This is a genomic window from Pseudomonas sp. PA15(2017), from assembly GCF_001945395.1.
Classification (GTDB): domain Bacteria; phylum Pseudomonadota; class Gammaproteobacteria; order Pseudomonadales; family Pseudomonadaceae; genus Aquipseudomonas.
Window position 1 is genome coordinate 15147 of record NZ_MSXV01000047.1, and the last position, 41802, is coordinate 56948.

The following is a 41802-nucleotide window of genomic DNA, read 5'->3' on the forward strand; positions in this document are numbered from 1 at the left end:
ACTCGCCCCTGAACGACGAACCAACTCGATGGCTTCCCGCTTGAATTCAGGACTGTATTTCTTGCGCTTCATGAACACTCCTTCAGCTCGGTGTGAGCTTACTTGAAAGTGTCCGTGCTAACGGGGTAGAACCCCTGAGAGATCACACCTAGCTGGATAGCCACATGGCCGACGCCGCCGGCGCCACCGTGAATCAGGATGCGCTCGCCCACTCTGAGCGCTGCGCGTACCACCAAGGCTTCCCATGCAGTACCGCCAACCAGGGTCAGGCTGGCCGCCTCGAGATGGCTCAACGTGGACGGCTTTCTGCCGACGATGCGTTCGTCAGCCACGTGGTACTCGGCATAGCTGCCGGCGCCCTCGAAGATCTGTGGCGTGTACCAGACTTCGTCGCCTGGCACGAAGCCCGTCACGCCCGGCCCGACCGCTTCGACGACACCGGACACGTCATGCCCGGTAATCGCCGGTAGTGGCACCAGATCGGCGTAGTCGCCGCAGCGTACCTGGTAATCCAGCGGGTTGATGGAGGTGGCGTGCACCCGCACCAGCACCTGGCCCGCTTGTGGCACAGGCTTTGGTACATCGACCAACTGGAATGCTTGAGGGCTGCCAAAGGCGTTGAGTATCTGCGCTTTCATTGTTGATTCCTGGTTTCTATAAAAAGGAATATCGGGATTTTTCGATATATAAGGACAAAAAATTTACGACGCTTTCACTACACGCTCAGCCCATGGCAAGCCCTCGCTTCGATATACAGGAATATCGGGATTTTCCGATATAAAAGAACGAATAAAAACTACAGTTCTTTGCCTATCAGCTCCGCCAGCGCGCTGATGGCTTTCTCGTTGCGCTTGTAATAGGTCCACTGCCCGATGCGCCTGACTTCCACCAGGCCCGCTCGCTGCAGCGTCGCCAGGTAGTCGGACACCGTCGACTGCGACAGCCTTACTCCTTCCTGAATGCTGCTCACGCATACTCCCACCGTGTGAACGTCGCCTTCATCCTGCGGCGGGAAGTTCTTCGCGGGGTCCTTCAGGCCCTTGAGAATCTCAAGGCGCGTGCGGTTGGAGAGTGCTTTGAATACGTCGATCAGGTCCATGGCGCGATAATATCGAGATTTACCGATATATCAATTCAGGCGTTGTTCTGGCGACTACCGTCGGTCCGATGCGGTACACGCCTTGCCACAAACGCAAAGGGCCACGGTTCATCTAGAACCGTGGCCCTGCCCCATTTACCGCAGCGCCTAGGGCTGACCGGAACGCCGGCCGCTCGTAGCGCCAGCGAACAGTTCGCCTGCCAAGACAGAGGCGTACTGCTCGGCGAACGGAACGCCGCACAGTACGCCCTGGCATGTCCTCAAATCATGGGCATACCGCCGCAGCCACCGCCCTGGATCGCCAGGCAAACCCCAACACCATCAGCAGCCCGAGCGCCGCCATCGCCGCACCGGCCAGGGAGATTGCCGGGTAACCAAGGCCCGCGCTGATCACCGCGCCACCCAGGGCCGCACCGACGGCGTTGCCAAGGTTGAAGGCGCCGATGTTCACGGCCGAGGCCAGGTTGGGGGCGTCCTTGGCGGCTTCCATCACGCGCATCTGCAGCGGTGGCACGATGGCGAAACTGGCGATACCCCAGATGAGGATGGCCACGGCGGCCGGTAGCGGCCAGCGCATCAGCACCGTGAAGGCCAGCAGCACCAGGATCAGCGCGCCCAGCGAAGCGATCAGGGTGCGGTCGATGGAGCGGTCCGCCGCCTTGCCACCCCATATGTTGCCCAGGGTCAGGCCGACGCCGTAGAGCACCAGCATGGCGGTGATGAAGCCTGTAGAGGCATGGGTCTGGGTGCTGAGGATCGGCGCGATGTAAGTGAATACCGTGAACATTGCACTGGAGCCGACCACCGTCAGGGCCAGCGCGGCGAGTACCGGGCCACGGCCCAGCACACGGATCTCGGCGAGCACGCCATCGCTCTTCGGCAGCTCGACGTTGGGCAAGGCGAACCACAGCGCGAGCATGGTGATCACGCCCAGGCCGGCAATGCCCCAGAACGCCGTGCGCCAGCCGAGCAGCTCGCCGAACCAGGCAGCCAGCGGCACGCCGCCGATGGTGGCCAGGGTCAGGCCCATGAACATCGCGGCGACTGCGCCAGCCCGTTTATCCGGCGCGACCAGGCTGGCGGCGACGACGGAGCCGACGCCGAAGAAGGCGCCATGATTGAGCGAGGTGACCACCCGGGCGATCAGCAGGCTGGTGTAGTCGGTAGCCAGGGCGGACATCAGGTTGCCGAGGGTGAAGATGGCCATCAGCCCGATCAGCAGGTAGCGTCGGGGAATCTTGCCAGTGGTGAGGGTCATCAGGGGCGCGCCGATCAGTACGCCGATGGCATAGGCGCTGACCAGCAGGCCGGCGGCGGGAATCGACACGCCGAGATCGCTGGCGATGCCGGGCAACATGCCCATGGGGGCGAACTCGGTGACGCCGATGCCGAAAGCACCGATGGCGAGCGCGACGAGCGGTGGATTGATACGCATGAGAGGCTCCTTATCTATGCCGCAAATGCTACGATTCCGCTCTCACGGGCGGTAGACCGCTTTTCTGGCAAACACCTTTGCCGTGGAGGCACAAGTGGACCTAGGCGGCCGATCAGGCGAAATGGAGGTGCTGGTGCGTGTCGCGCAGGAAGGTAGCCTGTCGGCGGCAGCGCGCACGCTGGGCCTGACGCCCTCGGCGGTCAGCCGCATCATCGCCCGCACCGAACAACGCCTGGGCACCCGCTTGCTGCTGCGCACCACCCGGGCGATCACCTTCACGGCCGAGGGCGAGGCTTACCTACGTGGCGCCCGGCGCATCCTCGCCGATCTGACGGAGGTCGAGGACGCCATCGCCGACCAAAGCGTGCCCAAGGGGCGCATCCGCGTCAGCGCCGCGCTCGGCCATGGCCGGTTGGCCATCGTGCCGCTGGTGGCGGCGTTCAGTGCGCGCTACCCGAATATCGTCGTCGACCTGACCCTGGGTGACGAGGTGGTGGATATTCTCGGCGGCGTGGCCGATGTGGCGGTGCGCTTCGGCCCGCTGCCGGACAGCCCGCTGACCGCTCGCAAGATCGGCGACACCGGCCAGGTGGTGGTAGCCTCGCCCGATTACCTGACGCGCCATGGCACGCCCCAGGTGCCGGAAGATTTGCTGCAGCACAACTGTCTGCGCTTCAACTTCCGCCGCGCCGAGCCCAACTGGCCCTTCCTGCGTGACGGCGAGACATTTTCCCTGAAGGTGTGCGGCAACATCGAATGCAGCAGTGGCGAAGCCCTGGCGCAACTGGCCCGGGTCGGCGCCGGCATCGCCCGCATCGGCGCCTTCACGGTCAACGAGGACATCGGCCGCGGCGACCTGACACCGCTGCTCGAAACCTACAACCCAGGCGAACGGGAACCGATCCACGCCGTGTTCGTCGGCGGCCCGACCATGCCGGCGCGGGTGCGGCTGTTCGTGGATTTTCTGCTCGAGCATCACCGGCTGTAGGTGATTGGCGTAGGGCGAACAACACGTTTCTTGTTCACCGTTGCGGCTTCGAACAGCAGCTATGCCCAGCGCCCTATTAGCTCCGCTCAGCGCTCCATCAACATGCGCAGCATGCGCTCGGGATTGGCTAGAAAATCCTTGGTCACTTGGTAATGCTCGGTATCTTCGTAAGCCACCTTTGAAACACCGTTTTCGTTACACAGGTAGATGTCCGCCTCGGGGTAAGCCATCAGGATGGGCGAGTGGGTGGCGATGATGAATTGGGAGTCATCTAGAACCAGGTCGTGTATGCGAGCCAGGACGGCGAGTTGCCGCTGTGGCGATAGAGCCGCCTCCGGTTCGTCGAGGATGTAAACGCCCTGACCGCCAAAGCGTTCTGTCATCAGCGCCAGGAACGATTCACCATGTGACTGCTCGTGCAAGGATCTGCCGCCGTACGAATTGATCACGGGCGGCCCGCCGAAGGGTTCTGCATCGAGGTTTTCGATTTCCGTGGCGACGTTGAAGAAGCTTTCGGCGCGCAAGAAAAAACCGTCTCGCGGCCTGCGAAAACCCTTGGCGATACGCAGGAACTCATGAAGTTCGGAATGCGATCGCCGCGTACCAAAGCGAAAGTTCTTGGTGCCGCCCTCCGCATTGAACCCGAGCGAAACAGCGATTGCCTCGAGCAGTGTGGACTTGCCCGAACCGTTCTCACCCACGAAGTAAGTGACTTTCGGGTGCAGATCGATGCTCTCCAGCGCGTGCACCGCCGGAAGGCTGAAGGGATAGCGCTCGAACGACTCGACTTTATCGCGGCGCAAGGTGATTCGGCTGAGGTATTGAGACGAAATCATGGTGTTCAGTGCCTAGTTGAGAGGCGGGCTTGGTCTTGGGGTGGATCACGCTCTGCAATCTACATATGCATTCGTTAGTGGACGAATAAACGCCGCAAAGCCTAAACGCTGCGTATAGCACCAACCATCAACACGACGAGAAACAGCAGGCCGAGCAACGATACGAATCCAACAAAGCCAGGCAGGAAGTGCAGGTAGCTGTAGGTATCGCGGTACCGTCCGAATGCCATCATCTTCAACACCCAAAGCCCCACGCCCTTGAGAAAATACTCAATCAGGGCTTCTGATGATTTGAAAAATAGCTTCCATGATTTACTCAATCGTTTCCGTGTGAGCGTTTTGCTGCGTAATTCCGGGCTGACCCCATCAGCGATCCTCACCGGTGGACGGATCAAACCTCGCCCTCTCTACGCATTAGCTGGCTTTTGAAAGGGCGGTGGCGACCGGGCTTGCGACTTCGCGCGCATGGCGCGCTCCCACAAGACGGCGGTTCACCTGCAAGCCCCAGCTGGGCAGGTTCCCAGTGCCCTGCCCGCTCACCGATTCAAGCACAGCACGAACAGCAGATAAAAGCCGAAGCCTACGATAGGCAGCAGGTGCCAGAGATTGGAGAGCCAGGGCGCCGAGCTCAGGTAGCCGACCACCAGCAGGCCGGCGGTGGCCAGCGAGATGCCGGGGAGCAGCAGCATCAGGGTGGCCAGCAGGCGATCCTGGAAGGGTGTCAGTTCGCTGTTGTTGGCAAGGGCAGCGCCCGAGAAGACCACGATCAGGCCTTGCAGGCCGGCGAAGAACAGTTGGGCGAATACGCCGATGATCAATGTCGTGAGGGACATGGGTTCGATTCCTTTCATTCACCCGGTTGCAGGTTGGCCAGCAGCTTGCCGGTGAGCGCATGCAACTGCTGTTTTTCCTCGTCACTGAGGACTGCGAGTACGTGCTGCAGGTTAGCAACATGAGCGGTGAGCATGTTGTCGATCAGTTCAAAGCCAGCGGGCGTCAGCGCTACCAGTATGCCGCGGCGATCGGTCGGGTGCTTGCGCCGCTCGATCAGCCCGGCTTTCTCCAGGCGGTCGATGCGGCTGGTCATGCCGCCCGAGGAAATCATCGCACTTTCGTACAACGCGGTGGGCATCAGCGCATAGGGCTCACCGGAGCGGCGCAGGGTGGCCAGCACGTCGAACTCGCCGGCCTGCAGGCCGTGCTTGGCGAAGAACGGCGCCAGGTGGTCGCGGCTGAACACCTGGGCCAGCTCGCCCAACCTGCCCATCACCGCCATGGCGAAGCCGTCCAGATCCGGGCGTTGTTCTCGCCACTGCTCGGCGGCCAGTTGTGCTCGATCCTGCATATCGCCCTCAATTTATCTTGCTATCAAGATACTTTTCAAAAAGAATGTTTGCATCGTAGCTTATCCAGTTCAAGGAGGCACCTGCATGACAGGCACGCAGCATCGACCCGTCGTGGCTCTGGCCCTGCTGTTCACCGTTGGCGCGCTGATGGGGCTCACCAGCATTCTGGTCAAACTGGCCGGCAGCGCCGGCTGGCAGCCGATAGCCTATCTGCTGTGGGGCCTGCTGGGTGGTGGCCTGCTGCTGTTGCTGTTCGCCTGGTGGCGGGGCGAGCGACCTGGCATGAGCCTGTCGCAACAACGCTACTACCTGGCCTCGGGCCTGCTCAGCATCGCTGTACCGAATGGCCTGCTGTTCAGCTCCATCGGCCATGTAGGCGCGGGGTTCGCCTCGATGTGCCTGGCCTTCCCACCCCTGTTCACCTACCTGTTGGCCCTGGCGCTGCGCATGGAGGCGCTCAGCCGCGTCCGCTTGCTGGGCATCTGCATCGGTCTGTCCGGCAGCCTGCTGCTGGCACTGGGCAAACTGCACGGCGGCGACAGCCCGGCTCTATGGGTAATGGCTGCGCTGTGCGTGCCGATATTCCTGGCGCTGGGCAATATCTATCGCGCCCGATACTGGCCCAGCGGCGCCACGCCGCTGTCGCTGGCGCCCGGCATGCTGCTGGGCGGCGCGGTGCTGCTGGGATTTACGGCGCTGCTTGGCGTGGACTTCTCGCCCAACCTGAGCACTCCCCTGGCCGTCGGCCTGATGCTGGTGCAGATGCTCTTGTTCGCAACGGTCTATGCGCTGTTCTTCATCCTGCAGAAGCTGGCAGGCACGGTATTCCTCAGCCAGATCGGCTCGGTGGCGGCAATCACTGGCGCGGCCATGGCCATTGGTCTGCTCGGCGAACAGGGCAGCCTGAGCCTGGCGCTGGCGGCGCTGTGCATCGTCGTCGGCGTATTGCTGGTGGCCTGGCGTGGCGCCCAGGAGAAAGCGCGATGAAACGCCAGACCCTGTTGCTGCTGGCGATCATCCTGCTCGGCCTGAACCTGCGCCCGGTGCTGGCAGCAGTGGGGCCGCTGCTCGACCGCATTCAGCTGGACACGCACCTGGGGCATGTGGGCGCCAGCCTGCTGACCAGCCTGCCGATCGTGATCATGGGCCTCGGCGCCCTGGCTGCGACATTTCTGCGCGGACGGTTCGGCGAGCGACGCGGCATCCTGCTCGGCACCCTGCTGATCGCACTCGCCTGCCTGGCCCGCGGCCTGCTGCCGAGCGCCACGCCATTGCTGGTCAGTGCCTTGCTGGCCGGCGCCGGCATCGCCTTCGTACAGGCGTTGCTGCCAGGCTTGATCAAGGCGCGTTTCAGTCAGGACGCTGGCCGGCTGATCGGTTTCTACAGCTGCGCGATCATGGGCGGCGCGGCTTTTGGTGCCGCGCTGACGCCCTGGCTGGCGCAGTGGCTGGGCTGGGCCTGGGCACTGGCGGCCTGGGCAGTACCGGCCATCGTCGCCTGCCTGGTGTGGAAGCATGCGGCCCCGGCGGATGAGCCAACCGCGACCAGCTCGGCGGCATCGCTCAACCCCTGGCGCTCGCCACGTGCCTGGTTGCTGATGGCGTTCTTCGGGGTTGGTACCGCGGGTTATACGCTGGTGCTGGCGTGGCTGCCGCCCTACTACACATCGCTGGGCTGGAGCGCCGAGTCCAGTGGCCTGCTGCTGGCCGCCCTGACGCTCTGCGAAGTGGCAGCTGGCCTGCTGGCGTCGAGCCTGCTGGCGCGCTGCCCGGATCGCCGGGTGCTGCTGGGTTTCGTGCTGGTGTGCCTGCTGCTCGGGCTGATCGCCCTGGTGGTCGCACCCTTGGCGCTGGTGGTACCGATCTGCGTGCTGATCGGCATCGGAATCGGCGCGCTATTTCCGCTGTCGCTGGTGGTCGCCCAGGACCATCTCGACGACCCACGCCAGACCGGTGACCTGCTGGCCTTCGTACAGGGTGGCGGTTACCTGATCGCCGCCACCTCACCGCTGCTCGCCGGCCTGCTGCGCCAGTACACCCACGACCTGCGCCTGAGCTGGCTGATGATGGCCGCCGCCAGCCTGGGGCTGATGCTCATGGCCGCGCGCTTCAAACCGGGTAGCGGGCATTTTCGCACCCGCCTCAGCACGAACGGGGCATAGGGCGGACTCAGGAGCGCCAGCGAACAGTCCGCCGTTACGGCGCAAGGCGTATTGCTCCGCGAACGGAATGCCGCCCAGTGCGCCCTACGTGGCGGCGGGGTTAATGCGCTTCGCGCAGGTAGGCGACCACAGCAGCCTCGTCGCCGGCGAAGACGATGCGTTCGGCCTTGCTGTCGCGCTGGTAGGCGTACATGGGGTCGTAGTATTCGCGCAGCAGCCCAACGATCCAGTCGCGGTGGAAGTCCACGGCACCGCTACGCTGCTGGGCGCCGAGGGCATCGACCATGATCGCCCGCAGGCGCTGGTGGCGTTCGCCGCCCAGGCGCTTGTGGATGTTGTCCAGGCTCTGCAGCAGCCGTGCGGCGAACAGGTCGAAGCCGCGCGCCTCACCGTTTACGGTGATGAACTCGGCACAGAGGTCAATCACGTAGTCACGCAGGATGCGCTCCACCCGCCCGTCGAAGCTGTCTTCCAGCCACACCAGCGGGTAACCCTGCATGCCCAGGTGCAACGACAGCGGCACGTTGCAACTGCCGACGATGCGCCCTTCGTCTTCGATCACGAAGCGCTCGATACCCGCCGCCCGCTTGCGCAGGATGTCCACGGCCAGGGCGTTTTCGAAATCGATCTGTGCCGGCTGCCCGGTGGCGCGTTTGCCGAAGCTGGAACCACGGTGGTTGGCGTGGCCTTCCAGGTCCAGGCCATCGGGCAACTGTGCCAGCACGTCGGTCTTGCCGGTGCCGGTCATGCCACCGACTACCGCGAAGCGGCACTGCGCCACGGCTTCTTCGAGGGTGTCGAGCAGGAAGGTGCGCATCGCCTTGTAGCCGCCGGTGATACGCGGGTAGTCGATGCCCGCCTCGCGCAGCCACTGCTGAACGATCTGCGAGCGCAGGCCGCCGCGAAAGCAGTACAGGTAGCCATTCGGGTTGGCGCGGGCGAACGCCGCCCAGGCCGCGACGCGTTCGGCCTTGATGTCGCCGCCGACCAGTTGGTGGCCGAGTTTGATGGCAGCATCCTGGCCGTGCTGCTTATAGCAGGTGCCGACCTTCTGGCGCTCCAGGTCGGTCATCAGCGGCAAGTTGGCCACGCCAGGAAACGCGCCCTTGGCGAACTCCACCGGTGCGCGGGTATCCATCATCGGGACGCCATCGAGGAAAATCGTTCGAAAATCGCGGGCATCGTCGCGCATCAGAACACCTCGACGGCGTGACGCTGTCGCTCCACCAACACGCCAATCGGCGCCAGGTGCAGGCCCAGCTCGGCCGCCACGGCAAGGAATTCGGCCTCACCCGCTTCGCTGACGGCGATCAGCAAGCCGCCGCTGGTCTGTGGGTCGCAGAGCAGGTCACGCTGGCTGTCGCTCAGGGCGGCGATGCGCTCGCCGTAGCTGTCGAAGTTGCGCAGCGTGCCGCCGGGCACGCAGCCTTCGGCCAGGTAATGATCGACGCCTGGCAGGCGCGGCACCGCGGCGTAGTCCAGGCGTGCGGTGAGGCTGGCGCCGTCGGCCATTTCCACCAGGTGGCCGAGCAGGCCGAAACCGGTGACGTCGGTCATGGCGTTGACGCCGGCTAGCTTGCCGAAGCGGCTGCCGGGCTTGTTCAGGGTGCACATCCAGTCGCGGGCCAGGCCTACGTCCTCGGCGCGCAGCTTGGCCTTCTTCTCGGCCGTGGTGAGGATGCCGATGCCCAGGGGTTTGGTCAGGTACAGCGTGTCGCCGGCCTGGGCGGTGTCGTTGCGCTTCATGTGCTGCTTGCTCACCACGCCGGTCACCGCCAGACCAAAGATCGGCTCGGGGGCGTCGATGGAATGCCCGCCGGCCAGCGGAATGCCGGCGGCATCGCACACCGCGCGGCCGCCACGGATCACCTCGCGGGCGACCTCTGGCGGCAGCAGGTTGACCGGCCAGCCGAGAATGGCGATAGCCATCAGCGGGTCGCCACCCATGGCGTAGATGTCGCTGATCGCATTGGTGGCGGCGATGCGGCCGAAATCGAACGGGTCGTCGACGATGGGCATGAAGAAGTCGGTGGTCGACACCACGCCGCGTTCTTCATCGAGGGCGTAGACCGCGGCGTCGTCGCGCGAGGCATTGCCGACCCACAGCTTGGGGTCCAGATTCTGAGCACCACTGCCCGCGAGGATCACCTCCAGCACCTTGGGGGAAATCTTGCAGCCGCAGCCGGCTCCGTGGCTGTACTGGGTCAGGCGGATCGGCTCACTCATGGCAACGCTCTCGTCAACGGGGAAACAGGCGGCGGATTCTACCAGCCCCCGCGCGCCCTCGCAGAAGCGAGCAGCCCTGGCGCGCTCGCGCGCATGACCTGCAACACTTTTCCCTCCCCACTGCTGTGCAAAACGTTTCAGGGCCTATCTAAGCTCCATGCAAATGCCCTAGCGGCGCCCACAGGATGATGCCATGAACGACAATAACGAGACGCGCTCACCTTCGATGGAAGAACCCACCCAGTCCGCCCCACCGAGCAGCACGGCGGCGCGCTGGAAGCTCATCGGCCCGGGCATCGTGGTCGCGGTCACCGGGGTCGGCGCTGGCGATCTGGTGGCGACCCTGATCGCCGGCTCGCGCTTCGGTTATGCCCTGCTCTGGGCCGCGGTGGTGGGCTGCATCGTCAAGATCGCCCTGGCCGAGGGCTCGGCGCGCTATCACCTGGCGACCGGCTCGACGATTCTCGAAGGCTGGCGCTCGCTGGGCAAATGGACGTACTGGTATTTCGGTATCTACATCGTGGTCTGGGGCTTCGTTTATGGCGGCACGGCGATGAGCGCCACGGCATTGCCGCTGGCTGCGCTGTTCCCGGACGTGATGCCGTTCTGGATGTGGGGCGCCCTGTCGGGGATCGCCGGCGCGGTGTTCGTGCTGTTCAACCGCTACAGCGCCTTCGAGACGGTCATGAAGCTGTTCATCGGCATCATGTTCGTGGTGGTCGTCGGCCTCGCCATTCTGGTCATGCCCAACCTCGGCCAGGCAGTGACCGGCCTGGTACCGACTATTCCCGAAGGCTCGGCGATCTACACGCTGGGCCTTATCGGCGGCGTTGGCGGCACCATCACCATGGCCTCCTACGGCTACTGGGTGCAGGCCAAGGGTTGGCGCACCCCGGCTTGGATGGGCATGATGCGCCTGGACAACCGGGTGGCCTACATCGCCACCGGCATCTTCGTGATTTCGATGCTGATCGTCGGCGCCGAACTGCTCTATACAGCTCAAGTCACCCTGGCAGGTGGTGACCGCGGCCTGCTCGACCTCGATGAAATCCTGCGCGAGCGCTTCGGCAGCGTGGTGTCCACCCTGTTCCTGATCGGCTTCGCGGCGACCACTTTCTCGTCGATCCTCGGTGTCTGGCACGGCGTGTCGCTGTTGTTCGCCGACTTCGTGCGCCAGGTGCAGGGCGGCGAGCAGGCCAAGGGCGCGCGGCAGGACCTGGAAAAAACCCCGGCCTTCCGCTTCTACGTGCTCTGGCTGACCTTCCCGCCGATGTTGCTGCTCACCCTGGGTCGGCCCTTCGGCCTGGTGATCGCTTACGGCGCCTTCGGTGCGTTCTTCATGCCGTTCCTGGCGCTCACGCTGATCTGGCTGCTCAATTCGCAACGGGTGCCGGCAGAGTGGCGCTCGGGTTGGCTGTCCAACGGCCTGCTGGGAATTGCCGCGGCGCTTTTCGTGGTGCTCTGCCTGAACGAGTTGGCCCGCCTGATCGGCTAGGCCCACACCAACCCCCGCGGCGCTCGCCGCGGGCGGCGACTGCCCCTATACTTGCGCCGCCCGTGCCGCGCACCAGCCGCCCAGCCACGCCTGAGCAGCACTGCATCCGCCCGTACGCCGCACACATCCTCTCGTTTTTTCCGCTATTGAACCGGAGAACTCCATGCTCAAGCGCACCCTGTCGCTGGTCGCCGGCCTTGCCCTGTCCGCCGCTGCCCTCACCGCCCATGCCGCCGAAACCCTGCGCGTCTCGGCCATCCCGGATGAAGCGCCCACTGAGCTTCTGCGCAAGTTCAAGCCTCTGGGCGCCTACCTGGAGCAGCAACTGGGCATGAAGGTCGAGTTCGTACCGGTCGCCGACTACCCGGCAGTGGTCGAGGCGCTGGCCACCGATCGCCTGGACATGGCCTGGCTGGGTGGCTTCACCTTCGTGCAGGTAAACCTGAAGACCGGCAACGCGGTGCCCCTGGTACAGCGTGAGCAGGACGCGGCCTTCACCAGCACGTTCATCAGCGCCGACCCGCAGGTCAAATCGCTCAAGGACCTGAAAGGCAAGACCTTCGCCTTCGGCTCGATTTCCTCCACCTCCGGCAGCCTGATGCCGCGCTACTTCATGCTGCAGGACGGCATCAAGCCGGAAAGCTACTTCAGCCGCGTCGCCTACTCCGGCGCCCACGACGCCACCGCCGCCTGGGTGCAGGCCGGCAAGGTCGATGCCGGGGTACTGAACTCCAGCGTGTGGGACAAACTGGTCAAGAGCGGCAAGGTCGATACCGCCAAGGTCAAGGTCTTCGCCACCACGCCGACCTACTTCGATTACAACTGGACCGTGCGCGGCACCCTCGACCCGGCGCTGGCCGAGAAGATCAAGCAGGCCTTCCTGGCCCTCGACCCGGCCAACCCGGAGCACAAGGCGATTCTCGACCTGCAGGCGGCCAGCCGCTTCATCGAGACCAAGCCTGAGAACTACAAGGGCATCGAAGAGGCTGCCCGCGCTGCCGATCTGCTCAAATGAGCCTGCGCCTGACCGCCGTCGGGCTCAGGCACGGCAATGGCGTGCAGGCGCTGCAGGGCATCGACCTGCAGATCGAACAGGGTGAGCGGGTGGCGATCATCGGCCCGTCCGGGGCCGGCAAGTCCAGCCTGCTCAACCTGCTGGCCACCGCCCTGGCGCCCAGCGCGGGTGAGCTGCAGGTGTTGGGCGAACGCCCGTGGCAGCTTTCCAGCCGCCAGCGCCAACGCCTGCGCACGCACATCGGTCTGATCCATCAGGCGCCGCCTCTGCCCCTGCGCCAGCGGGTGGTCACCGCCGTGCTGGCCGGGCGCCTGGGCCAGTGGAGCCTGGCCAGGAGCCTGGTCAACCTGCTGTATCCGCTGGACATCCCCGGTGCGCGAGCGCAGTTGCACAAGCTCGACCTCGGCGACAAGCTGTTCGCCCGCTGCGGCCAGCTCTCCGGTGGCCAGCTGCAGCGTGTCGGCATCGCCCGGGCCCTGTATCAGGGCCCACGATTGCTGCTCGCCGATGAGCCGGTCTCGGCCATGGACCCGCGCCTGGCCGATCACACCCTGTCGCTGCTGGTCGGTCATGCCGAAGCCGGCGGCGTGACCCTGGTCGCCAGCCTGCACACCGTGGAGCTGGCCCTGGCGCATTTTCCACGCATCGTCGGCGTGCGTGACGGGCGCATCGCCTTCGACCTGCCGGCCAGCGAAGTCGACGCCGAGCGCCTGCAGGCGCTGTATGCCAACGAACAGCTGAGCCCCGCCTGCGTTGACGGGCCTGCGCCGGGGGCCTGGGCGGCGCGATGCTGAAACGCGATTACCGCGACCCAGCAGCCCTGCCGCGTCTGGTCCTCGCGCTGCTGGCCATCGCCCTGCTGTGGCCGGGCATGCGCCTGGCCGAGCTGGATCTGGGCGTGTTGCTGCACCCGGACAGCGCGCAATCCATGGGCAGTTTCCTCAAGGATTTCTGGCCACCGGCCCACAGCGGCGAATTCCTCGCCCTGCTTGTCGATGCCACCCTGCAGACCCTGGCCATCGCCACCGCTGGCATGGCCCTGGCGCTGCTGCTGGCGGTGCCGGCAAGCCTGCTGGCCAGCCGCGCGCTGTCGCTCTCGGCAGCCTCGCGTGGCGGCCAGCCGAGTGTGCTGGGCCGGTGGCTGCGCTGGCCGGTGCGCGGCGCGCTGATCGTGTTGCGCAGCGTGCCGGAAATCGTCTGGGCCCTGCTGTTCGTGCGCGCCGTGGGCCTGGGTCCGACCGCCGGGGTGCTGGCCATCGCCATCACGTACGCGGGCATGCTCGGCAAGGTCTACGCGGAAATCTTCGAGTCGGTGGACCAACGCCCGGTACACGCCCTGCTGCAGAGCGGCAGCGGTCGCCTGGCCGCCTTCGCCTACGGCGTGCTGCCGGCCGCCGCGGCGGAGCTGACTTCCTACACGGTGTACCGCTGGGAATGCGCGGTGCGCGCCTCGGTAGTGATGGGCTTCGTCGGCGCCGGCGGCCTGGGCCAGCAGATCGACCTGTCGATGCGCATGTTCGCTGGCGCCGAAGTGGCCAGCATGCTGCTGACCTTTCTGGTGCTGGTGCTGCTGGCCGATCAGTTGAGCCGGCTGCTGCGTGCGAGGTTCACATGAGGCGCATTGGCAATCTGCTACTGGTGCTGGGCATCGCCGCGGCGGTGATCGGCTCCTTCGCCTACCTGGGCCTGGATCTGGCCGGCCTGTTCGGCGCCGACAGCCTGGGGCAGATGGGCAGTTATGCCGCGCGCTTTCTCAACCCGGACTTCAGCGCCGGCCACCTGCAGGCCACCGCCCATGGCGCTCTGGAAACCCTGGCCATGTCGGCCGTGGGCACGCTGCTCGCTGCCCTGCTCGGCCTGCTGCTGGCGCTGCCTGCGGCCGGTCGCCCGGGTGCCCTCGCCCAGGCTGCCACGCCGCTGCTGCTCAATGCCCTGCGCGCCATTCCCGAACTGGTGTGGGCGGTGCTCATGGTGCTGGCTGCCGGGTTGGGACCCAATGCGGGCACCCTGGCGTTGGCACTGCACACCGCTGGGGTGCTGGGCCGGCTGTTCGCCGAGGCCCTGGAGAACACCCCGCCGCAGCCGGCAGACGCCATTCGTCTGCAAGGCGGCGGCGCCTGGGCCGCGTTCTGCTACGGCACCCTGCCGGCGCTGTGGCCGCAGTTACTGGCCTACAGCCTGTACCGCTGGGAGAACAACATCCGCATGGCGGCGATCATGGGCTTCGTCGGCGCCGGCGGCCTGGGGCAGATGCTTTACGTGAGCCTGAGCCTGTTCCAGGAAGCCCAGGCCGCCACGGTGATCCTCGCCATGTTGCTGCTGGTGTTGGCAGTGGATGCCCTCAGCGGCTGGGCACGCCAACGCTGGGTGCGTAATTAATCCGGGAGCGCCGGGGCACTGACCACGGTCTGAAATTCCCTGCACCATTGATTCCGAGACTTGCCCATGTCCACACCCCGCATTGGCTTCGCCTGCCAGTACCGCCACCCCGACCGCAACCTTTCGGCCGGCGAGCTGAAAACCATCGAGGCGGCCTTCAACCCGCGCACCACTACCCTGCGCTGGATGGACAGCGTTGCGCCGGGCGTGGCCCATGAGAGGCTCACGGAGATCGTCGAGCACAACCTGCTGGCCCAGTTACGGTTGCTCGCCTATGTGGTCACCCTGCCCGAGCCGCTGCAAATGCTGCGCCTGAGCAGCGATTTGCTGCCGTTCTACAGCCACCCGAAAGTCGCCGCGTTCTACCAGCGCCCCGAGATGCAGCAGCGTCTGCTCGAGGGCTTCGCGGCGATTGGCGAAATGGCCCGCGCGGCCGACATTCGCCTGTCCATGCACCCGGGCCAGTACTGCGTGCTGGGCTCGGACCGCCCCGACGTGGTGGAGAACAGCCTCGCCGAGTTCGAATACCACGCCGACATGATCCGTATGATGGGCTACGGCCGCACCTTCCAGGACTTCAAGTGCAACCTGCATATCGCCGGCAAGCTGGGCGGTGATGGCGTCCGCGCGGTGTGGCCGCGGCTATCCCATGAAGCACGGCAGTGCATTACCTTCGAAAACGACGAGAAGACCTACGGCGTCGATGCCTGCCTGGCACTGGCCGACCTCGCTCCCGTGGTGCTCGACGTGCACCACTGCTGGATCCACGAGGACGACTACATCGACCCGCACAGCGAACGCGTGACGCGGATCATCGACAGTTGGCGCGGCGTACGCCCGACCATGCACCTCTCGCAACCCCAGGAGCGTTTGCAGGAGCTGGGGCTGAGTGCCGAGCAGAAGCTGGAAATGCCCGAGGTGCTGAAGGTCGTACCCAAACGTGAGCTGTATGGCCACAGCGCACGCATGTGGAACGAGTGGACGAACCGCTACGTGCTGCAGTTCCAGGACCGCTTCGACATCATGTTCGAGTCCAAGGACAAGAACGTGGCGACCGTGGAGTTCTACGAGCGTTATCTGAAAAATGCCTGAGGCGTCGATCGGCGTCGCATTGCTTACGACCCATGGGAGCAGCAACGCATGGCCGGGCAACCTCGACAGCGAGGTGCGCCGGCCATTCGCCCCGGGTCGGGGCTCCCACTGGTAGGCAGCGGCTTATCCGGTGCGGTCGGATCGATTCAGTTGCCAAGACGATCGCCCTGAGTATCGCCTCGCTCGAGCCGGCCTACGGCCGCTCATGCACCGTTGCCTTGTTGTTCCCAGCCGCCGCCCAGCGCACGGTACAGGCCGACCAGCGCCAGCGCGGTCGCCTGGCGGCTATCCAGTAACGCTTCCTCGTTGCTCAGCAGAGCCTGCTGCACGCTCAGCACGTTGAGGTAATCCACCGTGCCTTGCTGGTATTGCAGCTCGGCGTTGTCGAGCGCCACGCGGCTCTGCTCGACCGCCTCGCCCAGGCGATCATGACGGCGCTGCTGGGCTTGATAGGCGGCCATGGCGTCGTCCACTTCGTGCCAGGCGCCGAGCACGGTGCGTTGGTAGGCGATGGCCGCCTCCTGCTGCTGCGCCTCACGCAATTGCAGGGTGCCGCGCCGGCGCCCGCCATCGAACAGCGGCACGCTGATCGCCGGGCCGATGGCGAAGCGGTGGGCGGACCAGCCGTCCAGCTCGCTGAGCTGCAACGCTTGCAAACCGAGATCGCCGGACAGGGTGATGCGCGGGTAGAAGTCCGCCTGGGCCACGCCGATGCTGGCGGTGGCCGCGTGCAGCTGGGCTTCGGCCTGGCGGATGTCCGGGCGGCGACTGGCCAGTTCGCTGGGCAGGCCGACCGGCACACGAGGCGGCCCCTGGGGGATGTCGGCCGGCTCGCGCAGTTCCGCCTGCAGGCTGCCGGGCGCCTGGCCGAGCAGCAGTGCCAGGGCGTTGCCCAGCCGCCGTTCGCGCAGGCGCAGCGGCTCCAGACGGGCTTCCAGTGACGCCACGCGGGAGGCTGCCTCGGCGACCTCCAGGTGGGTGACCACGCCATCGTCCAGGCGGGTCTGGTTGAGGGCCAGGCTGCGCTGGGCGATCTGCAGGTTCTGCTCGGTGATCAGCCGCAGCTGCTGGGCGCCGCGCAGCTGGATGTAGTCGCTGGCGGTTTCTGCCAGCACCGACAACGCCACACCATCGCGCAGGGCCTGGCTGCCGCCCAGCTGCGCATCGGCAGCCTCCACTTCCCGGCGCACGCGGCCCCACAGGTCCAACTCCCAACTGGCGCCCAGGCCGGCCTGCCAGAGGTCGTAATCGTCCTTGCCGGCGTTGCCGGACGGGTCGTTGAGACCTACCTCGCTGTTACGCGCACGGCTGTAACCGGCCCCGCCATTCAGGCTCGGCACCTGGGCGGCGCCGCTGCTCAGGCGCACGGCGCGGCTTTGCTGCACGCGGCTGGCGGCCAGTTGCAGGTCGAAGTTGCCGGCCACGGCGCGCTGCAGCAAAGCCGAGAGTTGCCCATCGGCGAAGCTTTCCCACCAGCGCGCCGGCACGCTGGCCGCCTCGGGCTGGCTGCGTACCGGGCCTTGCTGCAGGGCCCAGGTATCGGGCAGGTGGGCATCGGGGCTGCGAAAATCCGGGCCCAGGGTGCAGGCGCTCAGGGCCACGCTCAGGCCGAGCAGCGTCAGTCGATGAAATCGCTTCATGTCAGTGCGCCTGCGCCAGCTGCCGATCGTCGAGTTGGTGGGTGTCGATGCTCGCCTCCACCGACATGCCGACGCGCAGATAACCCACCACCGGCTGGTCGGCATCGAGCACGATCTTCACCGGGATGCGCTGTACCACCTTGGTGAAGTTGCCGGTGGCGTTGTCTGGTGCCACGGCGGCGAAGGTAACCCCAGTGGCCGGCGCCAGGCTCTCGACGTGGCCACGCAGTTGCAGGTCAGGGTAGCTGTCGACGCTGATGCTTACCGGCTGGCCCGGGCGCACGCGGTTGAGCTGGGTTTCCTGGAAGTTGGCGACCACGAAGGCCTGCTCCAGCGGCACCACCGCCAGTAGCTCGTTGCCGGGGCTGACGTAGGCACCGACGCGCAGGGCGCGGCGACCGACCATGCCGTCCATGGGCGCACGCAGTTCGGTGTACGACAGATCCAGCTCGGCGCGCTGCAACTCGGCGGCGGCCCGCTCGACCGTCGCGGCGGCCGCATCGCGCTGGGCGATGAGGATCGCCGTCTGCTGCCGAGTAGCGGCCAGTGCTGCCTGGTTCTGCTGCTGGCGCGCCAGGGCGGTAGCGAAACGGCTCTGCGCCTGCTGGGCATTCTGCAGGGTACCGGCGCCCTGCCCGGCCAGGTGTTTGTAGCGCTGCAGTTCGTGCTCGGCGAAACGCACTTCGGCCTGATCGGCCTTGACCGTGGCGGCTGCCTGGTCGATCACCGACTGCTGGCGCTGCACGCTGGCCTCGGCATTCACGCGCTGCGCCTCGGCGCTGGCCACGCCGGCCTTGGCCACATCCAGCGCGGCACGGTAATCGCGGTCGTCGATGCGCGCCAGCAGTTGCCCGGTCTTGACGCGCTGGTTGTCCTCGACCAGCACCTCGCTGACGAAGCCGGCGATCTTCGGCGCCACCAGAGTGAAATCAGCACTGATGAAGGCGTCGTTGGTGCTTTGCTGGTAGTGCTCGGCGAACAGCAGTTGCCAGGCGCCCCAGGCCAGCAGGCCGGCGACGGCCAGGCCGATCAGCAGAGCGGGTTTGCGCAGGGTATTCATGGTGGTGTCCATCGGTTCAGTGGGCGGCACGCGGCGGATAGATGCGCGTGGGCACGAAAGGAATGATCAGGATCAGCGCGAAGGCGACCAGCGCCACGCACAGGTAGAGGTCGGCGTAGGTCAGCACCAGGGCCTGCTGATGCAGGCGGCTGGCCAGGTGACTCGCGGCGCCGTCAGGCAACAGCGGCTGGTTGCCGAGGCGGTCGACCAGGTTGTTGGAGTGCAGGTGCAGCCGCGCGGTGGTCAGCAGATCCAGAACCGCGGTTGCCACCACGGCGGCCAGACCCTTGACGGTATTGAACCAGGCCGAGGCGAACGGCCCCTGGATCGGTTGGATACTGCCGGTGGAGAGCATCAGCAACGGCAGCACCGACATCGGTTGGCCAAAGATCTGCAGCAGCTGGATCAACAGGAAGTCGTCACGAATCCACGCCGAGGTCAGCTGCGAGCCGAGCACGCAGGCCAGCCCCATCATTGCCAGCCCGGCGGCCAGCACGTAGCGGCAATCGACCTGGCGCAGGTTGCACAGCGCCGCCACCCAGGGCAGTGCGAGCAGTTGCGGCACGGCCACCCAAAGCAGCATCGGTGCGCTTTGCAGTGGTCGATAGCCCTGCACCTGGGCCAGGTAGGACGATGGAATCAGGCCCGCAGCCAACAGCACCAGCAACACCCCGGCCAGGGTGAACAGGGCGAAGGCGAGGTTGCGCGACTTGAGCAGTTGCAGCTTGAAGAACGGCAGCGGGTGGCGCCATTCGTTGAGCAGAAACAGCACCAGCAACAGGCAGCCGCCGCCGAGCAGGCTGACGATCAATGGTGAGTGCAGCCAGTTCAGGCGCTCGCCCTGCAGCAGGCCGATGACCAGCAGGTTGATCGCCGGCAGGCCAAGCAGCAGACCGCGCCAGTCGAACTGGGCGAAGCGCTCCAGGCGCAGCGGGTCCTGTGGCAGGCCCCAGGCCACAGCGGCCATGGCCAGCAGGCTGCCGGGGATGATCTGCCAGAACGCCCACTGCCAGCCAGCGTATTCCACCCAGAAAGCAGCCAGCGGGGTGCCCATGCTGGGACCGAAGGTCGCCGTCAGCGCATAGGCCGCAAGGCCATAGAGCTTGATGTTGGCCGGCAGAAAACGCAGCGCCACGCTCATCAGCATCGGCGGCAGCGCCCCGCCGGCCAGCCCCTGCAGCGCGCGCAACAGCATCAGCACACGCTCATTGGGCGCCAGCGGCGACAGCAGGCCGAGCACCATGAAGGCGCCGATCGCGCACAGGGTGAAACGGCGGATCGACAGGGTTACCGCGAACCACGGTGCGAACGCCATGGCGCTGACCGAGGCAGCCATGTACAGCGCCAGCAGCCAGCTGCCCTCGTCATGGCCAATGCCCATGGCGCCGCGGATATCGACCAGAGCGATCTTGGTGACGTTCTCGTTGAAGCCCGAAACCAGCACGGCCAGCAGCACACCGAGCAGGCCGACGACGATGCGCAACCCGAGCGGCGCAACCTGCATTGGCGCGGCTTGAGGGCTGGGAGGCACGGCAAGGGGCGCGGAAGCGAGCGCAGGTGCGTTCATGACGATGCGCACCCGCCCGCATGGAGAGAGCCAGGCATGCAGAAATATCCAGTAACGTGTTTGGCCCAGCAGTCTAGGCAAAACGACCATTACCTAAAATTGCAATGTTTCTAATCAATGATTGCGTGTAACGCAGCTATCAAACGCCCAGCGCATTCTCCTCGCAGCAGCGCTTGATCAACCCCCTCAGCCAGCGATGGGCCGAGTCGTTGTCGAAACGTGGGTGCCAGGACTGATGGACGCGCACCGGCGACAGCGGCAAGGGGATCTCGAAGCTGCGCAAGGCCAGGCCAAGCTGGTTGCACACGGCGACCACCGGATTGGGCATCGGCAGGATCAGGTCCGAATCGCGCAGCGCCAGCACGGCGGAGAAGAAGCTTGGCGACACGGTAACCACGCGGCGCGCCAGGCCCTGCTGCTCGAGCACCTTGTCGATAGGCCCGCGAGCCAGACCACGGCGCGACACGCTGATCTGGTCGAAGGCGGCGAAGCGCTCGGCGTTGATCATCTCGTCGAAGATCGGATGATCGGCCCGCGCCAGGCCCACGAAGCGGCTCATGAACAGGCCCTGATGCTTGATTTCCGGCGGCAGTTGCAGCGACGCGCCGATGGCCAGGTCGATGCGCCCGGCGCGCATGGCGTCGTCGTCGCCGTCGATTTCCGGCACGAAGCGCAGCATCACGTTGGGCGCCTGCTCGCGGACCAGTTCGACCAGCCGGCCGCCATAACAGACCATGAAGATATCGTTGGTGCGGATATTGAACGCCCGATCGAGGCTGGTCAGCTCCACGTCCTGAGAACGGAACACACCGCTGGCCTGCTCGACCAGGTCGCGCACCTGCTCACGTAGCTCCAGGGCCCGTGGCGTCGGCACCAGGCCACGGCCGGCACGCACCAGAATCGGATCGCCCACCGCTTCGCGGATGCGCGTCAGGGTGCGGCTCATGGCTGGCGGGCTAAGGTGCATGCGCCGCGCGGCGCCGACCACACTGCCCTCCTCCAGCAACACATCGAGGGCGACCAGCAGATTGAGATCGGGTAATTGCATTGCAGGCACGCCTTCGGAGCTGATCAGTGCAGGACGTGCAATTCTAGGCATATCGCTCGGGAGTAAAAAGCCCTGGGTATCGCTGCGCTCGCCGCTTGGCTTGGAAGGTGCACAATGCAAAAGGCCCTGCAATGCAGGGCCTTCTTATGCAACGTGACGGCGATTACTTCTTGCCGAGCTTCTTGAGCTCTTCGTCGCGCAGCTCGCGGCGCAGGATCTTGCCAACGTTGGTGGTCGGCAGGCTCTCGCGGAACTCGACCTGCTTGGGTCGTTTATAGCCGGTGAGGTTGTCGTGCATGTGCTGCATGACCTGTTCCTTGGTCAGGGTCATGCCTGGCTTGACCACCACGAACACCTTGATCGACTCGCCCGAGCGCTCGTCCGGCACGCCGATGGCCGCGCACTGCAGCACGCCCGGCAGGGTCACCAGCACTTCTTCCAGCTCGTTCGGGTAGACGTTGAAGCCGGACACCAGAATCATGTCCTTCTTGCGGTCGACGATGCGGATGTAGCCGTCGGGCTGGATGATGCCGATATCGCCGGTCTTGAACCAGCCGCTGGCATCGATCACTTCGTCGGTGGCCTCCTGGCGCTGCCAGTAACCCTTCATCACTTGCGGGCCCTTGATACACAGCTCGCCGGTTTCGCCCATGGCCAGGTCGTTGCCCTGATCGTCGATGACCTTGAACTGGGTCGACGGTGCGGGAATGCCGATGGTGCCCATCTGGTTGCAGGTGACCGGGTTGACCGACGCTACCGGGCTGGTTTCGGTCAAGCCGTAACCTTCGCAGATAGCGCAGCCGGTGACCTGCTTCCAGCGCTCGGCGGCCGCCTGCTGCAGCGCCATGCCGCCGGACAGGGTGACCTTGAGCTTGGAGAAGTCGAGCTTCTGGAACCCTTCGTTGTTGCTCAGCGCCACGAACAGCGTGTTGAGACCAACGAAACCGCTGAACTGGAATTTGGCCAGGTCCTTGACCATGGTCGGCAGGTCGCGCGGGTTGGTGATCAGGATGTTGTGGTTGCCGCAGTGCATCATCGCCATGCAGTGAAAGGTGAAAGCGTAGATGTGGTACAGCGGCAGCGGCGCGACGATGATCTCGCAGCCCTCACCCAGGTTCGAGCCCATCAGCTCGCGGCACTGCAGCATGTTGGCGATCAGGTTGCGGTGCGTGAGCATGGCGCCCTTGGCCACGCCCGTGGTGCCACCGGTGTATTGCAGCACAGCCACGTCCTGGGATGTGGGGCTGGCCTCGCTGACCGCCTTGCCACGGCCCTGGCTCAGGGCATCGGTGAACTTGACGGAGCCCGGCAGGTTGTAGGCCGGCACCATCTTCTTCACGTACTTGACCACGGCGTTGACCAGCAGGCGCTTGAGCGGCGGCAGCATGTCGCCGACTTTGGTGACGATCACCGTTTTCACGCCGGTCTTGGGCACCACCTGCTCGGCCAGGTGCGCCATGTTGGCCAGGCACACCAGCGCCTTGGCGCCGGAGTCGTTGAACTGGTGTTCCATTTCCCGTGCGGTGTACAGCGGGTTGGTGTTGACAACCACCAGGCCGGCGCGCATGGCGCCGAACACTGCCACCGGGTATTGCAGAACGTTGGGCAGTTGCACGGCGATGCGGTCGCCGGGCTTGAGATCGGTGTGCTGCTGCAGGTAAGCAGCGAAGTGACCGGACAGCTCGTACAGCTGGCCGTAGGTAATCGTCTTGCCCAGATTGGTGAAAGCGGGCTTGTCGGCATAACGCTGGCAGGACTGCTTCAGCACCGCCTGAACGTTGGGGTACTGGTCGGGATCGATCTCGGCCGCGACCCCCTCGGGATATTTGTCCGTCCAGAAGTTTTCGGTCATGGACACCCACTCCTAAGCAACAGCTTGTCGTCACCGCCGAGGCGGTTGTTTGTTGTATGTATGCCTGGCTGTTCGCCCCTGTGGAGCGCAAAGCGGGCCGAGATTAGCAGAGTTGCCGGATACCGACCAGAGCCATAAAAGGCCCGCCGGTATTGAAAGTGACCATATTTACACAATTAGTCACAAGACAGTTTGCGTGTTAAACCGGCTGACATCGATTTGCCAATCGGCAGGCAATGCCCATGATAGACGCCTGCGGTCTTTTTTGCCGGGCCGGATTGGCAATTGGAGAAGGTGATAGGGGCCGGCGCCTGGCGACGCCGATAAGCGATCGAGCGAAGCGACACGGGAACTGCGCTCGGCAAGAGCATGCTGCCATACCCGTCATGACGTACTGCATGAGAGCAGTACGTCAGACGGTAATTGCAAATACCCGCACGTCCAAAGGCGTGATGCAGCGCCCTTGTCGCCGATTCACGTCACGGGCTGGGTCTCAGTCGCCTTCAACGCTTCGTCGCGCAGCTCGCGGCGCAGGATCTTGCCGACGTTGGTCATGGGCAGCGACGCCCTGAACACGATCTGCCGGGGCACCTTGTAGGCGGTGAAGTTTTCCTTGCAGTAGGCCTTGAGCTCCTCGGCGGTGAGGCTGTCGTCGCGCTTGACCACGAACAGCTTGACCGCCTCCCCGGATTTCTCGTCCGGCACGCCAATGGCGGCGCAACTGGCCACCTTGCTGTGGGCCATCACCACGTCCTCGATCTCGTTGGGGTACACGTTGAAGCCGGAGACGATGATCATGTCCTTCTTGCGGTCGACGATGCGCACGAAGCCCTCCTCATCGATCACCGCGATATCGCCGGATTTGAACCAGCCCTCGGCATCCAACACCTCGGCGGTGGCTTCCGGGCGATTCCAGTAGCCCTTCATCACCTGCGGGCCCTTGATGCACAGCTCGCCCCGCTCACCCAGCGGCAGTTCATTGCCGTCATCATCGATGACCTTGAATGCCGTGCTCGGCACCGGAATGCCGACGGTGCCCAGGCGCGCCAGGTCGCCACTGGGGTTGGCACTGGCGATCGGCGAGGTTTCGGTCAGGCCGTAGCCCTCCACCACGGTACAGCCGGTCAGTTGCTTCCAGCGCTCGGCGGTGGCCTTGACCAGCGCCGTGCCACCCGAGTTGGTGACCTTGAGGTGGCTGAAGTCGAGCTTGGCGAAATCCGAGTGATCCATCAGCGCCACGAACAGCGTGTTGAGGCCCAGCAGTGCGGAAAACTCCCACTTGCCCAGCTCCTTGACGAAACCGGGAATGTCCCGCGGGTTGGTGATCAGCACGTTATGGTTGCCGTAGACCATCATGCACATGCAATTCATGGTGAAGGCGTAGATGTGGTACAGCGGCAGCGGCGCGATCATCACCTCGTGGCCGCGCTTCATCAGCGGCGTGCCATCGGGGCCGTGCTGCAGCATGCAGGCATTGGCCTGCAACATGTTGGCGATCAGATTGGCGTGGGTGAGCATGGTGCCCTTGGCCACGCCGGTAGTGCCGCCGGTGTACTGCAGCACGGCGATGTCGCCTTGCGATGCGTTGACCGGCCGCACGTCGAGCCGCGCACCGTCGGCCAGTACCTGCTTGAACGACAGCGCCTGGGGCAGATGGTAGGTGGGCACCATCTTCTTGACCTTGTCGACCACGGTGTTGACCAGCCAGCCCTTGAAGGTGGGCAGCAGGTCACCCATACGCGCCTCGATCAGGTACTCGATCTCGCTGTCGGGCAGCACCTCCTGCACCAGCTTGCCGAACATGTTCAGGTACACCAGGGCACGCACGCCGGCATCCTTGAACTGATGGCGCATCTCGCGGGCGGTGTACAGCGGGTTGGTGTTGACCACGATCAGCCCGGCGCGCAGTGCGCCGAACACGGCGACCGGATACTGCAGCACGTTGGGCATCTGCACGGCGATGCGGTCGCCGGGCTTGAGGTCGGTACGCTGCTGCAGGTAGGCGGCGAAGGCCGCGGACAAGCTGTCCAGCTCGCCATAGGTGAGCGTCTTGCCCAGATTGCTGAACGCGGGGCGGTCGGCGAAGGTCTTGCAGGAGTGTTCGAACACCTCGACCACCGACTGATAGGCGTCCATGTCGATGTCGTTGACCACGCCGGGGGCGCGTTTATCGTTCCAGAAATCGGGCTGCATTGTTGTAATCCCTTGTTTTCCGAAGATGCGTGATACCACCAGACGAACTTAACAGCCGGCCACGGCCTGGCAAAGCCACAATCAATACCGTGAATTTCAGCACGTGCGTATGACGTGGCAACGCCCATGACAGACCGGATAGCTGAGGCTCGACGCCGGGCGCACGGGAACCGACTGGCCAATGCACGCCACTCAACCCGCTTGCAGGCGTCCGACTCTTTGAACGCCTGCCGTCAGCAGAGCGCGCCGCCCCTGCGTCTCATCGCTCCAGTCGCCAGCCGCCCCGGCCACCCCGCGAGGACAGCCCCATGCAACCTGTTGCGCCGACCTCAAGACCCGCACAGTTTTCACAGCTTCAAGCCGACTCCAATACCGCATCCGCCGCCCCGAGTAGTGCCGTTCAAGGCAGGGCCGCCTCGCTGCCGGAACTCATCCGTATCGGTGACATGATCGTCGGCCTTGGCCAACTCAATACCAGTCTGTCCGGCGCACAAAAGGAGCTGCTTGATGCGGTACTACGAGCCAGCCCCGAGACCTTTCGTCGAGAGACTCAAGGCGACTCGCCTCCAGGCTCACACGCTCGCACCGTAGCGATGAAGGATCTGTTTCCCACTGACGCTCCGGCCCGGGATCTACCGCCGAAACTTCGCGTGTCCTGTGAGCTATATACCTCCCAAGGCACGTCATCCCCCTCGCTGGCACGGCTGCAGATCACCGACCTGGAAAGTAAGAACCTTTATTGCAATGCGGGCTTCGAGCCGGTGGCGGCAGCCAGGCAAAGGGCATCTTCCCCATTGGCGAATGCCCTACCGGCGACGACCTCGGCACGGCAGAACAGCGATGATACGAGCAAGCGCACGCACCTGATCAGTTCACTTCTATGCTGCTTCGCGGGCAAGGTCGAACTATCGAACGATCAGCCAATGCGCTCCATGCCGACCTCGACCAATTCGCCCACGGCCACCAGCCGCCCGCCTGCAAGCGTTGCTCAAGCGACGCGGCACGTCACAACACCCAGCCCTGGCATGAACTTCTTCACCAACCGTGTCGGGGAACAGTATTTCGCTCAATCACAGCCCAGGGTGGCTGTGGATTTGGGGGCGGGCGGCGGCCGCGACACCCGTTATCTTGCCGGGAAAAACTGTCGCGTAGACGCGGTCGATCCCGATCCCGTGATGAAAGGCGCGCTAGCTGCCGAGGCAGGGCCTCGGTTACGAACCATCACCGACACGCTGCGAGGAGCGGCCTTCGAGAACGACTCGATTGATCTGATCAATGCGCAACGCGTGCTGCCTTTCATTCACGGGGAGGACCTGAAGGCCGACCTGCGCGAAAGCTTCCGGATTCTCAAACCGGGCGGCCATTTGAGCGCCTCGTTTTTCGAGACCGGCCACTCCTGGAACAAGCAGAACAAGCCCAAGCTCCACTTCGACTCGGAGGCCACCGTTCGCTCGCTTTTGCACGATGCAGGCTTCGAGATGGGGCCTGATGATTGCCATGTCGACAATGACAGAAACCACAAGGCTGCCAACGGGGAGATCGTGGAGAACTGGAAGGAAATCTGGATCGTCGCGACCAAACCGCAAGCGTCGTCCTGATGCGCCTCATCGACTCGGAACCTAGGCGGCGGACCTTGATTCCGGCCTCAGGTCTTCATGCGCCAGCCGGGCCTGGGCTGACTGGCGAGCAGAAAGCACCGCCGGACGATCAATGTGACCAGGCGAGAACGAACAGAGAGTTACGCCCATCAGGGCCGACCCTGCGCGGCGGCACTGATGGCAGGCTGCAAAAGCCCTGGACCTGCTTCTACAATGGTGCATTGGCTCAGCCCAAGGATCTCGCCATGCAGCACGACAGTCTGTGGCTCAATGGCAATGACGCCTCACCGTTTTTCGTCAATTGCTGGTCACCCGACAAGGAACCCAAAGCGGTCGTCATGCTCGCCCACGGCATGGCCGAACACAGCGGCCGCTATGCACGTTTTGGCAAGGCGCTGGCTGCCGCCGGCTTCGAACTCTACGCCCTTGACCTGCGCGGTCACGGGCAGACCACTCAGCACGGCCAGCTTGGCCACTTCGCCGACGAGAACGGCTGGAACCATGTGGTCGGCGACCTCTCCACGCTCAACCATCACATCCGCCACCAGCGGCCGCAGACGCCAATCGTCCTGCTCGGCCACAGCATGGGCAGCTTCATCGCTACCGCCTACCTGATGCACCACAGCAGCAGCGTGCAAGGTGCCATTCTCAGTGGTTCCAATTACGGCACGTTGGGCACCTACCGCGCCGCCGCGCTGGTCGCCCGCTTCGAGCGTTGGCGCCAGGGCGCGAGCGGGCGCAGCGCGCTGATCGACTGGCTGTCGTTCGGTGCGTTCAACAAGACCTTCGCGCCGGCGCGCACACCGTTCGACTGGCTCAGCCGTGACAAGGCGGAGGTCGACCGCTACATTGCCGACCCTCTGTGCGGTTTTCGCTGCACCAACGGGCTATGGCTCGACCTGCTGGAAGGCTTGCAGCACACCACGCCGCTCGCTTCGTTGAAACAGATCGCCCCGCAGTTGCCGATCCTGATCGTCGGTGGCGACCAGGATCCGGTCAGCCGAGGCGGCGGTCTGCAACGCCTGGCCGATGCCTTGAAGCAGGCAGGACACAGCCGCACCCTATTGAAACGCTATTCACAGGCCCGCCACGAACTGCTCAACGAAACCAACCGTGACGAGGTCACCCGCGACCTGATCGACTGGCTGGAACAGACGCTCGCAGAGCCCCGGCAGCGACCATCAAACCCTCAGGAACCTGACCTATGACGCAAAGCAGCAACACGCCTTACGAAGCCCTCGAAGTCGGCCAGACAGCCAACTACAGCAAAACCGTGGAAGAACGCGACATCCTGTTGTTCGCCGCGGTTTCCGGTGACCACAACCCGGTGCATCTGGATGCCGAATACGCCGCCGCCACCATGTTCAAGGAGCGCATCGCCCATGGCATGTTCAGCGGCGCGCTGATCAGTGCGGCCGTGGCCTGCACCCTGCCCGGCCCCGGCACCATCTACGTGGGCCAGCAGATGAGCTTCCAGAAACCCGTGAAGCTGGGCGACACCCTGACCGTACGCCTGGAAATCCTCGAGAAACTGCCGAAATTTCGTGTGCGCATCGCCACTCGCGTGTTCAACCAGCACGACGAACTGGTGGTCGACGGCGAAGCTGAAATCATCGCGCCACGCAAAGCCGTTACCGTCGAGCTGGCAACCCTGCCGCCGATCAGCATCGGCTGACAGGCTGATGAAAAACTACCTGCGTTGCCATCACTGGGTTAAAAACAGGCTCAAAATGCTCATGTACTACTCGTACAGTCGATCGCGACCCCGGTCGCTTTCTCGCCTGTTTTTGCGGGGCCGCCATCGGTGTTGCGCTGGCGGCCTCGCCTACGTTTTTCAATCGCCTGTTCGTTTCATACCCTAAGGTTTACTGCTTTCTGGAGCCTCCATGCCTCTGTCCATGCATTCCATTTCCATCCCGGTGTTCACTCGCCAGCTGACCAACCTGTCGACCATCCTCGGCATCGCAGCCGCCAACGCCGAGGCCCGCAAGATCGAGCAGAGCGTGCTGCTCGCCTCGCGTCTGGCGCCGGATATGTTCCCGCTCAGCCGTCAGGTGCAGATCGCCTGTGACACCGTCAAGGCCGGTGCAGCCCTGCTGGCTGGGCTCGAGGCGCCGAGCCATGCCGATGACGAAACCAGCTTCGCCGAGCTGCAGGCACGTATCGCCAAGACCCTGGAATTCGTTCAGGGCATCAGTGCCAACCAGCTCGACGGCAGCGAAGACCGCACCGTGACGCTCAAGCGCCGTGACAAGGAAACCCACTTCCAGGGCCAGGCGTTCCTGCTCGATCACGTGCTGCCCAACCTGTACTTCCACATCACCACCACCTACGCCATCCTGCGCCACAACGGTGTAGAGCTGGGTAAGCGCGACTTTCTCGGCACCCGCTGAGAACGTTCGTGACCTCTTGGTGCGTGCCCGCCCGGCAGCGCACCAAGACAGGTCATCCATGGTGACAACTCACAAAAAATCGCATCTATTCGCTTAAAATCCGCGCCTGATTGTGCACTTCGCACAATCGACACTGTACGCGTCACCCAAACCATCGGTTGGCACGTCGCCTGCTATAGCCATGGCTTCCCCCACCCTGTGGAGCCAGGCCATGACCCATCCCACCAGTGACAGCGATTACCCTTTGAGCGAAGTGCCGGCCGGCGCCCGCAAGGGATTGTTCTCCACGTCGATCATGCTGTTCTCCTTCACCTTCTTCACCGCCACCATGTTCGCCGGCGGCAAGATCGGCATGGCCTTCGACTTCAGCACGCTGATCTGGGCCGCGGTGATCGGCAACCTGCTGCTCGGTGCCTATGCCGCGATCCTCGGCCTGATCGCCTGTCGCAGCGGCCTCAATTCGGTGTTGATGGGCCGCTTCTGCTTTGGCGAAGCCGGCAGCAAACTCTCCGACGTGCTGCTCGGTTTCACCCAGATCGGCTGGTACGCCTGGGGCACCGCCACAGTGGCCATCGTGCTGGTGAAGATCCTCGGCCTGCCGCAAGGCCTGACCACCCCCCTGATGGTGCTGTTCGGCTTCGCCTTCTGCATCACCGCGTTCATCGGCTACAAGGGCCTGGACATCCTGTCGCGAATTTCCGTGCCGGCCATGCTCGCCCTGCTGGTCTGCTCGCTGTGGATCGCCACCGACGACATCGGCGGCCTGAGCACGCTGATGGCCATCGAGCCGACCCAGAGCATGACCCTGAGCGTGGCCATCACCATGGTCTTCGGCACCTTCGTCAGCGGCGCCACCCAAGCCACCAACTGGACGCGCTTCGCCCGCACCGGGCGTATCGCGGTGATCGCCAGCATGGTCGGTTTCTTTCTCGGCAACGGCCTGATGATCGTCGCCGGGGCATACGGCGCCATCGTCTACCAGCAGCCGGACATCGTCGAAGTACTGGTGCTGCAGGGCCTGTCCATGGCCGCGGTGGTGATGCTGTTCCTCAACCTGTGGACGACCCAGGACAACACCATCTACAACTTCGCCGCCGCCGGCTGCAACCTGCTGCGCACCGGCCGGCGCAAGACGGTGACCGTGGTCGGCGCCGGCATCGGCACACTGCTGGCCATCGGCGGTATGTACGAGCTGCTGATTCCGTTCCTGATCCTGCTCGGCTCGGTCATTCCGCCGATTGGTGGGGTGATCATGGCCGACTATTTCTACGCTCATAAGAGCCGCTACCCGCTGCTCGCCGAGGCGCGCATCCCTGCCTTCAACTGGGTCGGCCTCGGCGCTTACGGCGTAGGCTCGCTGTGCGCCTACTTCTCGCCCTGGATCGCGCCGCTGGTAGGCATCGCCGTCGCCGCTGCCGCCTACATCGCCCTGTTTGAAATGAAGAAAGTCTTCGCCGCCCGTGGCCAGGTCGCCCGCGCATGAGCCTGAGCGTCGCCGATGTGCTGGCCCTGCCCGGCCTGCATGAGCTGCGCCTGCGCGCTGGCCAGGCAGCGCTGGGTAACCCGGTGCGCTGGCCCTACGTGGCCGAGAACGAGGACATCGCCGCCTGGGTGATGGGCGGCGAGCTGGTGTTCGTCACCGGCATCAACCACCCGCGCGACGAAGCCAACCTGCTGCTCCTGGTACGCCAGGCGGTCGAACGGGCCACCGCCGGGCTGGTGATTCTTACCGGCGCCGAATACATCCAGACGATTCCACCGACGGTGATCGCCGAGGCCGAGCGCCTGGGCCTGCCGCTGCTGGAGCAACCCTACGGGCTGAAGATGGTGGTCGTCACCCAGGCCATCGGCACCGCGCTGGTGCAGCAGCAGATGCTCGGCAGCTCGCGCCAGCACGTGTTGGAGCAACTGCTGGAAGGCGATTACCAGTCTCTCGACGTGCTGCTGCAACGTGCTGCCGGCCTCGACCTGCCGCTGAACGTGCCGCGCCAGGTCGCCCTGCTGCGCCTGCAGAACAGCGAGCAGCTGTTCGACGGCGAGGCAGCGGCCAGTGGCGAACGCCTGCTACGCGACAACCGCCAGTGCCTGCAGCAGCGCCTCGAACAAGCCCTGCAGCAGTTGGGCGCAGCGCTGCCTTTGATCAGCCAGGGCGAACACTGGATCGCCCTGCTGCCCTGCACCGGCAGCCAGGACGAGCAACGCAACCGCCGGGCATTGATGGACCTGCTCGGCGAGCTTGACGAGCGCCTGCAACCGCAGCGCCTGTTTCTCGGCCTGAGCAGCGGCAATCACCATCCCGAACAGTTCGCCCGGGCGCTCGGCCAGGCCCGCCAGGCGCTGGTCGCCGCCCAGGCCTTTCCAGAACGCCTGGGGCTGTGCAGCTTCAACGAGCTGGGGGTGATCGAACTGCTCGCCGCGATCCGCGACCGCAGCCTGCTCGAGCGCTTCGTCGAGCGCACCCTGGGCCCGCTGATCGGTGATGATTCACGTCACGAGCCGGTGCTGATGCCGACCCTCGAGGCCTGGTTCTTCGAGAACGCCAACCTGGCCCTGGCTGCGCAACGCCTGGGCGTACACCGCAATACCCTGAGCTACCGTGTACAACGTATCGAGGCGCTGACCGGCTGCTCGTTCGATGACCCTCACGACCGGCTGAACATCAGCATCGCCCTGCTGATCCGTCGCCTGTCGTCTCATAGCCTGCCAAGGAGTACCCCATGAACATCGTCAACGCCCGCCTGCGTGGCCGCGAAGGTCTTTTCCACATCGCATTGGACGGCTCGCAGATTGCCGCCATCAGCGAGCAGCCGGTGGTGGTCAGCGCCGCCGCGGGCGATCTCGACGCTGCCAGTAATCTGGTGGTCGCGCCTTTCATCGAGCCGCACATTCACCTCGACGCCACGCTGACTGCCGGCGAGCCGGCCTGGAACATGAGCGGCACGCTGTTCGAGGGCATCGAGCGCTGGGCCGAGCGCAAGGCGCTGGTCACCCATGAAGACACCAAGACCCGCGCCAAGAAGACCATCGACATGCTGGTCGACCATGGTATCCAGCACGTGCGCACCCACGTCGACGTCACCGACCCGACCCTGGCCGCCCTCAAGGCGATGATCGAGGTACGCGAGGAAACCCGCCACCTGATCGACCTGCAGATCGTCGCCTTCCCCCAGGAGGGTATCGAGTCCTACGCGGGGGGCCGCGCGCTGATGGAGCAGGCAGTGGCACTGGGCGCCGACGTGGTGGGCGGCATCCCGCATTTCGAGAACACCCGCGACCAGGGTGTCAGCTCGATCAAGTTTCTGATGGATCTGGCCGAGCGCACCGGCTGTTTGGTTGACGTGCACTGCGACGAGACCGACGACCCGCAGTCGCGCTTTCTCGAAGTGCTGGCCGAAGAAGCCCGGATACGCGGCATGGGCGCGCGGGTCACCGCCAGCCATACGGTGGCCATGGGCTCCTACGACAACGCCTACTGTTCGAAGCTGTTTCGCCTGCTGAAGATGTCAGGGATCAACTTCGTCTCGTGCCCGACGGAAAGCATCCACCTGCAGGGGCGCTTCGACAGCTACCCGAAACGTCGCGGCCTGACCCGCGTAGCCGAGATCGACCGCGCCGGCATGAACGTCTGCTTCGGCCAGGACTCCATCGTCGACCCCTGGTACCCGCTGGGCAATGGCAACATCCTGCGCATCCTCGAAGCCGGCCTGCATATCTGCCACATGCTCGGCTACGAAGACCTCAAGCGCAGCCTTGACCTGATCACCGACAACAGCGCCCGCACCCTGCACCTGGGTGAGCGCTATGGTCTGGAAGTCGGCCGCCCGGCCAACCTGCTGATTCTCTCGGCGCCCGACGATTACGAGATGATCCGCACCCAGGGCCATGCCCTGGTCTCGGTACGTCATGGGGAAATACTGATGCGCCGCACCCCGGCGAGCGTGCAGCGCGGTTGATCAACTACCGCCCGTACATGGCGTTGAGCGTAGCGATTCCCGGGAATGTCCCGGGGGTCGCTACGCTCGACCCGGGCTACGGAGCCGTGGGAGGGGCTTTAGCCCCGATACGTCATGAATGTGTCGGGGCCAAGGCCCCTCCCACAAACTAGCAAAGCGCCTTACTCCACCCGCACGCTGGCGGTCATGCCGGCGCTCAATTGCACGTTCTCCGGCATGCCATCGAGCTTGATGCGTACCGGGATACGCTGAGCCAGGCGCACCCAGTTGAAGGTCGGTTCGACGTTGGCCAGCAACTGGCCGTCCGGGCTGGCGTTGCGGTCGGTGATACCGCGGCTGATGCCTTCCACTTCGCCACGGATTTCCTGTTCGCCGCCCATCAACCAGATGTCCACCGGCGCACCGACCTGAATGCGTGGCAGTTTGGTTTCCTCGAAGTACGCCTGCACGTAGAACGAGCCGGTATCCACCAAAGCCATCACCGCCTGCCCGGCCGTCACGTAGTTGCCCTGAGCCAGCCTCAGGTTGGTGATCTGGCCGTCACGCGGCGCGCGCACTTCACTGCGCTCCAGATTGAGCTGGGCGATACGCAGATCGGCCTGGGCCTCACGGAACTCGCTGCGGGCCATCTCGGCGTTGATCTGTGCGTTCTCGCGCAGCTCGGCGCTGATCGCCTGGCTACCCAGGCGCGCACGGCGGGACGCCTCGTGCTCGCGCAGGCTGAGTTGCTGCTTGCGGATGTCGACCACGGCCTGGGCCTTTTCCACTGCGGCCTGGTAGCGGTCACGGTCGATGGTCATCAACAGGTCGCCAGCCTTGACCTGCTGATTGTCGCGCACCTTGAGGTCGAGCACCCAGCCGGACACGTCCGGTGCGATGGTCACCACGTCGGCGCGCACCCGGGCATCCCGTGTCCAGGGCGAATACATGTAGTACTGCCAGATCCACGAGCCGGCGAGAACCGCCACCGCCACCATGGCCAGGGTGATGCCGACACGAATGGTCGAACGCATGTCGCTCTCCTTAATAGCTCCGCAAAGCTTGTTCAACATCTCGCGAGCTAGAGCCATGCAAGGCGCTAGGTCAGCAACAGCCTCCGGCTGGTCAAAGCAGGCGAGAAAGCGGGTTTACGAGTTTGTAAATGAGCATTACTCGCTGCGCTCGCCCCTTCGGGGCCGCACTGAAGTGCGTTAGCCGCAAGCGACTTGCCGACCCTGTTTTTAACGCAGCAGGGCCGACGCGCAGCAGGTGCTGGCAAGCTTTCAAGTCGCCAGGACGGCAATCACCGCCGCCAGGACGCAAACGAACAGGGCACAGTCGAACAGCGCTTCATGCCAGATCCACTGTGCCAATCCAACGCGCTGCAGCCCCAGGCGCACTAGGCCAGTAAGCAGCAACGCCAATACCGCGTAGGCCGCCATGGGGCTCAGCAGCACGCCGCCCAACGACCACTCATGTAACCCCATTAGCCTCTCCTCTGAGCTGGCACCAATGGCGCCAGCCGTTCTGCAACTGCAACAGCGCCGCTTCGGCCAGGCGCTTGTCGATGCTCGGCGTACAGGCGCGTAGGGCTTGCTGCAACTCGGCCACCGGCGCGTTCAGGTCATCCTCGCGGCCCGGCGCCGGGCCGCGCTCCAGCGCCTCGTCGAGGCGCTCCAGAAAATGTCGCTGCGAACGCGCCAGGCCGGTGTCGGCCTTGGCCAGGCAGGCGCGCAGGTGCAGCAGCTCGTCACCCAGATCCAGCCCGGCGACACCTTCGTCCCAACGGCTGCGCGCCTGATCCGGGCGCGCCGGGTAGTGCCGCGCCAACTGCAGCAGGCGGTCGGCCATGCGTCCGCCGAACCAGTTTTCCGCACGGCCCAGGTCGCGGCGCGTCAGCCGGCCGAGGTCGACCAGCATGGCATGCACCAGGCGCCGGCCATGCCAAACCGGGTTGCGCAGCACGATCACGCGAAACGCCATGACTGCCACGGCCACGCCCATAAGCATGCCCGGCGCCTCGTTGAGGAAGAATTCGACGTTGTAGCCAACCCCCGGCGCGGGCAGGCAAAGCACGATGAAGTGCAGGCAGAAGGCCGTCGAGGTGGCGGCCACCGCCGGTTTGGCCATGCCCAGCACGCCAAAGAACAATGGCACGCCGAGCACCATGCAGAGCATCACGAAACCGTCGATCTGCGGCATCAGGATTTGCCCGACGAAGAACGCCACCGGCAGCGCGTAGAGAATGCCGCGTAAAAACATCATGCCGATCTGCGGCGCCGCCTCCAGTCGCGCGAACAGGCTGCACACCACGCAGGCCAGCAGCATGGCGCCGGTGGCGTGGGTCCAGCCGGTGGCCAGCCAGAAGCTCGCCAGGGTCAGGAACGCCAGGGCGCTGCGTGAACCGAACACCAGCGCGCTCTGCCAGTCATAGTGCCAGGACAACGCCCGTGGCGCATCGGCCGGCGCCCTGCCCTGTTCGACCGCCTGCAGTGCGCGGCTGGCGTCCTCGATACGCATCAGCAGCACGGCCATGCGCTCCAGGCATAGCTGCTGACCGGCATTGAGTTCATCGTCCGCGGCGGCCTGGCGCAGGCGCTCGATCAATTGGGGTCTGTCCTCGGCATCGTCCTGCAGGCGCTCGTCCACCTCCTGCAGCCAGGGCGCCACGGCCTCGGCCTCGAGGCTGCTCAATTGCCGCCACTGGCGGGCCACACCACGCGCCAGACGTAGCACACCCAGCAGGTCGCGGCTGAGCACGCGCAGTGCGATGGCCCGCTGGCGACCGCGCTCGCCCTCGAACCAGGCATGCTCGCGCTGGGCGTCCACGGCGACGATCCGCGACAGCGCCTCGAGCAGGCCCTTGCGCGCCTCCTCCTCGCCGGTCAACGCCTGGCGTGCGGCCTTGAGGCCGGTCTGCCAGGCATCGCGGGCCTGCTGCGCCAACTGGCGCTCGACCCGCTGCGGCCACAGCAGCGCGCTGCTCAAAGTGGCGCAGACGATTCCCAGGCAGATTTCCGTGGAACGGGCGATGGCTTCGTCGAAGATCACCTGAGGCTTGCCAATGGCCGGCAGGCCGATGATCGCCACCGTGTAGCCGGCCAGCACGAAGGCGTAGGACCAGGCGCTGCGCAACATGGTCGATGCAGCCGTGCACAGGCCCAGCCACAGGGCGAAGGCCAGGACGAACAGCAGCGGCATCTGCGCGAACAGCGCCATCATCACCACCGCCATGAAGGTGCCGACCAGGGTGCCCAGCGAGCGCGCCAGTCCCTTCTGCACCACCATGCCAGATAGCGGCTGGGCGACGATAAAGGCGGTCATCAGCGCCCACTGCGGCTGCTCCAGGCCCAGACGCAGGGCGAGCCACAGCGCCAGACCGCCGCCGAGCAGGGTCTTGATCGCAAACTGGAGGGCTTGGGTGCTTGGCGCGACGAACGCCAGCAGGGAATCACGCACGGTGGTTACCTAAAAGGGTCTCAGCTCTGAACATAGCCGTAGCCAAAGGGTTCCGCCTCCGTGCAGAAGTCAAATTATTAGCTAGCTAAGTATATGCTGTCCAGAGGGTCGCGGCCCTAGCGTATTTCCGTGGTTCGATTACGCGACGAAAAAAAGGGCGACCGAAGTCGCCCCAATGCCTTGCGTGCTCGTGAATCCGGATTTCAGTGCGGTCTTTTCTTGTTCGCATCCTTCCAGATGAAATAGGTGAACCCGGCGCCAAACAGAATCATCAGTCCAACGGTGCCGATACCGGCGAGAACCACCACATCTAAGAACATGCTGCCTCCTTGCACCTGCTGCTCGGGTATGGCGCTACGTTAACAGCCACACGCCGCCCGCCATTGACCCAGGTCAACGGCAAGGCACGGCGAAGGCAGCGACTGACCTGCATCGACCAGACAGGTCTGGGGCAGCGCAAACGGATACGCAGCGAAGCCGCGTTGGCGTCTGTTCGCGATCTTTCATGAGTGCGCAAACAGCAGAAATGGCAGGTGGGCAGAGCGCGTCATGGGTAGGAGAGGCTTTAGCCACGAGCATGAAGAGGCAACTACAAGGCAGAAGCGGCCGTTCGCCGATCCACTGTGGGAGCGCGCCATGCGCGCGAAAAATCGCGGGCATGGCCCGCTCCCACAGGTACTGCGCCGATGACCGCTACCGCCACTAAGCCGCCAAAATCGCCGAACCTGGGCTTAAAGATTATGAACAGGCTCTTAGCGTTTCTTCGGCTTGTTCTTGGACTTTTTCTTGCCCTTGGGCAGCGGCAGGGCCTGCTCGAAGGCGTTGCGCATCTCTTCGAGCTTCTTGTCGCGCAGGTCGTGAATGCGCTTGTCGCGCTCGGCGGCGAAGTCGATCAGTTTCACATCATTGCTCATAGCGGCGTCCGGATCAGACGAAACGTCAGGTTCAGTCGGGGGGCACAAGGCTTGCGCGTCTTGGCCACCTGATGCTGCCAATGATGCTGCGTCTGGCCGCTCATGACCAGTAGCGAGCCATGGGCCAGTTGCAGCGAATGCTCGATGCGCGTGCCACCCTTGCGGCGCAGGTCGAAGCGCCGCTCGCCGCCCAGGCTCAGTGACGCCACCAGCGGCTCGGCGCCCAGCTCGCGCTCGTCGTCGCTGTGCCAGCCCATGGAGTCCTGACCATCACGGTAGTAGTTGAGCAGCACACCATTGAGCGGCTGGCCAAGGCTGTCGACCAGGCGCTGGCGGATCTCGGTCAGCAGCGGCGTCCAGGGCAGCGGCTGGTGGGTCATGCCGGAATAGCGGTACCTGGCTTCGCGGTCGCCATACCAGGCCAGCAGACGCGGCACCGGATGATGACGGCCGAACAGCAGCACCTCAGGTTGCTGCCAGGGCGTCTCCTCGACCAGCCGCCGCAGCCAGTCATCGGCCGTCGCGGCGGCGAGCCAGTCGGGCTGATAGGTAAGCTCGGCATCGGCAAGTTGCAGCGCGCCACCGTCGAACAAGCCACCCTGAGCGCCGTCCATCAAACTTCCACGTCCACCCAGAGGCCCTGGCGCGGTAGCTGGTCGATGGCCGGTTCGTCCGCCTCGTCGACCTCCCCCTCGGCCAGCTCGGCCGCCGAGTAGCCACGTCGCTGCCGACGGCGCTGCTCTTCGCGCAAGCGCTCTTCCACTTCCTGGGGGTGACGCTTGTCGAGCCCGACCGCGTCCTCCTGAGCCGCCTCGGCGGTCGGCGTCACCGGCGCGATGTCCGGGCGCGGCTTGACCACGTCCTGCTGGGCGGTAACGGGAATCAGGCTGTGAGGAATCGGCGGCAGCATGGATGACCTCTCTTTGCAGCTTTATCGGCCATACGGAGGGCGACTTTATGGCTGCATTACTACACTGTCTGACCGGACGCGTGTCGGTAAGTGCCAAAACAGGCGTGATGCGCCTTTGGTCAAGCCTGGCACTGCGGTAACATAGCCGGCTTTTTCACAGGTGGAGACAGGCAGCATGGCGGAGTATCAACCGGGGCAACGCTGGATCAGCGACAGCGAAGCGGAACTGGGCTTGGGCACCATCCTGATGCAGGACGGCCGCATGCTCACCGTGCTCTACCCTGCCACCGGCGAAACCCGCCAATATGCGGCCCGCAATGCGCCGTTGACGCGCGTGCGCTTCTCGCCGGGCGACGAGATTACCCACTTCGAAGGCTGGAAGCTGACCGTGCGCGAAGTCGACGACGTCGATGGTCTGCTGGTCTATCACGGCCTCGACGGCAAGAACCAGGCCGTCACCCTGCCGGAAACCCAGCTGTCCAACTTCATCCAGTTCCGCCTCGCCAGCGACCGCCTGTTCGCCGGGCAGATCGACCCGCTGCCGTGGTTCTCGCTGCGCTACCGCACTCTGGAGTTCACCAGCAAGCAGGTGCAGTCCTCGCTGTGGGGCCTGGGCGGTGTACGCGCCCAACCCATCGCCCACCAGTTGCACATCGCCCGTGAAGTGGCCGACCGTATCGCCCCTCGGGTATTGCTGGCCGACGAAGTGGGCCTGGGCAAGACCATCGAAGCCGGCCTGGTGATCCACCGCCAGCTGCTTTCGGGGCGCGCCAATCGCGTGCTGATCCTAGTGCCGGAAAACCTGCAGCACCAGTGGCTGGTGGAAATGCGCCGGCGCTTCAACCTGGAAGTGGCGTTGTTCGACGCCGAGCGCTTCATCGAAAGCGACGCCAGCAACCCGTTCGAAGACGCGCAACTGGCGCTGGTCGCGCTGGAGTGGCTGTGCGAGGACGAAAAGGCTCAGGACGCACTGTTCGCCGCCGGCTGGGACCTGATGGTGGTCGACGAAGCCCACCACCTGGTCTGGCACCCGGAAAAGGCCAGCCGCGAGTACAGCCTGGTCGAGCAACTGGCCGAAGTGATTCCCGGCGTGCTGCTGCTTACCGCCACCCCCGAACAGCTCGGCCAGGACAGCCACTTCGCGCGCCTGCGCCTGCTCGATCCGAACCGCTTCCATGACCTGCAAGCCTTCCGCGCCGAAAGCGCCAGCTACAAACCGGTGGCCGAGGCGGTGCAGGAACTGCTCGACCAGGGCCAGCTCAGCGCCCAGGCTCGTGATGCCATCGGCAGCTTCCTCGGCGATGGCAGCCGCGCCTTGCTGGATGCCGCCGACGGTGGCGACACCGACGCCCGCGCCCGCCTGGTACGCGAACTGCTCGACCGCCACGGCACCGGTCGCCTGCTGTTCCGCAACACCCGCGCCGCCGTACAAGGCTTCCCGGAGCGCGAGCTGCACGCCTACCCGCTGCCGAGCCCGGACGAGTACATGGAGCTGCCGCTGGGCGAGCACGCCGAGCTGTACCCGGAGGTCAGCTATCAGGGCCAGGCCGACATCGAGGAAGACCAGCGCTGGTGGCGCTTCGACCCGCGTGTCGAGTGGCTGATCGACACCCTGAAGATGCTCAAGAAATTCAAGGTGCTGGTGATCTGCGCCCACGCCGAGACCGCCATGGACCTGGAAGACGCCCTGCGCGTGCGCTCCGGTATCCCGGCCACGGTGTTCCACGAGGGCATGAGCATCCTCGAGCGTGACCGCGCCGCTGCCTACTTTGCCGATGAAGAGTTCGGCGCCCAGGTGCTGATCTGTTCGGAAATCGGCTCCGAAGGCCGCAACTTCCAGTTCGCCCATCACCTGGTGCTGTTCGACCTGCCGGCCCACCCGGACCTGCTCGAGCAGCGCATCGGCCGTCTCGACCGCATCGGCCAGAAGCACAAGATCCAGCTGCACGTGCCGTACATGGAAAACAGCCCCCAGGAGCGTCTGTTCCAGTGGTACCACCAGGCGCTGAACGCCTTCCTGGCCACTTGCCCGACCGGCAATGCCCTGCAGCACCAGTTCGGCAGCCGCCTGCTGCCGATGCTGGAAAACGCCGACGACGGCCAGTGGCAGACGCTGATCGACGAAGCCAGCGCCGAGCGCAAGCGCCTGGAAGGCGATTTGCACGCCGGTCGCGACCGCCTGCTGGAACTCAACTCGGGCGGTGCCGGTGAAGGCGAGGCGCTGGTCGAGGCGATCCTCGAGCAAGACGACCAGTTCGCCCTGCCGATGTACATGGAGCAACTGTTCGACGCCTTCGGCATCGACAGTGAAGACCATTCCGACAATGCCCTGATCCTGCGCCCCAGCGAGAAGATGCTCGATGCCAGCTTCCCGCTCGGCAACGACGAAGGCGTGACCGTCACCTACGACCGCGACCTGGCCCTGTCCCGCGAAGACATGCAGTTCCTCACCTGGGAACACCCCATGGTGCAGGGCGGCATGGACCTGGTGCGCTCCGGCTCGATGGGCAACACCTCGGTGGCGCTGATCAAGAACAAGGCGCTCAAGCCCGGTACCGTGCTGCTGGAGCTGCTGTACGTCAGCGAAGTGGTGGCGCCACGCAAGTTGCAGCTAGGCCGCTACCTGCCGCCTGCCGCATTGCGCTGCTTGCTCGACGGCAATTGCAACGACCTGGCGTCGAAGGTCTCCTTCGATACCCTCAACGACCAGCTCGAAGCCGTGCCGCGCGCCAGCGCCAACAAGTTCGTGCAGGCCCAGCGTGATGCGCTGACACCGAAGATCGCCGCAGGCGAAGCCAAGATCTCGCCGCGCCATGTCGAGCGCGTCACCGAAGCCAAGCGCCGCCTGGCTGCCGAGCTGGACGAAGAATTGGCCCGCCTGACTGCCCTGCAAGCGGTCAACCCGAGCGTACGTGACAGCGAATTGGATGCCTTGCGCGAGCAGCGCGAACAGGGCCTGGCCATGCTCGACAAGGCCGCTCTGCGCCTGGAAGCCATTCGGGTACTGGTCGCGGGTTGAGACGAGTCGCGTGCTACTTGTGGGAGCGGGCGGGGACGCCTAGTTGTGTAAACCCAGTACGTTGTTCAGTGGCAATGGAGCCCGACTGATTGGTGGTTTGTAGTTGAGACTGCTGTGCGGCCTGTGCCAGTTGTAGTGGTGCAG

General features: G+C 64.8%; 38 protein-coding genes and 2 pseudogenes. 17 read left to right on the forward strand and 23 right to left on the reverse strand.

The annotated features are described in order from the left end of the window. Window positions 1-149: 149 nt before the first annotated feature. The 3 genes and pseudogenes from BVH03_RS15440 to BVH03_RS15450 form a co-directional block, all read right to left on the reverse strand. Window positions 150-638 (reverse strand): annotated as a pseudogene (locus BVH03_RS15440) (alcohol dehydrogenase catalytic domain-containing protein); the annotation flags it as partial. 158 nt (window positions 639-796) lie between these two features. Then, window positions 797-1099, reverse strand: a complete 303-nt coding sequence (locus BVH03_RS15445) for a helix-turn-helix transcriptional regulator (protein ID WP_075961996.1) — start codon at window positions 1097-1099, stop codon at window positions 797-799. Window positions 1100-1364: 265 nt separating this feature from the next. Next, window positions 1365-2534 (reverse strand): MFS transporter, encoded by a 1170-nt coding sequence (locus tag BVH03_RS15450; RefSeq protein ID WP_075961997.1) that lies wholly within the window; start codon window positions 2532-2534, stop codon window positions 1365-1367. Between the two features lie 94 nt (window positions 2535-2628). Between BVH03_RS15450 and BVH03_RS15455 the strand changes: the two genes are divergently transcribed. Further along, window positions 2629-3522, forward strand: coding sequence for a LysR family transcriptional regulator (locus tag BVH03_RS15455; protein ID WP_075961998.1), 894 nt, complete (start codon window positions 2629-2631; stop codon window positions 3520-3522). Window positions 3523-3608: 86 nt separating this feature from the next. Here the strand turns inward: BVH03_RS15455 and BVH03_RS15460 are convergent, their stop codons facing one another. The 4 genes from BVH03_RS15460 to BVH03_RS15475 all read right to left on the reverse strand — a co-directional run bounded on the left by BVH03_RS15460 (window position 3609) and on the right by BVH03_RS15475 (window position 5703). Next, entirely contained in the window at window positions 3609-4358 is a 750-nt protein-coding gene (locus BVH03_RS15460) for an AAA family ATPase (protein WP_075961999.1), read from the reverse strand. A gap of 101 nt (window positions 4359-4459) precedes the next feature. Next, window positions 4460-4753 (reverse strand): hypothetical protein, encoded by a 294-nt coding sequence (locus tag BVH03_RS15465; RefSeq protein ID WP_143485978.1) that lies wholly within the window; start codon window positions 4751-4753, stop codon window positions 4460-4462. A gap of 141 nt (window positions 4754-4894) precedes the next feature. Next, complete coding sequence (locus BVH03_RS15470) at window positions 4895-5191, reverse strand: hypothetical protein (RefSeq protein ID WP_075962001.1); 297 nt, start codon at window positions 5189-5191, stop codon at window positions 4895-4897. A gap of 14 nt (window positions 5192-5205) precedes the next feature. After that, window positions 5206-5703 carry a MarR family winged helix-turn-helix transcriptional regulator gene (locus BVH03_RS15475; RefSeq protein ID WP_075962002.1) on the reverse strand — a complete coding sequence of 166 codons (498 nt, stop codon included), beginning with the start codon at window positions 5701-5703 and terminating at the stop codon, window positions 5206-5208. 85 nt (window positions 5704-5788) lie between these two features. Between BVH03_RS15475 and BVH03_RS15480 the strand changes: the two genes are divergently transcribed. Both BVH03_RS15480 and BVH03_RS15485 read left to right on the forward strand, forming a co-directional pair. Beyond that, on the forward strand, window positions 5789-6691 hold the full coding sequence (locus BVH03_RS15480; RefSeq protein ID WP_075962003.1) for a DMT family transporter: 903 nt from the start codon (window positions 5789-5791) through the stop codon (window positions 6689-6691). Continuing rightward, window positions 6688-7866 carry a cyanate transporter gene (locus BVH03_RS15485; protein ID WP_075962004.1) on the forward strand — a complete coding sequence of 393 codons (1179 nt, stop codon included), beginning with the start codon at window positions 6688-6690 and terminating at the stop codon, window positions 7864-7866. The genes BVH03_RS15480 and BVH03_RS15485 overlap by 4 nt, the downstream gene beginning before the upstream one ends. A gap of 100 nt (window positions 7867-7966) precedes the next feature. On the opposite strand, the gene mnmH is transcribed toward BVH03_RS15485, so the two are convergent. After that, the gene (mnmH, locus tag BVH03_RS15490; protein WP_075962005.1) at window positions 7967-9058 is read right to left on the reverse strand and encodes a tRNA 2-selenouridine(34) synthase MnmH; all 1092 of its coding nucleotides are present in this window, start codon (window positions 9056-9058) and stop codon (window positions 7967-7969) included. Next, on the reverse strand, window positions 9058-10092 hold the full coding sequence (gene selD / locus BVH03_RS15495) for a selenide, water dikinase SelD (protein WP_075962006.1): 1035 nt from the start codon (window positions 10090-10092) through the stop codon (window positions 9058-9060). Before selD ends, mnmH begins: the two co-directional genes overlap by 1 nt. Window positions 10093-10285: 193 nt before the next feature. Between selD and BVH03_RS15500 the strand changes: the two genes are divergently transcribed. The 6 genes from BVH03_RS15500 to BVH03_RS15525 all read left to right on the forward strand — a co-directional run bounded on the left by BVH03_RS15500 (window position 10286) and on the right by BVH03_RS15525 (window position 16073). Then, on the forward strand, window positions 10286-11587 hold the full coding sequence (locus tag BVH03_RS15500) for an Nramp family divalent metal transporter (RefSeq protein ID WP_218189545.1): 1302 nt from the start codon (window positions 10286-10288) through the stop codon (window positions 11585-11587). A gap of 163 nt (window positions 11588-11750) precedes the next feature. Continuing rightward, on the forward strand, window positions 11751-12602 hold the full coding sequence (locus tag BVH03_RS15505) for a putative selenate ABC transporter substrate-binding protein (RefSeq protein ID WP_075962007.1): 852 nt from the start codon (window positions 11751-11753) through the stop codon (window positions 12600-12602). Then, window positions 12599-13396: a phosphonate ABC transporter ATP-binding protein gene (locus BVH03_RS15510; protein ID WP_075962008.1), complete on the forward strand. Its 798-nt coding sequence runs from the start codon at window positions 12599-12601 to the stop codon at window positions 13394-13396. The genes BVH03_RS15505 and BVH03_RS15510 overlap by 4 nt, the downstream gene beginning before the upstream one ends. After that, a complete protein-coding gene (locus tag BVH03_RS15515) occupies window positions 13390-14217 on the forward strand; it encodes an ABC transporter permease (RefSeq protein WP_075962009.1) in 828 nt (275 codons plus the stop codon). Before BVH03_RS15510 ends, BVH03_RS15515 begins: the two co-directional genes overlap by 7 nt. Continuing rightward, complete coding sequence (gene phnE, locus BVH03_RS15520; RefSeq protein ID WP_075962010.1) at window positions 14214-14981, forward strand: phosphonate ABC transporter, permease protein PhnE; 768 nt, start codon at window positions 14214-14216, stop codon at window positions 14979-14981. The genes BVH03_RS15515 and phnE overlap by 4 nt, the downstream gene beginning before the upstream one ends. Window positions 14982-15047: 66 nt before the next feature. Next, window positions 15048-16073, forward strand: coding sequence for a UV damage endonuclease UvsE (locus tag BVH03_RS15525; protein WP_075962011.1), 1026 nt, complete (start codon window positions 15048-15050; stop codon window positions 16071-16073). Between the two features lie 203 nt (window positions 16074-16276). Here the strand turns inward: BVH03_RS15525 and BVH03_RS15530 are convergent, their stop codons facing one another. From BVH03_RS15530 to fadD2, 6 genes are all read right to left on the reverse strand, one after another. Beyond that, the gene (locus BVH03_RS15530) at window positions 16277-17713 is read right to left on the reverse strand and encodes an efflux transporter outer membrane subunit (protein WP_075962012.1); all 1437 of its coding nucleotides are present in this window, start codon (window positions 17711-17713) and stop codon (window positions 16277-16279) included. Between the two features lies 1 nt (window position 17714). Further along, window positions 17715-18773 carry an HlyD family secretion protein gene (locus tag BVH03_RS15535; protein WP_177344915.1) on the reverse strand — a complete coding sequence of 353 codons (1059 nt, stop codon included), beginning with the start codon at window positions 18771-18773 and terminating at the stop codon, window positions 17715-17717. A gap of 16 nt (window positions 18774-18789) precedes the next feature. Next, complete coding sequence (locus tag BVH03_RS15540) at window positions 18790-20277, reverse strand: MFS transporter (RefSeq protein WP_371915366.1); 1488 nt, start codon at window positions 20275-20277, stop codon at window positions 18790-18792. A 202-nt stretch (window positions 20278-20479) separates the two neighbouring features. Beyond that, window positions 20480-21388, reverse strand: a complete 909-nt coding sequence (locus BVH03_RS15545) for a LysR family transcriptional regulator (protein WP_075962014.1) — start codon at window positions 21386-21388, stop codon at window positions 20480-20482. 163 nt (window positions 21389-21551) lie between these two features. Then, entirely contained in the window at window positions 21552-23240 is a 1689-nt protein-coding gene (gene fadD1, locus BVH03_RS15550; RefSeq protein ID WP_075962015.1) for a long-chain-fatty-acid--CoA ligase FadD1, read from the reverse strand. Between the two features lie 474 nt (window positions 23241-23714). After that, window positions 23715-25433 carry a long-chain-fatty-acid--CoA ligase FadD2 gene (gene fadD2 / locus BVH03_RS15555; RefSeq protein WP_075962016.1) on the reverse strand — a complete coding sequence of 573 codons (1719 nt, stop codon included), beginning with the start codon at window positions 25431-25433 and terminating at the stop codon, window positions 23715-23717. Window positions 25434-25741: 308 nt separating this feature from the next. On the opposite strand from fadD2, the gene BVH03_RS15560 reads away from it, so the two are divergent. The 7 genes from BVH03_RS15560 (at window position 25742) to codA (ending at window position 33377) form a co-directional block, all read left to right on the forward strand. After that, entirely contained in the window at window positions 25742-27031 is a 1290-nt protein-coding gene (locus tag BVH03_RS15560; protein ID WP_075962017.1) for a class I SAM-dependent methyltransferase, read from the forward strand. Window positions 27032-27276: 245 nt separating this feature from the next. Beyond that, window positions 27277-28239, forward strand: a complete 963-nt coding sequence (locus tag BVH03_RS15565; RefSeq protein ID WP_075962018.1) for an alpha/beta hydrolase — start codon at window positions 27277-27279, stop codon at window positions 28237-28239. Next, window positions 28236-28706: a MaoC family dehydratase gene (locus BVH03_RS15570; protein ID WP_075962019.1), complete on the forward strand. Its 471-nt coding sequence runs from the start codon at window positions 28236-28238 to the stop codon at window positions 28704-28706. Before BVH03_RS15565 ends, BVH03_RS15570 begins: the two co-directional genes overlap by 4 nt. Window positions 28707-28917: 211 nt before the next feature. Continuing rightward, window positions 28918-29424 carry a DUF1993 family protein gene (locus BVH03_RS15575; protein WP_075962020.1) on the forward strand — a complete coding sequence of 169 codons (507 nt, stop codon included), beginning with the start codon at window positions 28918-28920 and terminating at the stop codon, window positions 29422-29424. Between the two features lie 211 nt (window positions 29425-29635). Further along, entirely contained in the window at window positions 29636-30907 is a 1272-nt protein-coding gene (gene codB, locus BVH03_RS15580; protein ID WP_075962021.1) for a cytosine permease, read from the forward strand. After that, on the forward strand, window positions 30904-32145 hold the full coding sequence (locus BVH03_RS15585) for a PucR family transcriptional regulator (RefSeq protein ID WP_075962022.1): 1242 nt from the start codon (window positions 30904-30906) through the stop codon (window positions 32143-32145). The genes codB and BVH03_RS15585 overlap by 4 nt, the downstream gene beginning before the upstream one ends. Beyond that, window positions 32142-33377, forward strand: coding sequence for a cytosine deaminase (gene codA / locus BVH03_RS15590; protein WP_075962023.1), 1236 nt, complete (start codon window positions 32142-32144; stop codon window positions 33375-33377). Before BVH03_RS15585 ends, codA begins: the two co-directional genes overlap by 4 nt. Before the next feature lie 161 nt (window positions 33378-33538). Here the strand turns inward: codA and BVH03_RS15595 are convergent, their stop codons facing one another. From BVH03_RS15595 to BVH03_RS15615, 7 genes are all read right to left on the reverse strand, one after another. Beyond that, on the reverse strand, window positions 33539-34390 hold the full coding sequence (locus BVH03_RS15595) for an efflux RND transporter periplasmic adaptor subunit (protein WP_075962024.1): 852 nt from the start codon (window positions 34388-34390) through the stop codon (window positions 33539-33541). Window positions 34391-34639: 249 nt separating this feature from the next. Further along, complete coding sequence (locus BVH03_RS15600) at window positions 34640-34843, reverse strand: DUF1656 domain-containing protein (protein WP_075962025.1); 204 nt, start codon at window positions 34841-34843, stop codon at window positions 34640-34642. Next, entirely contained in the window at window positions 34830-36815 is a 1986-nt protein-coding gene (locus BVH03_RS15605) for an FUSC family protein (RefSeq protein ID WP_075962026.1), read from the reverse strand. Before BVH03_RS15605 ends, BVH03_RS15600 begins: the two co-directional genes overlap by 14 nt. A 203-nt stretch (window positions 36816-37018) precedes the next feature. Then, on the reverse strand, window positions 37019-37135 hold the full coding sequence (gene ccoM, locus BVH03_RS27085) for a cytochrome c oxidase subunit CcoM (protein WP_305883691.1): 117 nt from the start codon (window positions 37133-37135) through the stop codon (window positions 37019-37021). A gap of 432 nt (window positions 37136-37567) precedes the next feature. Next, complete coding sequence (locus tag BVH03_RS26385; protein WP_168175630.1) at window positions 37568-37729, reverse strand: hypothetical protein; 162 nt, start codon at window positions 37727-37729, stop codon at window positions 37568-37570. Then, window positions 37726-38343 (reverse strand): alpha-ketoglutarate-dependent dioxygenase AlkB, encoded by a 618-nt coding sequence (locus BVH03_RS15610; RefSeq protein ID WP_075962027.1) that lies wholly within the window; start codon window positions 38341-38343, stop codon window positions 37726-37728. The genes BVH03_RS26385 and BVH03_RS15610 overlap by 4 nt, the downstream gene beginning before the upstream one ends. Then, complete coding sequence (locus BVH03_RS15615; protein WP_075962028.1) at window positions 38343-38639, reverse strand: aspartate-semialdehyde dehydrogenase; 297 nt, start codon at window positions 38637-38639, stop codon at window positions 38343-38345. Before BVH03_RS15615 ends, BVH03_RS15610 begins: the two co-directional genes overlap by 1 nt. A gap of 175 nt (window positions 38640-38814) precedes the next feature. On the opposite strand from BVH03_RS15615, the gene rapA reads away from it, so the two are divergent. Beyond that, window positions 38815-41658 carry an RNA polymerase-associated protein RapA gene (rapA, locus tag BVH03_RS15620; RefSeq protein WP_075962029.1) on the forward strand — a complete coding sequence of 948 codons (2844 nt, stop codon included), beginning with the start codon at window positions 38815-38817 and terminating at the stop codon, window positions 41656-41658. Window positions 41659-41697: 39 nt separating this feature from the next. On the opposite strand, the pseudogene BVH03_RS25975 reads toward rapA, so the two are convergent. Next, window positions 41698-41802 (reverse strand): annotated as a pseudogene (locus BVH03_RS25975) (IS481 family transposase); the annotation flags it as partial.

Excerpts from the sequence above, each read along its gene's own strand:
- BVH03_RS15445 (WP_075961996.1), bottom strand. The coding sequence starts at position 1,099 with ATGGACCTGATCGACGTATTCAAAGCACTCTCCAACCGCACGCGCCTT.
- BVH03_RS15450 (WP_075961997.1), bottom strand. The coding sequence starts at position 2,534 with ATGCGTATCAATCCACCGCTCGTCGCGCTCGCCATCGGTGCTTTCGGC.
- BVH03_RS15460 (WP_075961999.1), bottom strand. The coding sequence starts at position 4,358 with ATGATTTCGTCTCAATACCTCAGCCGAATCACCTTGCGCCGCGATAAA.
- BVH03_RS15470 (WP_075962001.1), bottom strand. The coding sequence starts at position 5,191 with ATGTCCCTCACGACATTGATCATCGGCGTATTCGCCCAACTGTTCTTC.
- BVH03_RS15475 (WP_075962002.1), bottom strand. The coding sequence starts at position 5,703 with ATGCAGGATCGAGCACAACTGGCCGCCGAGCAGTGGCGAGAACAACGC.
- BVH03_RS15480 (WP_075962003.1), top strand. The coding sequence starts at position 5,789 with ATGACAGGCACGCAGCATCGACCCGTCGTGGCTCTGGCCCTGCTGTTC.
- BVH03_RS15485 (WP_075962004.1), top strand. The coding sequence starts at position 6,688 with ATGAAACGCCAGACCCTGTTGCTGCTGGCGATCATCCTGCTCGGCCTG.
- mnmH (WP_075962005.1), bottom strand. The coding sequence starts at position 9,058 with ATGCGCGACGATGCCCGCGATTTTCGAACGATTTTCCTCGATGGCGTC.
- selD (WP_075962006.1), bottom strand. The coding sequence starts at position 10,092 with ATGAGTGAGCCGATCCGCCTGACCCAGTACAGCCACGGAGCCGGCTGC.
- BVH03_RS15500 (WP_218189545.1), top strand. The coding sequence starts at position 10,286 with ATGAACGACAATAACGAGACGCGCTCACCTTCGATGGAAGAACCCACC.
- BVH03_RS15505 (WP_075962007.1), top strand. The coding sequence starts at position 11,751 with ATGCTCAAGCGCACCCTGTCGCTGGTCGCCGGCCTTGCCCTGTCCGCC.
- BVH03_RS15510 (WP_075962008.1), top strand. The coding sequence starts at position 12,599 with ATGAGCCTGCGCCTGACCGCCGTCGGGCTCAGGCACGGCAATGGCGTG.
- BVH03_RS15515 (WP_075962009.1), top strand. The coding sequence starts at position 13,390 with ATGCTGAAACGCGATTACCGCGACCCAGCAGCCCTGCCGCGTCTGGTC.
- phnE (WP_075962010.1), top strand. The coding sequence starts at position 14,214 with ATGAGGCGCATTGGCAATCTGCTACTGGTGCTGGGCATCGCCGCGGCG.
- BVH03_RS15525 (WP_075962011.1), top strand. The coding sequence starts at position 15,048 with ATGTCCACACCCCGCATTGGCTTCGCCTGCCAGTACCGCCACCCCGAC.
- BVH03_RS15530 (WP_075962012.1), bottom strand. The coding sequence starts at position 17,713 with ATGAAGCGATTTCATCGACTGACGCTGCTCGGCCTGAGCGTGGCCCTG.
- BVH03_RS15535 (WP_177344915.1), bottom strand. The coding sequence starts at position 18,773 with ATGAATACCCTGCGCAAACCCGCTCTGCTGATCGGCCTGGCCGTCGCC.
- BVH03_RS15540 (WP_371915366.1), bottom strand. The coding sequence starts at position 20,277 with ATGCAGGTTGCGCCGCTCGGGTTGCGCATCGTCGTCGGCCTGCTCGGT.
- BVH03_RS15545 (WP_075962014.1), bottom strand. The coding sequence starts at position 21,388 with ATGCAATTACCCGATCTCAATCTGCTGGTCGCCCTCGATGTGTTGCTG.
- fadD1 (WP_075962015.1), bottom strand. The coding sequence starts at position 23,240 with ATGACCGAAAACTTCTGGACGGACAAATATCCCGAGGGGGTCGCGGCC.
- fadD2 (WP_075962016.1), bottom strand. The coding sequence starts at position 25,433 with ATGCAGCCCGATTTCTGGAACGATAAACGCGCCCCCGGCGTGGTCAAC.
- BVH03_RS15560 (WP_075962017.1), top strand. The coding sequence starts at position 25,742 with ATGCAACCTGTTGCGCCGACCTCAAGACCCGCACAGTTTTCACAGCTT.
- BVH03_RS15565 (WP_075962018.1), top strand. The coding sequence starts at position 27,277 with ATGCAGCACGACAGTCTGTGGCTCAATGGCAATGACGCCTCACCGTTT.
- BVH03_RS15570 (WP_075962019.1), top strand. The coding sequence starts at position 28,236 with ATGACGCAAAGCAGCAACACGCCTTACGAAGCCCTCGAAGTCGGCCAG.
- BVH03_RS15575 (WP_075962020.1), top strand. The coding sequence starts at position 28,918 with ATGCCTCTGTCCATGCATTCCATTTCCATCCCGGTGTTCACTCGCCAG.
- codB (WP_075962021.1), top strand. The coding sequence starts at position 29,636 with ATGACCCATCCCACCAGTGACAGCGATTACCCTTTGAGCGAAGTGCCG.
- BVH03_RS15585 (WP_075962022.1), top strand. The coding sequence starts at position 30,904 with ATGAGCCTGAGCGTCGCCGATGTGCTGGCCCTGCCCGGCCTGCATGAG.
- codA (WP_075962023.1), top strand. The coding sequence starts at position 32,142 with ATGAACATCGTCAACGCCCGCCTGCGTGGCCGCGAAGGTCTTTTCCAC.
- BVH03_RS15595 (WP_075962024.1), bottom strand. The coding sequence starts at position 34,390 with ATGCGTTCGACCATTCGTGTCGGCATCACCCTGGCCATGGTGGCGGTG.
- BVH03_RS15600 (WP_075962025.1), bottom strand. The coding sequence starts at position 34,843 with ATGGGGTTACATGAGTGGTCGTTGGGCGGCGTGCTGCTGAGCCCCATG.
- ccoM (WP_305883691.1), bottom strand. The coding sequence starts at position 37,135 with ATGTTCTTAGATGTGGTGGTTCTCGCCGGTATCGGCACCGTTGGACTG.
- BVH03_RS26385 (WP_168175630.1), bottom strand. The coding sequence starts at position 37,729 with ATGAGCAATGATGTGAAACTGATCGACTTCGCCGCCGAGCGCGACAAG.
- BVH03_RS15610 (WP_075962027.1), bottom strand. The coding sequence starts at position 38,343 with ATGGACGGCGCTCAGGGTGGCTTGTTCGACGGTGGCGCGCTGCAACTT.
- BVH03_RS15615 (WP_075962028.1), bottom strand. The coding sequence starts at position 38,639 with ATGCTGCCGCCGATTCCTCACAGCCTGATTCCCGTTACCGCCCAGCAG.
- rapA (WP_075962029.1), top strand. The coding sequence starts at position 38,815 with ATGGCGGAGTATCAACCGGGGCAACGCTGGATCAGCGACAGCGAAGCG.